Source organism: Streptomyces sp. NPDC059743 (assembly GCF_042732975.1).
GTDB lineage: Bacteria > Actinomycetota > Actinomycetes > Streptomycetales > Streptomycetaceae > Streptomyces.
On the sequence record NZ_JBHWGS010000003.1, the window covers coordinates 48125 to 105795 of the forward strand.

At 70.3% G+C, this 57671-nt stretch carries 43 protein-coding genes and 2 pseudogenes (1 of these 45 cut by a window edge); 20 read left to right on the plus strand and 25 right to left on the minus strand.

Going from position 1 to position 57671, the window contains the following annotated elements; all coding sequences use genetic code 11:
- Positions 1 to 129: 129 nt before the first annotated feature.
- Positions 130 to 1449, plus strand: a complete 1320-nt coding sequence (locus ACFV6H_RS05975; protein WP_385539063.1) for a hypothetical protein — start codon at positions 130 to 132, stop codon at positions 1447 to 1449.
- Positions 1450 to 1459: 10 nt separating this feature from the next.
- The gene (locus ACFV6H_RS05980; protein ID WP_385539065.1) at positions 1460 to 3649 is read left to right on the plus strand and encodes a tetratricopeptide repeat protein; all 2190 of its coding nucleotides are present in this window, start codon (positions 1460 to 1462) and stop codon (positions 3647 to 3649) included.
- Between the two features lie 110 nt (positions 3650 to 3759).
- Here the strand turns inward: ACFV6H_RS05980 and phzG are convergent, their stop codons facing one another.
- Together phzG and ACFV6H_RS05990 are read right to left on the minus strand one after the other, a co-directional pair.
- Positions 3760 to 4485, minus strand: coding sequence for a phenazine biosynthesis FMN-dependent oxidase PhzG (gene phzG / locus ACFV6H_RS05985; protein ID WP_385539067.1), 726 nt, complete (start codon positions 4483 to 4485; stop codon positions 3760 to 3762).
- A 198-nt stretch (positions 4486 to 4683) separates the two neighbouring features.
- On the minus strand, positions 4684 to 5430 hold the full coding sequence (locus tag ACFV6H_RS05990) for a 50S ribosomal protein L11 methyltransferase (protein WP_385539069.1): 747 nt from the start codon (positions 5428 to 5430) through the stop codon (positions 4684 to 4686).
- 227 nt (positions 5431 to 5657) lie between these two features.
- Here ACFV6H_RS05990 and ACFV6H_RS05995 point away from each other — a divergent pair, with 227 nt between their 5' ends.
- Positions 5658 to 7610 carry a helix-turn-helix domain-containing protein gene (locus ACFV6H_RS05995; RefSeq protein ID WP_385539071.1) on the plus strand — a complete coding sequence of 651 codons (1953 nt, stop codon included), beginning with the start codon at positions 5658 to 5660 and terminating at the stop codon, positions 7608 to 7610.
- Here ACFV6H_RS05995 and ACFV6H_RS06000 read toward each other — a convergent pair.
- The 3 genes from ACFV6H_RS06000 to ACFV6H_RS06010 all read right to left on the minus strand — a co-directional run bounded on the left by ACFV6H_RS06000 (position 7589) and on the right by ACFV6H_RS06010 (position 10774).
- Positions 7589 to 8842 carry an IS701 family transposase gene (locus ACFV6H_RS06000; protein WP_385539073.1) on the minus strand — a complete coding sequence of 418 codons (1254 nt, stop codon included), beginning with the start codon at positions 8840 to 8842 and terminating at the stop codon, positions 7589 to 7591. The genes ACFV6H_RS05995 and ACFV6H_RS06000 overlap by 22 nt on opposite strands.
- Before the next feature lie 259 nt (positions 8843 to 9101).
- Complete coding sequence (locus ACFV6H_RS06005; protein WP_385539075.1) at positions 9102 to 9764, minus strand: lysophospholipid acyltransferase family protein; 663 nt, start codon at positions 9762 to 9764, stop codon at positions 9102 to 9104.
- 107 nt (positions 9765 to 9871) lie between these two features.
- The gene (locus ACFV6H_RS06010) at positions 9872 to 10774 is read right to left on the minus strand and encodes an NmrA family NAD(P)-binding protein (protein WP_385539077.1); all 903 of its coding nucleotides are present in this window, start codon (positions 10772 to 10774) and stop codon (positions 9872 to 9874) included.
- Positions 10775 to 10874: 100 nt separating this feature from the next.
- Here ACFV6H_RS06010 and ACFV6H_RS06015 point away from each other — a divergent pair, with 100 nt between their 5' ends.
- The gene (locus tag ACFV6H_RS06015; protein WP_385539079.1) at positions 10875 to 11498 is read left to right on the plus strand and encodes a TetR/AcrR family transcriptional regulator; all 624 of its coding nucleotides are present in this window, start codon (positions 10875 to 10877) and stop codon (positions 11496 to 11498) included.
- A 72-nt stretch (positions 11499 to 11570) separates the two neighbouring features.
- Here ACFV6H_RS06015 and ACFV6H_RS06020 read toward each other — a convergent pair whose 3' ends face one another.
- The gene (locus ACFV6H_RS06020) at positions 11571 to 12983 is read right to left on the minus strand and encodes an MFS transporter (RefSeq protein WP_385539754.1); all 1413 of its coding nucleotides are present in this window, start codon (positions 12981 to 12983) and stop codon (positions 11571 to 11573) included.
- Positions 12984 to 13167: 184 nt separating this feature from the next.
- On the opposite strand from ACFV6H_RS06020, the gene ACFV6H_RS06025 reads away from it, so the two are divergent.
- Together ACFV6H_RS06025 and ACFV6H_RS06030 are read left to right on the plus strand one after the other, a co-directional pair.
- A complete protein-coding gene (locus tag ACFV6H_RS06025) occupies positions 13168 to 13647 on the plus strand; it encodes a MarR family winged helix-turn-helix transcriptional regulator (protein ID WP_385539081.1) in 480 nt (159 codons plus the stop codon).
- A gap of 126 nt (positions 13648 to 13773) precedes the next feature.
- On the plus strand, positions 13774 to 14628 hold the full coding sequence (locus tag ACFV6H_RS06030) for a hypothetical protein (protein WP_385539083.1): 855 nt from the start codon (positions 13774 to 13776) through the stop codon (positions 14626 to 14628).
- Between the two features lie 96 nt (positions 14629 to 14724).
- On the opposite strand, the gene ACFV6H_RS06035 is transcribed toward ACFV6H_RS06030, so the two are convergent.
- The 3 genes from ACFV6H_RS06035 to ACFV6H_RS06045 all read right to left on the minus strand — a co-directional run bounded on the left by ACFV6H_RS06035 (position 14725) and on the right by ACFV6H_RS06045 (position 20092).
- Positions 14725 to 15459, minus strand: coding sequence for an SDR family NAD(P)-dependent oxidoreductase (locus tag ACFV6H_RS06035; RefSeq protein ID WP_385539086.1), 735 nt, complete (start codon positions 15457 to 15459; stop codon positions 14725 to 14727).
- A gap of 302 nt (positions 15460 to 15761) precedes the next feature.
- Positions 15762 to 19106, minus strand: coding sequence for a S8 family serine peptidase (locus tag ACFV6H_RS06040; protein WP_385539088.1), 3345 nt, complete (start codon positions 19104 to 19106; stop codon positions 15762 to 15764).
- Between the two features lie 350 nt (positions 19107 to 19456).
- On the minus strand, positions 19457 to 20092 hold the full coding sequence (locus ACFV6H_RS06045; RefSeq protein WP_385539091.1) for a GPP34 family phosphoprotein: 636 nt from the start codon (positions 20090 to 20092) through the stop codon (positions 19457 to 19459).
- A 231-nt stretch (positions 20093 to 20323) separates the two neighbouring features.
- On the opposite strand from ACFV6H_RS06045, the gene ACFV6H_RS06050 reads away from it, so the two are divergent.
- Together ACFV6H_RS06050 and ACFV6H_RS06055 are read left to right on the plus strand one after the other, a co-directional pair.
- On the plus strand, positions 20324 to 21364 hold the full coding sequence (locus ACFV6H_RS06050; RefSeq protein ID WP_385539093.1) for an MDR family NADP-dependent oxidoreductase: 1041 nt from the start codon (positions 20324 to 20326) through the stop codon (positions 21362 to 21364).
- Positions 21365 to 21448: 84 nt separating this feature from the next.
- On the plus strand, positions 21449 to 21805 hold the full coding sequence (locus tag ACFV6H_RS06055) for a MerR family transcriptional regulator (protein ID WP_384985763.1): 357 nt from the start codon (positions 21449 to 21451) through the stop codon (positions 21803 to 21805).
- 43 nt (positions 21806 to 21848) lie between these two features.
- Here ACFV6H_RS06055 and ACFV6H_RS06060 read toward each other — a convergent pair whose 3' ends face one another.
- The 6 genes and pseudogenes from ACFV6H_RS06060 to ACFV6H_RS06085 form a co-directional block, all read right to left on the minus strand.
- Positions 21849 to 22292 (minus strand): PAS domain-containing protein, encoded by a 444-nt coding sequence (locus ACFV6H_RS06060; RefSeq protein ID WP_385539095.1) that lies wholly within the window; start codon positions 22290 to 22292, stop codon positions 21849 to 21851.
- Between the two features lie 209 nt (positions 22293 to 22501).
- Positions 22502 to 23071 carry a hypothetical protein gene (locus ACFV6H_RS06065; protein WP_385539097.1) on the minus strand — a complete coding sequence of 190 codons (570 nt, stop codon included), beginning with the start codon at positions 23069 to 23071 and terminating at the stop codon, positions 22502 to 22504.
- Positions 23072 to 23157: 86 nt separating this feature from the next.
- On the minus strand, positions 23158 to 23892 hold the full coding sequence (locus tag ACFV6H_RS06070) for a 2OG-Fe(II) oxygenase (protein ID WP_385539099.1): 735 nt from the start codon (positions 23890 to 23892) through the stop codon (positions 23158 to 23160).
- Entirely contained in the window at positions 23889 to 25484 is a 1596-nt protein-coding gene (locus tag ACFV6H_RS06075; RefSeq protein WP_385539101.1) for an AlkA N-terminal domain-containing protein, read from the minus strand. Before ACFV6H_RS06075 ends, ACFV6H_RS06070 begins: the two co-directional genes overlap by 4 nt.
- Positions 25485 to 25554: 70 nt before the next feature.
- Complete coding sequence (locus ACFV6H_RS06080; protein ID WP_385539756.1) at positions 25555 to 26787, minus strand: FAD-dependent oxidoreductase; 1233 nt, start codon at positions 26785 to 26787, stop codon at positions 25555 to 25557.
- 161 nt (positions 26788 to 26948) lie between these two features.
- Positions 26949 to 27775 (minus strand): annotated as a pseudogene (locus ACFV6H_RS06085) (SDR family NAD(P)-dependent oxidoreductase).
- 87 nt (positions 27776 to 27862) lie between these two features.
- Here ACFV6H_RS06085 and ACFV6H_RS06090 point away from each other — a divergent pair.
- The gene (locus ACFV6H_RS06090; protein WP_385539103.1) at positions 27863 to 28720 is read left to right on the plus strand and encodes a helix-turn-helix transcriptional regulator; all 858 of its coding nucleotides are present in this window, start codon (positions 27863 to 27865) and stop codon (positions 28718 to 28720) included.
- Positions 28721 to 28818: 98 nt separating this feature from the next.
- Here the strand turns inward: ACFV6H_RS06090 and ACFV6H_RS06095 are convergent, their stop codons facing one another.
- Positions 28819 to 29646: a L,D-transpeptidase family protein gene (locus tag ACFV6H_RS06095; protein WP_385539105.1), complete on the minus strand. Its 828-nt coding sequence runs from the start codon at positions 29644 to 29646 to the stop codon at positions 28819 to 28821.
- Positions 29647 to 29862: 216 nt separating this feature from the next.
- Here ACFV6H_RS06095 and ACFV6H_RS06100 point away from each other — a divergent pair.
- Positions 29863 to 30440 (plus strand): annotated as a pseudogene (locus ACFV6H_RS06100) (helix-turn-helix domain-containing protein).
- A gap of 18 nt (positions 30441 to 30458) precedes the next feature.
- Here ACFV6H_RS06100 and ACFV6H_RS06105 read toward each other — a convergent pair.
- Both ACFV6H_RS06105 and ACFV6H_RS06110 read right to left on the minus strand, forming a co-directional pair.
- The gene (locus ACFV6H_RS06105) at positions 30459 to 30956 is read right to left on the minus strand and encodes a hypothetical protein (RefSeq protein WP_385539107.1); all 498 of its coding nucleotides are present in this window, start codon (positions 30954 to 30956) and stop codon (positions 30459 to 30461) included.
- Positions 30957 to 31103: 147 nt separating this feature from the next.
- The gene (locus tag ACFV6H_RS06110; RefSeq protein ID WP_385539110.1) at positions 31104 to 33578 is read right to left on the minus strand and encodes a SpoIIE family protein phosphatase; all 2475 of its coding nucleotides are present in this window, start codon (positions 33576 to 33578) and stop codon (positions 31104 to 31106) included.
- A 306-nt stretch (positions 33579 to 33884) separates the two neighbouring features.
- Here ACFV6H_RS06110 and ACFV6H_RS06115 point away from each other — a divergent pair, with 306 nt between their 5' ends.
- The 7 genes from ACFV6H_RS06115 to ACFV6H_RS06145 all read left to right on the plus strand — a co-directional run bounded on the left by ACFV6H_RS06115 (position 33885) and on the right by ACFV6H_RS06145 (position 44670).
- Positions 33885 to 36377 (plus strand): SpoIIE family protein phosphatase, encoded by a 2493-nt coding sequence (locus ACFV6H_RS06115; RefSeq protein ID WP_385539112.1) that lies wholly within the window; start codon positions 33885 to 33887, stop codon positions 36375 to 36377.
- 140 nt (positions 36378 to 36517) lie between these two features.
- Entirely contained in the window at positions 36518 to 37036 is a 519-nt protein-coding gene (locus tag ACFV6H_RS06120) for an amidohydrolase family protein (protein ID WP_385539114.1), read from the plus strand.
- Entirely contained in the window at positions 37033 to 38145 is a 1113-nt protein-coding gene (locus ACFV6H_RS06125; RefSeq protein WP_385539116.1) for a M20 family metallopeptidase, read from the plus strand. The genes ACFV6H_RS06120 and ACFV6H_RS06125 overlap by 4 nt, the downstream gene beginning before the upstream one ends.
- Before the next feature lie 145 nt (positions 38146 to 38290).
- Positions 38291 to 39172: a GNAT family N-acetyltransferase gene (locus ACFV6H_RS06130; RefSeq protein WP_385539118.1), complete on the plus strand. Its 882-nt coding sequence runs from the start codon at positions 38291 to 38293 to the stop codon at positions 39170 to 39172.
- Positions 39169 to 40275: an o-succinylbenzoate synthase gene (menC, locus tag ACFV6H_RS06135; RefSeq protein WP_385539120.1), complete on the plus strand. Its 1107-nt coding sequence runs from the start codon at positions 39169 to 39171 to the stop codon at positions 40273 to 40275. Before ACFV6H_RS06130 ends, menC begins: the two co-directional genes overlap by 4 nt.
- A 133-nt stretch (positions 40276 to 40408) precedes the next feature.
- A complete protein-coding gene (locus tag ACFV6H_RS06140) occupies positions 40409 to 41251 on the plus strand; it encodes an ABC transporter ATP-binding protein (protein WP_385539122.1) in 843 nt (280 codons plus the stop codon).
- Entirely contained in the window at positions 41248 to 44670 is a 3423-nt protein-coding gene (locus ACFV6H_RS06145; RefSeq protein ID WP_385539124.1) for a serine hydrolase, read from the plus strand. Before ACFV6H_RS06140 ends, ACFV6H_RS06145 begins: the two co-directional genes overlap by 4 nt.
- Before the next feature lie 144 nt (positions 44671 to 44814).
- Here the strand turns inward: ACFV6H_RS06145 and ACFV6H_RS06150 are convergent, their stop codons facing one another.
- The 4 genes from ACFV6H_RS06150 to ACFV6H_RS06165 form a co-directional block, all read right to left on the minus strand.
- Positions 44815 to 45768, minus strand: a complete 954-nt coding sequence (locus ACFV6H_RS06150; protein WP_385539126.1) for a TDT family transporter — start codon at positions 45766 to 45768, stop codon at positions 44815 to 44817.
- 137 nt (positions 45769 to 45905) lie between these two features.
- Positions 45906 to 48521 carry a rifamycin-inactivating phosphotransferase gene (rph, locus tag ACFV6H_RS06155; protein WP_385539128.1) on the minus strand — a complete coding sequence of 872 codons (2616 nt, stop codon included), beginning with the start codon at positions 48519 to 48521 and terminating at the stop codon, positions 45906 to 45908.
- A gap of 600 nt (positions 48522 to 49121) precedes the next feature.
- Positions 49122 to 49826 (minus strand): GPP34 family phosphoprotein, encoded by a 705-nt coding sequence (locus ACFV6H_RS06160; RefSeq protein ID WP_385539130.1) that lies wholly within the window; start codon positions 49824 to 49826, stop codon positions 49122 to 49124.
- 168 nt (positions 49827 to 49994) lie between these two features.
- Entirely contained in the window at positions 49995 to 50939 is a 945-nt protein-coding gene (locus tag ACFV6H_RS06165) for a YbhN family protein (RefSeq protein WP_385539132.1), read from the minus strand.
- A 531-nt stretch (positions 50940 to 51470) separates the two neighbouring features.
- On the opposite strand from ACFV6H_RS06165, the gene ACFV6H_RS06170 reads away from it, so the two are divergent.
- The 3 genes from ACFV6H_RS06170 (at position 51471) to ACFV6H_RS06180 (ending at position 54838) form a co-directional block, all read left to right on the plus strand.
- Positions 51471 to 53399 (plus strand): phosphatidylglycerol lysyltransferase domain-containing protein, encoded by a 1929-nt coding sequence (locus ACFV6H_RS06170; protein ID WP_385539134.1) that lies wholly within the window; start codon positions 51471 to 51473, stop codon positions 53397 to 53399.
- Positions 53400 to 53552: 153 nt separating this feature from the next.
- Complete coding sequence (locus ACFV6H_RS06175; protein ID WP_384988057.1) at positions 53553 to 53936, plus strand: BlaI/MecI/CopY family transcriptional regulator; 384 nt, start codon at positions 53553 to 53555, stop codon at positions 53934 to 53936.
- Positions 53933 to 54838: a M48 family metalloprotease gene (locus ACFV6H_RS06180; RefSeq protein WP_385539136.1), complete on the plus strand. Its 906-nt coding sequence runs from the start codon at positions 53933 to 53935 to the stop codon at positions 54836 to 54838. Before ACFV6H_RS06175 ends, ACFV6H_RS06180 begins: the two co-directional genes overlap by 4 nt.
- 81 nt (positions 54839 to 54919) lie before the next feature.
- Here the strand turns inward: ACFV6H_RS06180 and ACFV6H_RS06185 are convergent, their stop codons facing one another.
- The 3 genes in view from ACFV6H_RS06185 to ACFV6H_RS06195 are tightly spaced (at most 28 nt apart) and all read right to left on the minus strand, a layout consistent with a single transcriptional unit that may run on beyond the window.
- Complete coding sequence (locus ACFV6H_RS06185; protein WP_385539758.1) at positions 54920 to 56011, minus strand: sensor histidine kinase; 1092 nt, start codon at positions 56009 to 56011, stop codon at positions 54920 to 54922.
- Between the two features lie 28 nt (positions 56012 to 56039).
- Positions 56040 to 56741 (minus strand): response regulator, encoded by a 702-nt coding sequence (locus ACFV6H_RS06190; RefSeq protein WP_385539138.1) that lies wholly within the window; start codon positions 56739 to 56741, stop codon positions 56040 to 56042.
- Positions 56713 to 57671: the 3' portion of a glycosyltransferase gene (locus ACFV6H_RS06195; protein WP_385539140.1), read on the minus strand. The gene runs 286 nt beyond the window's last position; only the last 959 of its 1245 coding nucleotides appear in the window; its start codon lies beyond the right edge, outside the window; its stop codon occupies positions 56713 to 56715. Before ACFV6H_RS06195 ends, ACFV6H_RS06190 begins: the two co-directional genes overlap by 29 nt.

The following is a 57671-nucleotide window of genomic DNA, read 5'->3' on the forward strand; positions in this document are numbered from 1 at the left end:
CCCTACCTCGCCAACACCTTCCCCCCGGACCACCCACCCGGCCGTCCTTCTGGCCCCTGGTGGCCGGGGGGGGGGCTGCGCCCGCCGGCCCCCGCGCCCCCCACCCCTCGATCGCCGAAGGAACCCGTCATGAGTGGCACTGTCGAGTACGATCCCGGCGATGTCGATCTCGACCTGCCGGTCACTGTGCATCCGCTGGTCTATCTCGACGAGGGCGAGACGACCACGCTGGGACGTCCGGACATCGACGCGTATGTGATCCTGCCGTCCGACGGGGCCGAGTTGGTGCGCCGACTGGCCGCCGGGGACACTCCGCGCCAGGCCGCCCGATGGTACGAGACGACCTACGGCGAGGAAGCCGATGTCGCCGGACTCGTCGCCGATCTCGGCGAGGTGGGCCTGCTGCGGCTGTCCTCCGGAGGCACGGCCACCAGGGCCCCAGCGACCACGGACCCGGCCGACACCGCCACGAGCTCCGCCTCAGCAGGCTCCGCCGACGCGCGGGCCTCCGACGCACGGGCCGACGAAGGGCCCGTACGCTGGCAGCGGTTCGGGAAGGCCGTCTTCTCGCCGCCTGCCGCGGCCGTGTACGCCCTGCTGGTCGCCGCCGCCGTCACCGCCTCCGTACTGCGCACGGATCTCGCGCCGCACTACCGGCACATCTTCTTCTCCGACTACTACACCATTGTCGAACTCGGCCTGTTCGTCGGCCAGGTGCCGCTCATGCTGATCCACGAGGCGGCCCACGCACTGGCCGGCCGCCGCCTCGGTCTGCGTACCCGGCTGTCGATCGGACGCCGGCTGTACTTCGTCGTACTGGAAACCTCGATGGACGGTCTGGTCATCGTCGAGCGCGGCAAGCGGTATCTGCCGATGCTGGCCGGTCTGGGCGCCGACGCCGTGGTCTGGGCGGTGCTGACCCTCATCGCCGCAGGCACCCGGGAGTCCGACGGAAGCTTCTCCGCTCCCGGCAGAGTCTGTCTCGCGCTCGCCTTCAGCACGATCCTGCGCATGGTCTGGCAGATGTACTTCTATCTGCGCACCGATGTCTACTACTTGGTGACCACGGTGCTGGGCTGCACCGATCTGCACGGCACCTCCGTACAGGTGATGAAGAACCGCTACCACCGGCTGCGCGGCCGGACGGAACGGATCGTGGACGAGTCCGCCTTCGCGCCCGCCGACCGCAAGGCCGCCCAGTGGTACAGCTGGGTGATGCTCATCGGCTACGCGGTGATGCTCACCAGCGTGGTCGTGGCCGGACTGCCCACGGCGTACCGGTTCCTGACCGGTGTCTTCGGTCGGCTGACCGGTGACGCGGCGGCCGTCGAACTGGCCGACTCGGCCACGCTCGTGGCGCTCAACGTCCTCCAGTTCGGTGTCGTGGGCGTGCTGGCCGTACGGGCCCGACGGGCCCGGAAATCGACGCTCCGTCACATCAGCGAGTAGGAGAGCAGCCGTGTCAGACGTACCGCACCAGTGGATCCGCGCACGCCATCAGCACGACCGGCGACGGCTGCTCGCGGCCGGTGCCGAGGTGCCCGTACTCGCCGTACTCGACGCGCACCGGCGGCTGCGCGGGCCCTACTCGGCCGGCGGTGCCCTGCTGCGTACGGTCGTGCCCGAGGCGCTGCGGGACTGGCCAGCCCTCGTCGCCGCGCACGAGACGGAGATCCTCGCGCTCACACCGGAACTGCGCGGTGTGGTGCCGGCCACCCGGGAGACGCTCACCTCGCTGGCCGTGCCGAAGGAGCGGACGCGCTTCTACTCCCGGCTGCGCACCGCGCGGATCGCGCACGGTCTGACGGAGTTCCTGCACGGCCATCTGCGCCGCCTCGGCGACGGTCCTCGGCTGCTCCTCGTGGACAATGTGCACGAGGCCGACCCGACCGACCAGGAACTGCTCGCCATCCTGCTGCGCCGGGCCGATCCCGGTCTGCTGCGGCTGCGGATCGCCACGGCGGCCGACGAGTTGAACACTCCGCCCGGCCCGCTCGCGGAGCCTCTCGGCCCGGCCCTGGAGCGCTACGCGCACGTGATCACCGGCCGGGACACACCGCTGCCGCCGCTGCCACCGCTTCCCGCCGAGGACCTCGCGGCCCAGTGGGTGGCCGGTGACTGCACCGGTGACGATCCACGGCCGCGCGCCGCCTACGAGGCTCTCGCTCCCGCCGACCGGGCCGCCCTGCACGACGCGCGCGCCGACGCCCTCACGGCCGCCGGTGAACCGTCGCTCGCGCTCGGGGCCGTGCCGTACCACCGCGAACACGGCCGGGATCCGTACGGCGCCGGCGCGGGCGCCCTGCGTACCGCCCTGGACATCTGTGTGGACCTGGGCTTCTACCATGCGACGGTGGACTTCGCCGAGCGAGGTCTGGCGCTGGTCGACGCCACCACGGCACGGAGCGACTGGTGGGCGTTCACCACGAAGAAGACCACCTCCCTGGCCGCGCTCGGCCGGCCGGAGGAGGCGCTGGTGCTGTACGAGGGAGCGCGCGCGGCCACCGACAGTCCGATGGTCCATATGCAGGCCGCCTACGCCACCGCCATGATCCACACCCGGTATCTCCCTCGCGACGAGCAGGACCACTCGACGGCGCGGGCCTGGGCCAACGCCGCGATCGCCTTCGCTCAGGCGATCCCGGATCCCGGGGAGCGCGCCTTCCAGACCGTCTTCAACCGCAACGGGCTGGCCCTGGTCGCCGTCCACGAAGGCGAGTTGGAGGAGGCACTGCGGCTGGTCAGCGAGGGCATCGTCTGGCTGGACCGGAGTCTGGGCGCCTCCGAGCACGCGCTGCACCGCTCGGTGCTCAAGCACAACCGCTCGCAGGTCCTCATCGCGCTGGGCCGCTACGAGGAGGCCCTGGCCGATCTCGATGATGTGATCGCCGTCGACTCCAACCATCCGGAATACCACTTCGACCGCGGCAATCTGCTGCGCCGGCTGGACCGCCCGGCCGATGCCGTCGTCTGCTACGAGCGGGCGATGGCCCTGTCGCCGCCGTTTCCCGAAGTGGTCTACAACCGCGCGGACACCCGGCTGGAGCTCGGCGACATACCGGGCGCGCTGGCGGACTTCGGCTATGCCGTCGAACTCGATCCCGGCCGGGTGGACGCGTATGTGAACCGGGCGAGCCTGCGGTACGCGACGGACGATCTGGCCGGCGCGGGCCAGGACATCGGCGCCGGTCTCGAACTCGAACCGGACAACGCGCCTCTCCTCTGTCTGCGCGGTCAACTGCTCGCGGTCTCGGACGCGGACGCCGCCCATACGGCACTGAGCGGCCTGGTCGCCGCCCGTCCCGACTACGCTCCGGCCTGGGCGGCCCGGGCGACGGTGTCCTACGAGCGTGGCGAACTCATGGACGCGATCGAGGACTTCGGCCGCTCGCTGGCTCTTGAGGACACGGCTGATGTCAGATTCAACCGTGGAGTCGCGTATCTGGAGGCGGGAGATCCCGACAAGGCGCTGGCCGATCTGTCGGCGGCGTTCGAGGCCACCGGCGACCCCGAGGCCCAACTCCACCTCGGTGTCTGCCTGTTGAAGCTGGACCGCCCGGCGGAGGCCAGGGCGGCTTTCCACCGCTGCGTCGAGGAGGATCCGGACCTCGCGGCCCGGGTCGAGGCGCTGGACGTCCGTCACGGCTGAGCGGATGGCGCACGGTGATGGCGCGGGGTGCCCTTCCGGCACTCGCCCGCGCCATCACCGTACGGCGCTCCCGCGCCCGTCGCTCAGGTCGCTCAGGTCGCTCAGGTCGCTCAGGGCTGGAGACGCCGGACGGTCCATCCTTCGCCCTCGCCCGCGCGCTCGTAGCGCAGCCGCTGATGCAGTCGGTCCTCGCCGTTGGCCCAGAACTCCACGGTGTCGAACCGCAGCAGATACACGGCATAGCCGTCCGGGCGCGGCAGTACGCCGCCGATCGCGGCGAGGCGGTCGATCTCGGCCCGCATGGCCTCGATGTCGACCAGTTCCTCGCTCTGGCGGGACACCACCGACGCCGGATGCGTGAACACCGGGCGGCTCAGCCATTTCTCCTCGGCCCGCTCGGTCCCGAGGAGTTCCACCGCGCCGCTGACCACCACCTGCTGGCTCGTCTCACGCCAGTACAAGGTGCCCGAGGCCCATGGGTTCTCGCTGATCTCGCGGCCCTTCTGGCTGCCGAGATGAGTCGCGAAGACGATGCCCTCGTCCGTGATCTCGTTCACCGCGACGATCCTGCTCGACGGCCGGCCACGCTTGTCGGCGGTGGCCAGGGCCAGCGCCGTGGGTTCACGTACGCCGACCTGTACGGCGGTGTCGTACCAGCGCCGGAAGAGCCCGGACGGTCCGGACGGCGGGTTGTCGTACTCCGGGAACGGGAGCTCGATCGATCCGGTGAGCGTTTCCGATCTGCCTCTGGTCATGGTGGCCTCCGCGGAGAGTGAAGTGTCCGTACGGACAACGGAGTCGATGTCCGAGGAGATCAGACCAGGGCGGTGCCCCACGCGAACAGAGCACCTGTCCAACAGCGCGCTTGTCCAACTGCTTTGCATACCACGACCGGTTCCCGCCCGGTCACCTCGGCGAGGAAGTGAAAGAGGTTATGCGTCAAAGAATCGTAATTGTCGATGATCAGAGCCCGCACGATGATTCCGTAGAGAGTGATGAGGAGGTCTCCGGGACGAATGACGGGAACGGTGGCGTCAATTCTTCATACAGACTTCGTAAAGTACGAGTTCGACCGTCTCGTCGCCCTCGGTCAAATCACGCCGCCGCACCGGACGCAGAGTCCGTCCGCATTCCTCGGCGAGCCGCCGCAGCAGACCGAGATCGCCGCGCTCGCTGAACTGGAGGAGCACGGTGCCGCCCTCGGTCAGCAGACCGGGCGCCTCGGCCAGATAGCGGCGGTGCGCACGGTAGCCGGGATCGACATAGGCACGCTCGTGGTCGGCCTGGTACTCGTACTCGTCGGGCGCCAGCACATAGTTGGAGTGCCAGTAGACGGTGTCGAAGCGCTCCTCGTCGCCGACCGCGTCGAAGAGATCGCCGTGCAGCGATACGAGCCGGTCGGCGACGCCGTGCCGGTCGGCGTTCATGGCGGTGTTCCGTACGGCCTGGGCACTGATGTCCGTGGCCACCACCCGCGCACAGCCGGCCAGCGCGGCGGAGACCGCGATGACGCCCGTACCGGCGCCGATCTCCAGGAACGTACCGTCCCCGCGGAACGCGAGGCCCGTATCCGGGTCCTGGTCCCGGTCCGGGTCCCGTGCCTCCGGGAGTCCCAGCAGTTCCATGGCGACGGCGGTCGTGGGCGAGTGGACCGGAGCGAAGACGCCGACCAGCAGATCCCATTCACGGCCGGCCAAGACGAACACATCCGGCCTGTTCTCGTTCGCCTGAGATGCCCTGCTTCGAGCGAGCGAACTCGTATAACTCGCGATTTCTGTCATCCCCACCCCTGGTAATCCCGCGGACTTCGCTCTCCGCGATGCCCAGCCGTGATCATTTCCGAGTGCCCTGGTGGCCGGAAGGTCGCCCCGCGACAGCAGCGGCCGGTCATATGGTGGTCGGAGCACCATGGAGAATCCCGTTCGGGAACGCGCGGCTTGACCCGGGTAAATCACATAACTAAAGTCCGGCTGATGATCTTGGCGCGAGAGGTTCTAGGGGGGAACTGATGAACTCCGAGGATAGGAGCGCCGGTTCTCAGGTGCTGGCGATCCTGGAACTGCTGGCCGACGAGGCGCCCACCAGAAGCTTCGAGGACCTGCTGCGGGAGACACGGGAGCGCTCGCCCGACGACGCCCGGCTGCCCCAGCTCGAACGCGCGGTCCGTCTCGCGCTGGACATCAGGACCAGAACCGAGCAGCGCCGCCGACGCCAGTCCGCGCTGGCCGCGCTGGTCGACGTCCTCCAGGACATGACCTTCCAGGAGGCACTGGACGGCCGGCTCAGTGTGGTCACCCGGCACGCCAGACGGCTGCTCGACTTCGACATGGCGTATGTCAGCCTCCGGCTCCCGGACGGCAGCAGTTATGTCCACAAGTCCGACGGAGACACCACCGCGCTCAATGTGGGACTGGAGATGGGCCCTGGGCAGGGGCTGGGAGACATGGCCCAGGAGCGCGGCGCGCCGTTCTGGACGCCCGACTATCTCGGCGACGACCGGTTCCCGCACTCCGACGCCATCGACGAAGTCGTCGTCTCCGAGGGCCTGCACGCGATTCTGGCGGTGCCGATGACCTATGACGGCCGGACCGTGGGAGCGCTGTACGGCGCGTGCCGGGCGGTCCGGCACTTCTCGCCGGACGAGGTCAGTCTGCTGCGCTCGCTGGCCGATCTGTCCGCCTCGGTCATCGACGCGACCCGCCGTATGGACCGGGTACGGGCGGAGCTGGACCGGGAGCGGGCCGAGAACTCCCGTATCGCCGCGGCCCTTTCCGAGAGCCGCTCACTGGCCGGCGTCCAGGCCTCGCTCTCCGGCATGTGTCTGGAAGGAGCCGATCTGTACGACATCATCCGGCTGGCGGCGACCTCGCTGGGCGCCGATCTCATGGTGCGCAACGCGCACGGGCAGGTACTGGCCTGTACCGGCGAGGTCCCGGACGTCGACACGGCCACCCTGGTCGGCGCCATGGTGGGCTCCCATACCTCCACCTCCGTGGTCGAGCTGGCCGAGAATCTGTGGGCGGCCCATGTCACCACCGGAGTGGAGGGCCCGGGAGTGCTGATCTGCAAGAGCCCGGGCCCGCTGACCGACGAGGGACGGCGGCTGCTGTACTTCACCGCCCAGACCGTCGCCATGGCGCTGCTCCTGCGGCACAATCTCGCGGCGGCGGCCGGTCCGGCCCGTGACGAGTACCTCAACGACCTGCTGTCCGGCGCCCTCCAGCCACCGCGCCATCTCGCCGAGCGCGCCCGCAGGCTCGGGCTCGATCCCACCGCACCGCATGTGGTGGTCACGCTGCGGCCCGAGGGCGGCAAACAGGGCGAGGCCGCCATCTGGGCCTCCTCCTACGCCTACCGGCTCTCCGGCCTCAAGACTCTGCGCGGCGAGTGCGTGGTGCTGTTCCTGCCCGGCTCCGATCCGTCGGCCGCCGCCACGGCGGCGGCCGACGAGCTGTCCCCGCTGCTGGGCCACGCGGTCTCGGCGGGCGCGGCGGGCCCGGTACGGAATCTGGCGGCGGTCGGCAAGGCCTACCAGGAGGCCCGCCGATGTCTCGACACTCTGGTCGCGCTGGGCGGCGTCGGCGGCGCGGCAGCCGCCGGGGATCTGGGATTCCTCGGTCTGCTGCTCTCCGACAACCACGATGTCGACGCCTTCATCACCTCGGCCGTCGGACCGGTCATCGAGTACGACGCGCAGCGCTCCACGGATCTGCTGCACACCCTGGACGCCTATTTCGCGTCCGGCGGCAGCCCGACCCATGCCGCACAGGATCTCCATGTGCACACCAATACGGTCGCCCGTCGGCTGGAGCGGGTCACCGAACTGCTCGGACCGGACTGGCAACAGCCCGCGACCGCGCTGGAGATCCAGCTCGCGCTGCGTCTCCAGCGGGCCCGTCACAGTGTCTACCGGCCCAGCACCTCACCGTCCCGGCCGGCTCAGGCCGACCGGTGCGCGTAGTCGGACGGCCGGGAGGCCGCGTCGATCAGGGCCGACACGGCATGGGCGGCGGAGGCGAGCGTGATGTGCCGGTGCCAGCCGTTGAACGAGCGGCTCTTGAAGTCCCTGAGTCCCATCTCCGCACCGCTCGCCGCGAGTTCACGGCAGGACCTGCCGCCCAGTCCGGCCATCCGCAGCAGGGCGCCGGTCGACATCGACGTCATATTGGTCACCCAGAGGGCGTCCGGCACACTGCGGGTGCCGTGCCACTCGGCGAGCAGCACCAGTTCGCCGCCCTCCTCGCCCGTACCGGCCCTGCGCCGGCCCGCCGCCGGGCCCACGGCCTCCACGGACAGGGCCACCGCCAGCGTCCCAGGCGATCCGGCGCCCACGCCTGAACGTTCCGTCAGGCCCACCCGCCGACGCAGTCCCCGGGCCGCCACCGCGATCTGCTGGGCGGTGAGCCGGCCGCCCGCGTGACCGGGCAGCGCGGGATCGTGGACGACGAACCGGACCGTGTCACCGACCCGGGCGATCACCGGGATCCCGGCCCGGGTGAACCTGCCCATGGTGGTGGTGACATGGCCGACATGTGCGTTCAGCACCACAGGGCGCGGCGGCACCTTCCAGGAGCCCAGTACGTCCAGCACCGCCTCGACCGCGCACTCCTCCAGCGTCTCCTCACCGGCGCCGTCCGGGATCTCGGCCTGCCGACGCCGTGTCTCGTCCCGCAGCCAGGAGTCCGGCAGGAACAACCGCCAGCTCACCGGGGTGTTGAGGGATTCCGAGGCGTACCACACGCCGAAGGCCCGCTGTCCGCGGAAGGTTCCCAGAACGGGATCGAGGACCTGGTCCACACCGACCGACAGATCGCCCGCCTTGGGGATCGGCATGGGATGCACCACCCAGGCCTGCGGCGGACTGAGCCGCGAGAGATGGCCCGCCAGGGCCTCCCGGACGGGCTTCCAGTCCCAGGTGGAGCTGCTGATGAAGTGGTGCATGCTCTGTTCGGCCGCCGAACCGCCCATATGCGCGGCTATGTTACGGATGGACTTGCGGCCCTGGGTCTTCAGCGACCCGAGCAGATACAGCTCGCCCTTGCGTCGCTGGTCCCTTCTCGGGAAGGACGCGAACAGCACATCCGCCAGCTCCCTGGTCGCCGCCTCCCGCAGATCCCCGTGCTCTTCGACCGCCATCCGCCACCGGGCGCCGGCCACATCATGTACGGCCGCCGCACCCTCATCGAACGACACGGTCACTGTCTCCTCTTCTGGTGCTGAGATTCCGGTCCCGCTCCACACTGTCCGACCGGGCGCGCCGCGCAGAGGTGGGCCCACGCCCTAACAGGGCCTCCGTCCGGTGGTGGGAACACCTCGGCCACGTCAGCGCCTCCGGCCCGTCCGGCACGGCCCAGGTGCCGAGGCCACACCGGCCACACAGGTGTCGGTCGACAGGCTGCGGTCCTGACAGCGACGGGCGTCCCGACTCCGTACCCGTACCCGTTGCCGGCGCCTACGCGGCGAAGGTGGCCGGTTCGCCGATATGGGCCGCCGCCGTGCGCCAGGCGGCGGCGACCGCGCGGTGGGCGCAGGCCGTGGCGACGGTCCGCTCACCGGGCAGCCGCACCGGAGCACCGATGTGGACATGGAGGTCCGGGCGCCGCAGCGGAGCGGTGACCAGGCCCGCGAGCTGTTTCGTACGGCTCCCGGAGACGAGCCGGCGCGCGCCGGCCTGGCCGAGCGGGACGACCGGAGCGCCGGTGGCCCGCGCCAGACGCGCGATACCGCTGCGGAAGGGCCGCGGCGCGGCTTCGCCGGCGTCCTTGCGGTGCGGGAGGCCGCCCTCGCCGTAGAGCAGGACGAGACGGCCCGCGGCCAGCGCGTCCATGGCGTCCTCCAGTGCGCGGGCGGCCCGCGGATCACCGCGGTACACCGGCACATAGCCGTCCCTGGTGAGTGCAGCGGCAAGGAGCGGGATCCGCCACAGTCCGGCGGCGGCCAGGACGACGGGCTCCACGCCGAGGCGGTGCAGGGCGGCGAGAACGACCGCCGGATCGCTGAGCGAGGTGTGGTTCGCGGCGATGATGCTGCCGGGCCGCAGCTCGGCGTCGGCGTCGGTCGTGACCGTCAGCTGCCCGAAGAGCGGTACGACGGCTCCGGCGATACGGCTGAGCATGAACGGCCCTCCGGTGGCGGTGAGTTCGGCTCCTCATCGTCGCCCGGTACCGCCCGGACGGCGTGAGTACGCGTACTCAAAGAGCCGAGACCGGCCGTGGCCGGATGTCACATGTTCTGCGCGGCCCATGTCCTGAAGTCGGTGGTGGGCAGTCCGAGCGCCCGCGCGTACTCCGGTCGCGCCGGAGAGCCGACCTGGTTCTGCCATTCGTGTGCGACGCCCCATTCCGGCATGCCCTGCGCGACAGCCTCCGCCAGGCTCAGGGACGGAGCGGTCAGCTCCACGCCCAGCACGTCTGAGAGCACCTGGGCGATCTGCCTCATCGTCAGTCGCTCACCGGCCAGTTCCAGCTCGACCTGGTGGAATGCGGCGGGATCGAGGACAGCCGCTGCCGCCGCCGCGCCGATGTCGCGCAGGGCGATGAGGGAGAGAGTGGTGTCCGGTTTGATGATGGTCAGCAGCCGGTCCTCGGTGCCATGGGCGAACAGGAAGGACGGGCGGACGAAGTTCTCCATGAAGAAGCCCGGCTTGAGGATCGTCCAGTACGCGAAGCCCGCCTGCCGCACCAGGTCCTGGATCGCCGTCTTGGTCTCGAAGTAGTGCTCCATCGTCTTCCAGCGGCCCTCCTGCCAGCCCGGCGCGGTGCGATGGGCGCCGGCGCCGGAGACGGAGGTGTGGACGAACTGAGGTACGCCCGCGTCTCGGGCCGCCCGCACGAGGTTGGTGGCATGGACCAGCTCGGAGTCGCCTTCGAGATCGTTCATGTCGGGCATCTGCACCGAGAACACGGCACGTGTGCCCTCGGCGGCCCGCCGCACCGAATCGCGGTCGTAGAGATCACCGCGCACCAGTCGCGCACCGAGCGCCTCGACCGCCTTGGCACGCTCGGACTCGGGATCGCGTACGAGGGCCCGTACGGGAACGCCCGCGGCGAGCAGAGCGCGAGCCGTGGCTCCTCCCTGCTTGCCGGTGGCACCGGTGACGAGGACGGGTGTGGTGTTCTGGTCCATGACCATGCCATCTCCTGGACAGACTAAACGGGGAGGCCCCCCACTTACGTACGAGTAACATACGGAGGGCCGCCCCACTTAGCAAGCCGAAGGGAATCCCGTGTCCAAAGGGTTCAGAGGCTCCACGGACGGAGCAGCGCCGAAGGCGTCCGGACGCGCGATGCGTGCGGACGCCCGGCGCAATTACGAGCGCATCCTCGCCGCGGCCGAGGCCGAGGTGGCCGAGCACGGCGTCGATGCCTCCCTGGAGGAGATCGCCCGCAAGGCCCAGGTCGGCTCCGCCACGCTGCACCGTCACTTCCCGAGCCGCTGCTCGCTGCTGGAGGCGGTCTTCCGCGGCCGGGTGGAGGTCCTCTGCGAGCAGGCCCGTGAGCCGGCCCGGGACACCGATCCCGGGACCGCACTCATGGACTGGCTGCGGGCGGTCGGCGGCTATGCCGCGTCCACCCGCGGTCTGGCCGCCTCACTGGTCCACGCGGGCCGACACAGCGAGCGGACAGACCCGGAGAGCTGCCTCGCGATGCTCACCGAGGCGGGTGATCCGCTGCTGCGACGCGCCGTCGAGGCCGGCGCGATCAGCTCCGCCGTGTCCGTCAGGGACTTGCTGACACTGGTCAACGGCATCTCGCTGGCCACGGAGGAGCACCTGGACAGCGCGGCCGAGACCGATCGGCTGCTCCTCCTGCTCCTCACCGACGGAATCCGCCCACGCGTACACGGCTGACGCGCGCCGCGGAGCCGCCATGACGGGCCGTTACGGACGGAGAAAGCCCCGTACAGATAAGCCCCGTACAGATCAGCTCCGGGCGAGACCGGAAACCTCCTGAGGGCCGGTGGAGACAGGAGCCTGGTCGACGGACCGCGTCTTGCCGCCCGGGATCGCGAGAGTGACGGCCGCCGCGACCAGCGCCACCACGCCTCCGATGATCATGCCGGTACGGAAGCCGTTCTCCGAGGGAATCTCGAATCCGCCCATCCGGACGGTCATCTGCGCCAGGACGACACCGACGACCGCGGCGGAGACCGAGGTGCCGACGGAACGCATCAGGGCGTTGAAGCCGTTGGCGGCGGCCGTCTCGGACTGGGGCACGGCGGACATGATGAGCGCGGGCATGGCGCCGTAGGCGAGAGCGACACCCGTACTGCCGATGCAGACGACGATCATCAGTCCCCAGGCCGAGCCCATCAGGAAGAGGGACGAGGCATAGCCGGCGGCGATGACCAGCGAGCCCACGAACAGGGTGACCTTCGGGCCACGGGCCGCCGACAGCTTGGCGCCCACCGGCGAGAGGGCCATCATGAACAGACCGCCGGGCACCATCCACAGGCCCGCGGCCAGCATGGACTGGCCCAGACCGTAGCCGGTGGCCTCGGGCATCTGGAGCAGTTGCGGCACGATGAGCGACTGGGCGTACATGGAGAAGCCGACGACGACCGAGGCGAGGTTCGTCAGCAGGACCTGACGCTTGGCCGTGACCCGCAGATCGACCAGCGGATCGTTGACGCGCAGCTCCCACCGGCCCCACAGCAGCAGCAGTACGACACCCGCGGCGGACAGTCCGAGAGTGGTGCCGCTCGTCCAGCCCCAGTCGGCGCCCTTGGAGACCACCAGCAGCAGGGACAGCAGTCCCGCGCCCAGACCGACGGCGCCCACATAGTCGAAGCCGCCACGCCCGGTGGTCTCGATGTCCGGTACGAGCCGCCAGATCAGCACGCCGACCAGCGCGCTGAGGCCGGCCGCTCCCCAGAACAGGATGCGCCAGCTCGCGTTCTCGGCGACGGCGGCGGCGATCGGCAGACCGAGCGCGCCGCCGATCCCCAGGGAGGCGCTGATGAGGGCGATGGAGGAGCCCACGCGCTCGGTCGGCACGATGTCGCGGACGGCGCTGATGCCCAGCGGGACGATGCCCATGCCCATGCCCTGGAGGGCCCGTCCGATCACCATCGGTACGAGCGAGTCGGCCAGGGCGCACGCCACCGAGCCCGCCACCAGGGGCAGCACACAGATCAGCAGCATGCGCCGCTTGCCGAACATGTCACCGAGCCGACCGACCACCGGAGTGCAGATGGCTCCCGCCAGCAGGGTGGCGATCACCGACCAGGAGGCATTGGAGGGGCTGGTGTGCAGGATCCCGGGCAGCTCGCCGATCAGGGGCACCACCAGGGTCTGCATCAGGGCGGCGACGATTCCGGCACTCGCCAGCACCATGACGATCACGCCGGGTGGTGTGCTGCGGCCGGAGCCGGACTGTTGGTCGTTCACTGTGTTTCCCTCCACGGACAAGGATGTGCATCATACAAACGATAGGCATCATACATGCGATATGCGCTATGCATATCGCGTGGTATACAAGAGGAACGAGCCAGCGAAGAGACGATGAAGGATGGTCGCTGTGGAGAGGGAGAGCCGACGGCTTGAGCGCGAGTTGATGCTCCTGGGACGCCACTCCGCGTCTCCCCGGGGCAAGCGCGACGGCGGTCTGATGGACCGCAGCGCCTATCTGCTGCTCACCAGGATCGAGGTCGAAGGCCCGATGTCGATCGCGCAGCTCTCGGACGCCTTCGGACTGGACGTCTCAACGCTCAACCGGCAGACGTCCGCGATGCTCCGGGACGATCTGGTCGACCGCGTACCGGATCCCGACGGCGGTATCGCCCGTAAGTTCCGCATCACGAACACCGGACGGAACCGGCTGCACACCGAACGCGACCGCGTGGTGAACGGCCTCGGCAACCTCATCGCGGACTGGGCGCCGGAGGACGTCACGGCCTTCACCGACGCGCTGGAACGCTTCAACTCCGACATCGAACGCCACCTGGGCCGCCCGTGGCCCCGGCCCGCCGCCGAGAACTCGCCCTCGGACCGTGCGTAGGTATATCGGTTTCGGCCTTCCTGTCGCGTGACGAACGATCACATCGACGGTCCGTGCTACCAAATGATCGCGGCCAACATCGAGTTGGGCGCGGTCACACCCCCCATGGAACGGACGGAATCGATCGTGACTTCATCAAGGAGCTGGCGTGCCCGGACCGCCGGCGTGGTGCTGGGCGCACTCGTCGGCGCGGGACTGACGGTCTCGCCGAGCGTGGCCGCCGCGGTTCCGGTCGTCAACTGCCCTTCCGCGGCCTGTACTCAGGTCGCCGGCGGGCTCGGCGAGCCGGTGAGTTCCGCCTATGACGCGAACGGAAACGCCTACATCACGTATCAGAACGGCGATCTGCGCAAGGTGAATCTGGCGACCGGTGCCACCGGTACGGTCGCGCGCGGGCTCGGCAATCTGCGCGGCATCGATGTGGACGGCGCCGGCAACGCCTACGTGGGCGACTTCGACGGCAATCTGTGGAAGGTGGACCTCGGCACCGGATCGCGTGGACTCCTCGCCTCCGGGCTCGGTCCGCTGCACGGCATCGTCCACAGGGCAGGTACGACGTATGCCACAGGCGGCAGCGGCAAGCTCTACGAAGTGGCGCAGGGCGGAGCCGTCCGGGTCGTCGCCTCCGGGCTCGGGCTGTCCCAGGGCATAGCGCTCGACGGCAAGGGCCTGGCATACACCGCCGACATGTTCACCGGGCGCATCCTGGAGACGAACCTGGCCACCGGTGCCAGCAGGAGCGTGGCGAAGGAGTTCTACGAGCCGGCGTCGATCTCGGTCGCGGCCGACGGCCTCGTCTACTTCTCCGTCGGCGACCAGGTGACCCGGCTGAATCCGGCCACCGGCCAGGGCACACAGATCGCGAGCGTGCGCGGGCTCAACTCCGTCATCTTCCGGCTCGACGGCAACGGCGACGCCTATGTGGCACAGGTGACCGGCGGCGGCTCGCTCTGGAAGATCAAGGGCCTGACGCGGTTGTAGCGCGTACGGCATGCCCGTACAGCACGCGCGTACGGACCGTGTACGGGCATGCCCGTACGGCACACGCCTACGGCACGCTCCCGCGCGCCGGTGGTGTCAGCCGATGCTGAGCCGGCCGCCCGCCACTTCCAGTACTTCGCCGGTGATGTAGCTGGCGCGGTCGGAGGCGAGGAAGACCACGGCCTCGGCCACTTCCTCGGGCTCGGCGACCCGGCCCAGCGCGGTGGTGTCGGCGATGGTCTTCAGGGTGGCCGGGTCCATCGCGTCGGTGCCGAGAGTCCGGGTCGGGCCGGGTGCGACGGCGTTGACGCGAATGCCCTTGTCCGCGTACTCGGCGGCCCAGATCTCCGTCAACTGCTCCAGGGCGGCCTTGGAAGCGCCGTACATACCGGCGCCCTTGGTGGCGACCGAGGCGGCGATGGTGCTGATGTTCACGATCGATCCGTGTCCACGCGCCGCCATGCCCGGCGCCAGCTCACGGACCAGCAGATACGGAACCTTGGTGTTCAGGTTCATATGCAGGTCGAACAGTTCGTCGGTCATCTGCGAGGTGGGCAGGAACTTGTAGACGCCCGCGTTGTTGATCAGGATGTCGATCTCGCCCGCCTCCTGCGCCAGCCGCAGCACTTGCGCGGTGTCGGTGAGATCGGCCTCGATGAACCGGCCCCTGCCGCCGGCGGTCTCGATCTCGGCCACGACATCATGGCCGCGCTGAGCGTCGCGGCCGTGTACGAGGGCTTCCGCTCCCTCCCGCGCGAGCTGAAGGGCCACGGCCCGGCCGATGCCGGCGGTGGCGCCAGTGATCAAGGCGGTCTGTCCGGAGATATCCATGTCGCTCCCATCGGACGGCGGGCCGAGTTGGCACCACTTCCAACGTATCCGCACCGTGGCGACCGCGCCTGACGCACGAGTGTGCCCAGCACAGTGGAGGCGCACGTGGCACAAGATCGCGCGACATCGTTGTCAGGACGGTGCCGCAGACGCTCGACTCCGGCAAGCGTGTGAAGTCCGTCGTCCTGCCGCAGGGCACCGACCGTGGCGTCATGCATGTCTTCGATGTCGCGCTCACATAGGAAGCAGGGCCGGGGGCTGTTCCATCCAGTCCCCGGCCCTGCCGCTCCGTCCCCGGCGCGTTACTTCGTCAGATACGCGTCCAGCACCGTCTGCGAGAAGACGTTCCCCGCACGGTCCTTGACATCGGCCCGGAACGAAACCGTCCCGCCCGCCGCCGGGTTGACCACCTTGACGCGTCCGTCGCGTACCGCCGCCTTCGACCACGACGTACCGCCGTCGTACGAGACGGACACCGTCAGGGACGTGAGGTTCCGGCCGGCCGCCGAGCCCTGGACGGTGACCGGCACACTCTGCGTGGCGCCCGCCACGGCCCGGGAGTCCAGGCCGAGTTCGGGCGTGTAGCGCACCACGCTCGCGGGCAGGGCCGTCGGCTTCGCCGTGCGTCCCGAGGTGAACTCGGCCGACCAGCTCACCCGCGTGCTGACCGCCGATACGCCCGTGGTGGCGCGGCCGACGGTGGTGACCAGCCGGTATCGCGCCTTCTCCGCAGGGAGATCGAAGCTCACCGTGTCCAGGACGCCGTCGGCCGTGGCGTACTCCTCGCCGTCGCGGTACAGCGTGGTGGACGCGGTGGCCGGATCGTACAGACTGCGCCCGTCATGTCCGGCGCCGTCGGCGAAGGGACGTATCGCACCGGTCAGCCGGTCGCCGTCGCGCGTCAGTCCGCCGCCCTCGACAAGCGCGGGCCCGAAGACCGCGGTGTTGAAGTCCTCGGTGTACGACCTGCCGCCGCGGTACACCTGGGACGGAATGCCGTACTGCGCCTCGGCCGTCCCGCCGCGCCGCTGCTGGAAGGTCCGCTGCCACGCGTAACCGCCCTGGAGATATGTGGTGGTGGTGCTCGCCAGATCGGTGAAGGTGACCGGTACGGAGGTCGGGAAGTCCGGCGTCGAGGCGATCTGGCCCCAGCGGCCTCCGGTGACCGAACCGCCCGTGTTGACCGTCACCTTCGCCAGGTCCCTGGCCTTCGCGTGCTGGACGTGTCCGGTGTAGAAGCCGTTCTTGAGGGTGTCGGCGAGCAGATAGTCCGTGCCGTCGCCCGCCCAGGAGGAGAGCAGATACGAACTCACCGTGCCCGGCCTGGGCTTGGGGCCGACCTGCTGGGTACGGAAGCCCTCCGACAGATGGCCTATGTAGAGAATGATCGGTCCCGGTGCCTCCTGCGGCGAGATGGTCAGGAATCCGGACTGGAACGAGGCGTCCGGATCGGACGGTCGCATATCGATCAGCTCGGTCTCGCGCGCGTCGACCGCGAGCACCGTGTCCTTCGTCAGTTCGAGCCGAGGCGCGGCGACCCAGTCGTCGCCGATGTACACGAGGTCCGGGCTGAGCAGCGGGACCTCGCCGAGGACGGTGTAGACACCGCGCGGCAGACGCACCTGGGCCGAGCCGTTCTCGCCCGACACCCGGACCATGGTCTGCGCGCCCAGGTCGTAGACGAACGCCGTCCAGTCGCCGCCCGCCGGTGCGGAGCCGTCGCGGGCCGTTGCCTTCAGCGTGAGGTTGTACATCTCGCCCTCGCGGAGGACGGCTCCCGCAGTACGTACGCTCTGGCCGCCGCCGGTCGCGGTGACGGCGAGGCTGTAGACGCCTTCGGTATCGCCGCCGAGCCTCGGATCGGCCGTGATGTCGACGGACGCGGTGCCGTCGGCCGGGACGGTGAGCCGCGAGGCGCCGAGGGTGAAGAAACCGGCCGGTGCGTCGGCGCCCGTCGGGCCCGTGGCGGTGGCCGCGAGATCCAGGGTGAGCGGCTCGGTGCCGGTGTTGCGGTAGATGAGCGATCTGGTGATCGGCTGGTCGTCGGTGTGCGGCCAGGCCGGAGCGCCGAAGCTCAGCGAGGCGGGCTCGGTGACCACGCTCTGGGTGATGGCGTGGGTCACATCGACCCGGCCGCTGCCCTGCTCGACCGCGCTGTACGGGCCGGGCTTCGCGGAGCCGGTCAGCGCCGCCTTGAGCCGGGGACCGCTCCAGTCGGGATGCTGCTGGGCGAGCAGCGCAGCCGCGCCGGCCACATGCGGAGTGGCCATGGAGGTGCCGTCGAGCGTCACATAGCCGGGCCCGGGACGCGGCACGCCCGGATTCTGGTCGATGACACTGCCCTTGGCGGAGGCCGCGGTGATGGCGACACCGGGCGCGGTGATGTCGGGCTTGAGCCCGCCGTCGCCGATGCGCGGACCTCGCGAGGAGAAGTCGGCGAGCGTGTCCTGCTTGTCGACGGCGCCGACGGTGAGCGCGCCGTCGGCGGTGCCCGGTGTGCCGACGGTGGAGTCGCGCGGCCCGGAGTTGCCGGCCGCGATCACGAACAGGGCTTTGGCGGAGAGCCTGTTGACGGTCTCTTCGAGCGGGTCCACACCTGGAGTGTCGGGACCGCCGATGGAGAGGTTGACGATCTTCGCGCCCTCTGCGACGGCCCACTCCATACCGGTCATGATCGCGGACTCGGTGGCCGCGCCCCGGTCGCCCGCCACCTTGCCGATGAGCAGTTGGGCGCCGGGAGCGACGCCCTTGTACTGGCCCTTGGACTGCGCGCCGGTCCCGGCGACGATGGAGGCGACATGGGTGCCGTGACCGTAACGGTCCATGATGTCGGCGGAGTCGGCGGAGGTGAAGTTCTTCCCGGCGACGATCTGGCCCGCGAAATCAGCGTGGTTGGTGTCGACACCGGTGTCCAGAACGGCGACCTTCACGCCCTTGCCGTCATGTCCGGCGGCCCATGCGCTCGGCGCGCCGATCTGCGGGACGCTGACGTCGAGCGTCGTCCTGAGCAGACCGTCGAGCCGTACGGAGCGAACCCCGGAGGCGAGCCGCAGGCCTCGCGCGGAGCGCGCGGTCAGCGAGTCCCACGCCTCGGCCGCCGCACTCGCCCGTACGGTCAGCGCCTCGCTGTCGACGGTGTCGATCTCGGCCCGTACGGTGGTGCCGTCCTGCGCCCGCAGCCCTTCGCGGGCCGTCCGGCCCGCCGACTCGCGCGCGCCGGAGCCGGCGTACGAGACGAGCAGCGGCACACCGTCGCCCGTGAGCATCCGGTACTCGGGACGGCTCAGCTCGGTGACGTCGAAGAGCCGGATGTCCAGCTTGTCCGTGGCGATCAAGCCGGCCGCGTCCGCCGGGAGTACATACGAGTGGCCCTTGACCTCGCGCATCTGGACCGGCACCGAGGCGCGTCCCGGAGCGGGCCGCAGTCCGACCGTCTTGCCGTGCGCGTCGACAAGGACTCGGTCACCGGTGATCAGAGTGATCTCGTGAGTGGAATCGGCGCCCAGCGGCGTGGCGGTGGTAGGCGGGCCGGCCGCCGCCGTGCCTGTCTGGGCCGTCGTCATCAAGGTGAGTGCCGCCGCGCCCGCGATGACGGCGGCGGCGGTGCTGCTCCCTGGTATCCGTGTCCTGCGCGATGCTCTGCGCAACGTGCCCCCTTGCCCAGTCGGGGCAGCCTGGTGCGCCCCGGACGGAGGTGCCGAGGGCATGGATCCGCTGCCCTTGGCGCGGACACGCTAAGAGCTTCATGATCGTCCCGTCAATCAGGCGAAAAGGAGCATAAGGGAGCAGGTAACGACGATTGGTCCAGACCCTTCATGGATGTGCAGCGCCGGAACATCCGAAAGGTCCGTTCCGGGACGCGGAACGGACCTCGGAGCGGACCAAGGAGCGGTCAGAGCGGACCTCGGGAACGCGACGGCTGCCTGGCGGCGACGATCGCGGGCACGTGCGTACGGTCGGCGCGTGCAGTCCGCGCACAGTCCGCGCGTACGGTCTGTCAGTAGCCTCGCCGGCGGTTCTCCTCGGCCGCCTCTTCGCGTCTCCAGACGCGCCGTTGCCGTTCCGCCACCAGCTCCGCCACCGCGTCCTCGACCTCCGTGAGCACCGTCTCCACCGCGTCGGAAACCGTGCCCGAGGTGTCTTCGGTCCACCCGTCATCGTCTCCGGTCCGCCCGTCCCGGATGCCGACGGCTGCCGCGAGCGCGGCGAGGACGGGCTCGTCCGCTGCCCAGCGGCTCGCCGCCAGGCGCCGGGCGGGTGAATCGGTCAGCACCGTACGGCTGGTACGGAAGACCTTCCAGCGGCGGTGCCGGTCCCGGGTGATCTGCCCTTCCGCCTCCAGATCGGCCAGATAACCCGCGGCCAGACCGCGGCCTCTGCGCCACAGCCAGTCGGCGACCGTCTCGTAAGGCTCCTGCCGGACGAGCGACGCTGCGGCCTCGGCCAGCAGACGGTCCGTCGTCGCCGGCCGATCGCCCGGCACAAGGCGATCCTCTTCCACCATGACGGCACGGGCGTCCATGAGGTCGATCACCTCGGCTCCCGCGAGCGCCAGTGACAGATCGCCCCGCTCCACCGGGCGGCCGGTCGACATGTCGATGGACACAAGGAACAGGTCCCGCGATGTGGTCATGGATCCGCCACCTCCAGGGCATCGGAAACGCCAGGAGTATCGGCACCCGGCCCGCGTCGGCAATTGTCGCTCCCGGTGACCACGCCTGCCAGTGCTTGACCTTGACGTACGGGTCAGGGGTTAGCGTCACCGCACGCCAACGGCGAACGCCGCCCTGCCGCGCGCGCCGCCGCACTGCCCGTACCCGCCCATCCTCAGCGCCCTCAGCCCTCAGCCGTCAGGAGCACGAACATGACCACAGCTCTGCCCAGCACCGCCCGCGAGGTCCGGCTCGCCGCCATGCCCGAGGGGCTGCCCGGGCCCGAACACTTCGCCGTGGTCGAGACACCGCTGCCCGAGCCCGGGACGGGCCATCCCGGGACAGGCCACGTTCTCGTCAGAAACCGGTACTTCCTGGTCTTTCCCGGTCTGCGCACTCTGATCGGCGGCGAGGTCGAGGGCGTACCGCTGCCGCCGCTGCACAGCGGGGACACGCTGTTCGGTCCCGCCGTGGGCGAGGTCGTGGCGGCGCCGGCCGACAGCCCGCTGCGCGTGGGCGATACGGTCACCCATCTGCTCGGCTGGCGGGAGTATGCCCTGGTGGCCACCGCCGACTGCACTCCCGTGGACGGCACACTGCCGGATCCGGTCGCGTACCTCTCCTCGGGATCGGCCGCCTACGGCGCGCTGACGCTCCTCGCCGATGTCCGCGCGGGAGACACCGTCTTCGTCACCGGAGCGGCGGGAGGAGTGGGCTCCCTGGCCGGGCAGATCGCCCGGCTGCTGGGCGCCGGCCGGGTGATCGGCAGCACCGGCTCGCCGGAGAAGGCGGAGCGGCTGGTCTCCGAACTGGGCTATGACGCGGTCGTGCTGCGCGGAGCCGGGCCCATCGCCCGGCAGCTCGCCGAGGCGGCACCCGACGGGATCGATGTCCTGCTGGACAACGTCGGCGGCGAGCAGCTGGTCGCGGCACTCGGCGCGGCCCGGCAGGGCGCGCGGTTCGCGCTGGTCGGAGCCCTGTCGGGACAGCTGTCGGCGCAGCGGGCCGGTGGCAGCGCGCCGGTGGAGATCGATGCCTTCCGCCTGGTCGTCAAGGGCATCTCGCTGCGCGGATACAGCGGCTCGGACCACATTGACATGGAGAAGGAGTGGATCGCTCGCTTCGGCGACTGGCTGCGCTCCGGCAAGATCAGCTTCCCTCATACCCGGATCGCGGGCATCGATCGCGCACCGCTGGCGTTGCTGGAATTGATCGAAGGCCGGCACTTCGGGACCGTCGTCGTGGAACTCTAGCTGTAGTGCCACGGTCTCCGTTCGTCAGCCGGAGGCCGGGGCCCGGGGCTGGGACCGACGGAGAACGGGAAGCGGTGGCAGAGGATGCGGATCGGCGAAGCGGCGGCAGCGACCGGCACGACGCCCAGGGCGCTACGGTTCTACGAGCAGCGCGGATTACTGCCTCCGCCCGTCCGTACGGCATCCGGCCAGCGCGAATACGGTCCCGCCGAGATCGAGCGGATCCGCGTCATCCGCGAAATGCTGGGCCTCGGACTCACCGTCGAGGATCTGCGCAGCTGCGCCGACCGTCTCCATCTGATCTCCGAGAACCCACGGCGGCGGTGCGGTTCCGCCGAACCCGGCATCGTCAGCCGCAGACTCGACGCGCTCGACGCCGAGATCGGCCGGCTGGCCGGACTCCGCGAAAACCTCGCGCGGCGGGCCTTCGGAAACGGCTGACGACGACCGGGATCGATCGCCTGCACCTCTCCGAAGCCGGTCGTCAGGACGCCGTACGGCTCGGCTCGGCCGCCAGCAGTCGCTGCCGTATCGCCTTCTCCTGGGCCCGCCGCGCGGTGACATCCCGGATCACCGCCCCGACATGGCTCGCGTTGCCGTCGGAATCGGTCAGCAGCACCACGCTGAACTCGATCGAGACGGTCGAACCGTCCGCGGTCAGTGCGGGAACCGCCAGGAGGTCGTCGTCCCCGTACTTGCTGGCGCCGGCGGCCATGGCCGCCACAAAACCGTCCCAGTGACGCTGCCGGTGTTTCTCGGGAATGATCACATCCAGATTGCGCCCGGCCACCTCGGCCGCCGAGTAACCGAAGATCCGCTCCGCGCCTCGGTTCCAGTAGCGGATCAGCCCTTCACGGTCGGTGATCACCAGACCGTCGGGCGCCTGAGCCGCCATCCCGAGTACGACTTCGGGGTCCAAGTCTTCCATGACACCTCCGAGTTGGGGTGATCGATCAGCGTCGGTCCACGGAACGCCAGTTGATTGTATACAGTAGACGACGCTCCGGGCGAGGGCGATGGTTCGGGCCATGTCAGTCGCACGGCCCGCGCTGCTCGACGCTTGACGGAGAGCGGGACGCGAGCCGGCCACGCCCGGGCGAGCATGGCCGACTCGGTGCACCAAGCGGTTGAACTCCGCTACGCCTCGCCGTCGGACTCGCCGTCGTCGAACCGCGCGTCCAGAACCTCGTCGAGTTCAGCGGCCCATGTCTTGACCTGCTCCTTGGACGAGCCCTCGACATCGTGCTGGAACCAGCGCTGAGGCGACGTATAGACCGTGATACCGAAACGCCGCCCGAACCGCGGGACGTCGGTCTCCACCGCCTTGATCTCCTCCCAGTCGAAGTCGGCCTGCTCGCCGTCCAGCCGGAACGTGATACCGGCGTGGTCGGCGACGATCGTTCCGCGCCGGTCGGACGCCTCGAAGACGGGCCCGTCGTCTTTCTCCTCGTCGTCATCCTCTCCGGCGGGCGTCTCCGCCTCACCGTCGGCCGCCTCCTCCTTGGAGCCGGCGGTCTTCTCTCCCGGAACGGCGGCTTCCGGCGGTGTGTCCACCGCCTCCGCCTCCAGCTCCGTTTCCGTCTCCGAGGCGGTCTCGTCCCCCTCGTCCGCCCCGGCAGGGCGCGAGGGCAGGAGCCCGGGTACATACGCCGGATCGGTCCCGGCCGGGTGCGTCGGCAGAATAATGGGATCTGTTTGTTGCTCCACGGGGAGCAGTATGGCCGACATCCCTGTGTCCACAACCGCCGGGCGGAGCAGTCGAATCCGCAGAGGCCCGTCCGACGGCGATCTGTTCATGCCGCGTCGTGGAAGACAAGGCCGAGTGTGCGCCGGAGTCCCGAGCGCACGGTGCTCACACCGTGCCGCATCGGGCCGGTGGACCAGCCGCGCCTGGAGGCCACCGGCCGGTCGCGGGTGGTGAAGATCAGGCCGTGGCCCTGGGGCAAGGTCGTGGACGATGCCCGTGACTGGGCGCGTGGCCGCTGCTCGGTCATGATGAACTCGCCGCCGGTGAAGTCCGCTCCGGGCGCGTCCAGGCCGATGACGACCTGGAGCGGGAAGAGCATGTCACCGAACACATCGCGGTGCAGGGCGTTCCAGTCGCCGGGACCGTAACGCAGCAGGATCTGCGCGGACTTGGCCTGACCGGCCGCATGGCACAGCGCGATCCACTCCTCCAGAGCGTCGGGCCAGGGCGCGGGCTGTCCCAGCTTCTCGGCCCAGTCACGGGCGACGGGCAGCAGACGCGGATAGAACGCCTCTCGCAACTCCCCTACCACGTCCGGCAGTTCGTGAGTGAAGTAGCGGTACTGGCCGGAGCCGAAGCGGTGGCGGGCCATGTCGACGGTCGTACGGAAACGCCCGGTCTCGTCGTACAGGGCGGCGATATCGCGGCATTCGTCGGAGGTCAGCAGCGGCCCGGTGAGGGCATGGCCGTGCTCGTCGAGCTCGTCGGCAAGGGCGCGCCAGTCCTCCTCGGCGACACGGTCCGCAGGGCGCCCTGTCAGGCGGGTGGTGGTCTGCGTCATGATGAAAATTCCTTGTATGTGTCCTGGTAGGTGTCCTGCATGACGGCGCCGTCACCGCGACGGTCGGCGGCTGCGTTCCAGAAGTGGTGCATGGCGTAGCTGCGCCAGGGCCGCCAGGCCTCCGCGTCGACCGCCTCCGCGCCCGCGTGCCGCATCCCGGCCTGGACGGCCACATCGCCGGTCAGCAGCACATCCGGATCGCCGAGCGCGCGCATACGGATATAGCCCGCCGTCCACGGGCCGATACCGCGCAGGCCTTGCAGGGCCTTCTCCGCCTCGTCCCGGTCGGTGCCGACATCGAGACCGACCGTGCCGTCGGCGAGCGCTCCGGCGACCGTACGCAGAGTGGCGCGGCGCGAGTCGGGCATACCGAGCTCGCCGAGGGCGGCCTCCGCCAAGGCATCGACACACGGGAAGATATGCGTCAGCGCGCCGTCGGGAGCCTGGAGTGGCTGCCCGTAGGCGGCGACCAGGGCACTGCCGAGCCGCTGCCCGGCGGCCACCGTCACCTGCTGGCCCAGCACCGCCCGTACGGCGATTTCATGCGCGTCCGCGGCGCCGGGCGCGCGCAGTCCGGGCCGCCGCGCGACCAGTGGTGCCAGCGCGGCATCGGCGCCGAGGCGCTCGGCGACGGCGTACGGATCGGCGTCCAGGTCGAACAGACGGCGTATCCGCTGGGTGGCGGTGGTCAGATCCCGCAGATCACTCAGGTGCAGATGGCACTCCAGCCAGCCGCCCGCGCCGAGCGCCTCGCTTACCTCGGCGATGCCGGTGCCGTTGGGCAGACGCAGCGTGCGCCGGTAGATGCGGGCCCCACGCTGGCCGGTGATCTCCTCAATGCCAGCGATGGCGCGGGCATCGAGATAGTCCATGATCTCGGTGACGGCGTACGGGCCGCGACAGGCCAGCCGCAGCGGCACTCCGGCCGCGCCGCTCACCGTACCGACGTTCGCCGCACCGGCACTCACCGTGCCGACCGATCCGAAGCGTGAGGAGCGTCCCGGCTGGGCGGCGCGCAGCCGGCTGGGAGTGACGGCGTAGATCTCGCGGATCGTGTCGTTGAACTGCCGTACGCTCGCGAACCCGGCCGCGAAGGCGATCTCGGCGGCCTGCATGGTGGTGGTCTGGAGCAGTATCCGCGCGGTGTGCGCCCGCTGGGCCCGCGCCAGCGCGATCGGCCCGGCGCCGACCTCGGCGTTGAGCTGCCGCTGCACCTGCCGGGCGCTGTAGCCCAGACGTACGGCCAGTCCGGCCACGCCCTCGCGGTCCACGACGCCGTCACCGATCAGCCGCATGGCGCGGCCGACCACATCGGCGCGCACGTTCCACTCGGCGGAGCCGGGTACGGCGTCCGGGCGGCAGCGGCGGCAGGCCCGGAACCCGGAGCCCTGCGCGGCGGCTGCGGTGGGGAAGAAGCACACGTTCTGCCGCTTGGGCGTGGTGGCCGGGCAGCTCGGACGGCAGTAGATCCCGGTCGTGGACACGGCGAAGAAGAACTCGCCGTCGAACCGGGCATCACGGCTGCACACCGCCTCGTACCTGCTGTCGTCCTCGTACCCGCTGTCGTCGGTGTACCTGCTGTCGTCGGTCATCACCTCTTCACTGTGCGACGGCCCACGGCGATGCGCTGGCGGAAAACAGACATCGCATTCGAGATCGGTCTCACCGCACCGACGCCGCCGGCGGATGCTCGCGTACGGCGCCGTAGGCGAAAAAGTACGCCGGTACCCGGCTCAGCCACGGCGAGGTGGTGAGCAGGTCGGTGATCCGCCGCGCCCGCCTCGGGTCGCCGAAGGGCGGGCGTCCCGCCAGCACCGGTTCGACGACCCGTGCATGAGCGGTCCGTTGCAGCGCCTGCGTCAAGGCCGCGGTGGGCCACCGGCGGCGCTGGACGGCCCGTACGTCCCGCAGACCGACCGCGCCCTCGCGCAGCGGCCCGACGAGATACCGGGCGGCGGCCACGGCGTCCTCGACGGCGAGATTGATGCCGATACCGAAGACCGGCGACATCGCGTGCGCCGCGTCGCCGATGCAGAGCAGCCCAGGGCGGTGCCAGCGCCGGAGGCGGTCGAGCCGTACGTCGAGCAGCTTCACCTCGTCCCACGACCGCAGCGCGTGCGGCCGGCCCGCGAGCCAGGGGACGGCGGCCGTGAAGTCGGCGATGAAACGGTCGAGACCGGCGGCGCGGCGCCGGCTGTCGCTTCCCTTGGGAATCAGCGCGGCGCACTGCCAGTACTCACCGCGGTCGATCACAACGGTGAGAAACCGGTCGCCGATGCCTCCCACGAGCCCGCGCGGATCGCTCTCGTGCCGCGGCAGCCGGAACCACCAGGCGTCCATGGGACAGGTGAACCTCCGCAGCCGCAGTTCGGGCAGCGACCGGGCCGGCGAGCCCCGGCCGTCGCAGGCCACCGTCAGCGTGGCCCGCAGCTCACCGGTACGGCCGTCGGGCGTGCGGTACCGCACGCCGGTGACCCGGCCACGCTCCACCAGGAAAGACGTCGCCTCCGTACTCATCCGCAGAGAGAAGGACGGCTCCAGCCGCGCCTCGTCCGCCAGAAGGTTGAGCAGGTCCCGCTGCGGCACCATCGCGATGTAGTTGTACGGCGCCCGCAGCGCGCCGATGTTCCCGACGGTGACCAGCGAGCGGTCCGGACCGAGCGGCAGCTGCACCGCCGTCACCCGCCGCTGCGGCAGACGGGCGAACCGCTCGGCCAGGCCCAGCTCGTCCAGCAGGGCCAAGGTCGACGGATGCACGGTGTCACCGCGGAAGTCACGCAGGAAATCACCGTGCTTCTCCAGGACCGTGACCTCGACACCGGCGCGGGCCAGCAGCAGACCGAGAACCATCCCGGCGGGGCCGCCGCCCACCACACAGCACGTGGTCCGCTCCATCGCGTCCATTGCGCCCGCTCCCTTCGGTGAAACCAGGATCGGGTGAGATCGGGTGAGATCACGCGACTCACCGCACGGGAGGTGGTGGCCCGCACCTGGCCGCACGACGAGTGTGGCATCGGGACGGAGGACGCGCGGACGGCGAGCGCCGTACGGGTGGTTCAGGCCCGCGCGCCGCCGTCGACCCGTAGGACCGTGCCGGTGACGTAGGAGGAGCGGTCGCTGAGGAGCCAGGCGGCGGCCGGGCGATTTCGTCGGGATCGGCGGCGCGGCGCAGCGGCGTCTGCGCCGTGAGCCGCTCGACGATGCCGGGCGAATTCGCTTCCCAGGCACGGATCATCTCGGTCAGCGTGGTGCCGGGCGCGATCGCGTTGACGCGGATGCCTTCCGGGCCGTAGGTAACGGCGGCCGATTCGGTGAGGCTGTTGACCGCCCGCTTCATCGCACCGTAGGCGGGCAGCTCCGGATTGCCCATCAGGCTGCCGACGCTGGAGTTGTTGACGATGGCTCCGGTCCCGGCGGTGGCCCGGATGGCGGCCACCTCGGCGACCATGGCCAGCCACGGGCCCTTGAGGTTCACGGCGTAGACATGGTCGAAGTCGGCCTCGCGCACCTGGTCCATCGGGCCGGGCGGCACGATCGTCGCGCCATTGTTGAAGGCGACATCGAGCCGGCCGTACAGATCCACGGCCCGGTCGACAGCGGCCCGTACGCTCGCCGCGTCGGCCAGATCGCACACCACATGGTCCGCGATACCGCCCGCCGCCCGGACCTCCTCGGTCACCGCCTTGAGCTGGGCCTCCGTACGGGCCGCGAGCAGCACCCGGGCGCCCTCGCGGGCGAACAGCCGGGCCGCCGCGGCGCCGATACCGCGTCCGGCGCCGGTGATGAAGGCGACCTTGCCGGCCAGCAGGCCGGAGGCGTCGCTCGCCGGGGTGGCAGTTGATGTACCCGTGGTTGATGTGCCGGTGGTCGGTGTGTTGTCCATGGCAGTGAGCCTGCGCCGGTCCGCGGACCCGTTCCAGGCACCGGCGGTACCTGGATAGGCTCCCCGACACCCGCGCACACTGGGTATGTGGACAGACGAGAACTGGCGGCCTTCCTGCGCAGCAGGCGCGAGCGGATCACGCCCGCCGATGTGGGCCTGCCCGCAGGACCGCGCCGCCGCACTCCGGGGCTGCGTCGCGAAGAGGCGGCGCAGTTGGCGTTCATCTCGACCGAGTACTACACACGGCTTGAGCAGGCCCGTGGCCCGCGCCCGTCGCACGAGGTGCTGGCCGGACTGGCCCGCGCCCTGCGCCTGTCGAACGCCGAGCGCGACCACCTCCACCACCTCGCCCTCGGCGCTCCGCCCGCGCCGTCCGCCGGGCCGCCGCGCGAGGTACGGCAGAGCATCCTCGATCTGCTGCGCCGGCTGCCGCAGGCCGCCGCGATCGTGACGTCCGCGGCATACGAGGTGATCGCCTGGAACAATCTGGCCGCCGCTCTCATGGAGGACTTCTCCGCCCTGTCGCGGCGCGACCGCAATCTCGTACGCCGTGTCTTCCTCGGGCCGCACCGGCCGGGGCGGCGGCGGTTGTACGGAGTGTCGGACGCGGACGAGTTCGCCCGTACCTCGGCCCAGCATCTGCGCGCCACCGCCGCCCGTTACCCGGACGATCCCGAGGTGACCGAGCTGGTCGGTGAACTCCTCGCCGGAAGCGAGGAGTTCAGCCGGCTGTGGGCCTCCCACGACGTGTGCGCCGAGCCCACGCTGCGCAAGACTTTCCAGCACCCGCTGGTCGGCCTGGTCACCGTCAACTGCGACGTCCTCGACATCACCGACCGGGACCAGCGGGTCGTGATCTACACCGCGGACCCGGGCTCACCGTCCGAGGAGGCGCTGCGGCTGCTGTTGGTTGTCGGCACACAGCGCATGGACGTGCCCGGCTGAGCCGGCCGCGTACGGCGCGGTTCGGCGGGCTCAGTGCTTGAGCGGGGTCCGTGCTTGAGCGGGGTCCGTGCTTGAGCGGGGTCCGTGCTTGAGCGACCTCAGCGCTGGAGCGACTCCGCGTCTCCCATCACCACCACCGGCTTCTTCATCGGATCCAGCAGCCGCAGCAGCTCCTTCATCCGGCCGCGCGGCAGCGAGACACAGCCCTGGGTAGGGCCGCCATGGTCCACATGGAGCCAGATGCCGCCGCCCTTGTCCGCACCGAGCGGGCGGGTCCAGTCCAGCGGTGTGTTGCCCGGTACGCGGTTGTAGTTGATCGCCACGACATAGTCGAAGGATCCAACGAGCGAGTCGCCCTGGAAACCGGTGCCCGAGACCGAGAAGGCCGGGCCTCGGTCGTACGGAAGTCTCGTCCCCGGATCGGGCAGCAGACCGCCCGCGTCGGTGAGGCCGAACACACCGATCGGCGTGCGCAGATCGCCTCGGACGTGGTCGTCGGTCCAGCCACGCTTCGCGTTGTGGGCGGGCCATACGTCGCTGACGGGTGCCCAGCCGGTGACCGGGTCGCGTTCGTAGACCAGCACGGTGCCGGTGTTACGGTCCCTGCCTGCGCCGGTCGCCACGACGGCCTGGTCCGTCTCCGGAGGGATGGCGGCGAGGGTCCTCGGGCCGAGGCCGGGTATCACCTTCGGCTCGGCGGTCTGCGGCTCGGGAGCGGACCGGCCGGCGGTACCACCGAGGGAGCCGACGGTACCGCCGTGGGAACCGGCGCTGTCCGTGCCGTCGACGCCCTTCCCGTCGGCAGTCGTCCCGCCCGGCGCGGATCCTCCGTCGGCCGCCGCGCCTCCGCAGCCGGTGAGCAGCAGGCCGGAGGCCAGCAGCGCGGCGGCCAGCCGTGGCCCTCTGCGGACAGAACTGACAGACATACCGGGACCTTTCGTTGTGCTTTCCACGCGTGTTCGTCGTGTGCTCGTCATGCGCTCAGAGGTGGAACACGATGGGATGCCGGTCAGGTTGCCTCCGCGGCGAAAAATCCCTGACCAGGCCGGCCCGGACCCGTCCGGCCGTTCCTGGGGACAACAGGCGTTCCTGGGAGTAACAGGGCCAGGCGGCGGACATGTCCGGTCGCTACCGTTGACGTCATGGACAGCAGCGACAACCGCATCGGCGAGTACCTCCGTGCCCGGCGCAATCTGGTTCGGCCGGAGGACGCGGGACTGCCGGGCAGCGGCCTCCGTCGCGTGCCGGGACTGCGGCGCGAGGAGGTGGCGATGCCGGCCGGTATCAGCGCCGACTACTACCTCCGGCTGGAACAAGGGCGCGATCACCGGCCCTCGCCGGAAGTCAGGGAGTCGCCGGTCTGCGAACCGTGGTCGGGCCCGATGTCGACGATCCTCGGCTGGTGGAACTGGTCGGAGAGCTGTCGGTCCGGAGCGAAAGATTCCGGCAGCTATGGGGACGCCATGATGTGCAACCGAAGAAGGGCCGCACCAGCCGGCTTTCCCATCCGCAGGTCGGCGACATGGATCTCCAGTCCAACAAGCTCGCCATTGGCGGCACCGACGGCCTGATCCTGGTCGTTTTCAATGCCGAACCCGGCAGCCGGAGTGCCGAACTGCTGGCGATACTGGGCAGCCTGACCGCCTCCGGCGGCCCGGCGGCGCAAGAGAATCCAATCACCGACCCGATCACCAACCCGCCGAGCAGCGAAAAGGAGTAGCCCTCCCGGCGTGGCACATTACATATGGTGGTCCGGCTCCCGGTCGGTCCGGGCGTCGGAGGAGCCGGGCTCGGCGTGGATCTTCTTTCTGGGGCGGTACTCCGTGAGGACGGGAAGGGCGACGGCGGTCAGCGCCAGCACGAGCGCGGCAGGGCCGATGTAACCAGGGCCACCGCTGGTGGCATAGCTGCCGCCGCCGTCGATGTGGCACACAAAACGAACGGGCAGATACTCGATCCGGTAACCATCGACCTCGGCCGCTCGCTCCGTCCCGCCGGCACGGATGCATTCCCTGGTCGGGACGGAGCTGGTGCCGCCGTCCTCCGCCTCCAGGACCGCGCCGACAGCGTGAAGAGCACCCCACACATAGAGGGCGACCGCGCCCGCGCCCGCGAAGGCCGCCACACCGCGGGCTGCGACGACCACGCCCGGACGCTCGGCCCGGTGCCGGGTCAGGGTGGCGAAGCCGTAGCCGGTGAGGCCGACGGCGACGATCGCCCCGATCAAGATGATCAAAAACAGGACCATGGCCCCGCCCTTCCCTCGGCTGCCACCGTCCGGCCCACCACTCCCCGGTCGCGCCCACACCTCAACGACAAGGGCGTACGCACCAGTTGCTCGTGCAGGAATCATACGGGCCGGTCCTCCAGCCTCGGCTCGCGTTCATCCGTCCGCGGCTGCCGCCGAGCTGAGGTCGTACGCGGACACCGGTGTCAGTTCCTGCTCGGCCCATACGGTTTTGCCGTCCGTTGTGTAGCGAGTGCCCCGTCGGTGGGACATCTGCGCGACGAGGAAAAGGCCGCGGCCGTCCTCGTCGGTGGTCCGGGCATGGCGCAGGCGCGGGAGGCTGTTGCTGGTGTCGGAGACCTCGCAGGTCAGCAGCTGGTGCCGGATCAGACGCAGACCGATCGGGCCGGTGGCGTGGCGGATGGCGTTGGTGACCAGTTCGCTGACGATCAGCTCGGTGGTCATGGCCAGATCCTCCAGTCCCCACTGGGTCAGTTGCCGTACGGCCAGGGACCGGGCGGTGCTGACGACGGCCGGGTCGGGCGGCAGTTCCCAGAAGACCGTCTGGCTCGGGCTGAGTGTGCGGGTCCGGGCGAGGAGCAGGGTGACATCGTCGTACGGTGCCGGGGTACCCAGCGAATCGACCACGGCCGAGCACAGGTCTTCCAGCGGAAGGCCCGGCTGTGCCGCCAGCACGGTGCTCAGGCGGTGTATCCCGGCGTCGATGTCCTGGTCGCGGCTCTCGACAAGCCCGTCGGTGTAGAAGGCGAGCACGCTCGCCTCGGGCAGTTCCAGCTCCACGGACTCGAAGGGCACCAGTCCGAGGCCGAGCGGCGTTCCGGCGGGCAGGTCGGGGAAGGTGACCTGGCCGTCCGGGTCGACGATCGCGGGCGGCGGGTGGCCGGCCCGTGCCATCGTGCAGCGCCGGAGGACCGGATCGTAGACGGCGTACAGGCAGGTGGCCCCGAGGACCGCGGTGGCCGTGCCCTTGTCGTCGGCGTCCTCCTCGATGAGGCGGATGGCCAGATCGTCCAGGTGGGCCAGCAGTTCGTCGGGCGGCAGGTCCATGTCCGCGAGGGTGTGCACGGCGGTACGGAGCCGGCCCATGGTCGCCGCCGCGTTGATGCCGTGCCCGACCACATCGCCGACGACCAGCGCCACCCGGGCGCCGGACAGCGGGATCACATCGAACCAGTCACCTCCGGCGCCGTGGCGGCTGTCGGCCGGCAGATAGTGCGAGGCCACCTCGACGGCGGTCCCGCCGGTGAGACGCTGCGGAAGCAGATTGCGCTGGAGCGCGAAGGCCGTGGCGCGTTCACGGGTGTACCGGTTGGCGTTGTCCAGAGAGAGCGCGGCCCGGTTGACGAGTTCCTCGGCGAGGAGCAGATCGTCCTCCTCGAACGGTGTCGGATCCTCCGTACGGGCGAAGAACGCGACGCCCAGCACCGCGCCGCGCGCGTGGATCGGCACATACATGCAGGAGTGCATGCCGACCTCACGGATCTTCTTCACCCGTACCGGATCCTGGGCGAGCCATGAGCCGGGAGCGGTGTCCATGACTCGTTCCATACGGGACTTGCCTGAGGACAGAACGTACGTGAAGGGCGAATTCGGCGGTACGAAGACCGTCTCTCCGCGTGCCCACAGAGCCTCCGGGATTCCCGGCCGGATCGATGCCAGACCCGCCCGGCAGAACACGGGAATCTGTCCGCCCATCGGCCCCAGCCGGGCCAGGGACTCCTCGCCGAGCTGGACCGACTCGACCAGGTCGACGGCGGCGAAGTCGGCGAGGAGCGGCACCGCGAGATCGGCCAGCTCCTGCCCGGTCCGCATGACGTCCAGAGTGCTGCCGATACGTGTGCTGGCCTCGCCGATGATCGCCAGGCGTTCGCGCGCCTGCTCCCTGCGGGTGACGTCCACCCACATGGCGCACACGCCCAGGGCGCGGCCGTCCGGGTCCTCCAGACGGAAGATGGAGACCGAGAACGTGCGCTCCCGGTGCCGGTCCACCGGCAGCCATGCCCGGAACTCCAGGTCGGTCACCGGCTTGCCGGTGTTCAGCACGCGCCGCATCACCGCCTCGGCCTCTTCGGCCTCGGCGAGGCCGGGCAGTGACTCCGTCAGCCGGCGGCCCAGCCGCTCTTCGCGCGGGATGCCGTCCTGGAGTTCCAGGGTGTCGTTCACCCAGGTGCAGCGGAGCTCCGCATCGCGGACGATGATGCCGACCGGAGCGCGGGCCAGCAGCGATTCGAGCGCCAGTCCGTCCGCCGCTCCTGGCGAGAGCGCCGGTGTGCCGGTCGCCGAGACCAGCCACTGCGCCCCTCCGTCCGGGCCGGAGAGCGGCGAGACCCGCACGCTCATATCGAGCCTGCGGCCGTCGCGGTGGCGGAGCGCCACAAACCCGGACCAGCCGCCCTGGGCGCGGCACCGTTCCACGAACACCGACGCCTTCGGCGCGTCCCCGGAAGGGAGCAGCATGAGCCCGGCCGGCCGGCCCATCACTTCCGCGGCGGAGTACCCGAGCAGCCGCTCGGCGCCCGGCGTCCACCCGGCCACCGCCCCGCCCGCGTCCAGCACCGCCGTCGCCGCGCCGTCCATCCGCACCGACCTCTGCGCCACGTCGGGCGCCATGCGCTCAAGGTTGTCCACTGCGGCCATCCCGCCCGCGAGGCACCTCCCGTACGACCGGCGTCGCGCCGGCCGTACGGTCGGGCCGATCGGCCGACAGCGCGCACTCAAAAGTCATTATTCCGACGTTAGCATGATTTGTAGACAATATTCAGACAACGCTACCGCAGTCGGGTCATCACGCGGAGTGTTCGGACCGCAGGCCGCCCGCACCAGTCCGGCGAACCGATCTAGACATTTATAGATTGATATGCCCGGGTAGGAGGCGGGTAGAAGGAGTGCGCTCCGTCGGGGAACCAGGGAGCCGCAATGGATGAGCGTGCCGATGTCATGGGCGAGCCGGGCTTCTGCTTGCCCGCTCCCGCCGTCGCGGTGCTGGACGGACACGGCAGGATCATGGAGTGGTCCGCCGAGGCGGAGCGCCTGGTGGGTATGACCTTCGCGGAGGTGAAGGGCCGGCCGTTCGCCGATCTGCTGGCCGCGCCGCCGACGTGGGCGTCCGGAGCCGACGGTACGGGCGTCGGAGGTACTCACGCGGTCCTTGTACGGTCCGCCTCGGACAAGGGCCAGGGCAGCGGCAGTGACCATGCCAAGACCGACAAGGACCAGGGCAAGAACAAGAACAAGAACAAGGACGTCTTCCTGTGGGCGTCACCGCTGGTCGACTCCGGGCGCCGTCTCGTACTGCTCGTTCCGCTCGGCCAGGCACTGAGGTGGGGCCACGGACTCTCCTTCCTGAACGCGGTGTTCGGGCAGCAAATGGTCGGCGTGGCATTCCATGACACCGATCTGACCGTGGTGTGGACGAACATCACCTCGGAGATGTTCGGCGGCCCGCCGCTGAATCCCGGTGACCGGCTGGGCACCGTCATGCGGGTCGAGGACGCTGCGGCGGTCGAGGTGCTGCTGCGGCAGGTCCTGAAGACCGGTGTGCCCGTTCTCGGGCACGAGTCGCAGATGCGCTCCCGCAAGCCCGGCGAGCGGGAGTGGACGCTGGCGCTGAACGTGATGCGCATGGAGAACATCCGGGGAGAGCCGGCCGGACTCATGGTGTCGGTCACCGACGTCACCGCGCGGAGCAGGATCCTGCGCCACCGGGATCTGCTGCACCGGTCCGCCAGCCGGCTGGGCATGTCCCTCGACATCACACGGACGGCGCGCGCCCTGGCCGATGTCGTCGTACCCGATCTGGCGAATCTCGTCACGGTCGACCTGGCCCAGCCCATCCTGTCCGGCGGCGAACCACCGCAGGTGTTCGGCGGCGGTGAATCCGATCTGGTCCGCGTCGCGGTCGCCTCGACCGACGGCCCGTGGCCCGCGGAACTGCTCCAGGCCGGCGGCGTCTACCCCGCTCTGCCGCCGAGCCCGGAGCTGCGCCAGATACAGAAGAACCGTTCCGTCCGGCTGAGCCGGGACGAGGTGATCCACGCGCTGGGCGAGATGGCTCCGCTTCTCGTCCCGCCAGGTGCCCACACCCTGGCCGTGACACCACTGCACGCCAGGGGCCGGGTGCTCGGCACGATCACGGCATGGCGCACCCGGCAGCCCGGGACGTTCGACGACACCGAGATGGAGCTGCTCGCGGAGATCGGCTCCCGGGCCGCGCTCGCCATCGACAACGCCCGCCGTTACGCCAGGGAGCACCGTACAGCGATGACCTTGCAGCAACGGCTCCTGCCGCGGGCCACCACGGACACTCCGGCGGCCGAGACCGCCGCCATCTACCGGCCCGCCCACGGCGGACACGGCATCAGCGGAGACTGGTTCGACGCCATCCCGCTGCCGTCCCTGCGCGTGGCGCTGGTCGTCGGCGATGTCATCGGACACGGTCTGATCGCCACCGCCACGATGGGCCGGCTCCGTACGGCCATCCAGACCTTCGCCGATCTGGAACTGGATCCCGCGGAGGTCCTCACCCATGTCGACGACCTGGTCCACCGGCTCGCCGCCGAAGCACCGCCCACCACGCGCGATGTCGTGGGTGCCACCTGCCTGTACGCGGTCTACGATCCGCTCACCCGCCGCTGCACCTTGGCCAGCGCGGGACAACCACCGCCGGTGCTGATCGGTCCCGAAGGCACCGCCCGACTGATCGACGTCAACGCGGGACCGCCTCTCGGAGTCGGCGGCGTGCCCTACGAGTCCAGCACCTTGGAGATCGAACCGGGCAGCATTCTCGCTCTCTACACCGACGGGATACTCGGGCTGAAACCGTACGCCGGCCGCGACGGAATGCGACACCTCCAGGACGAGATCGCCCTCCAGGCGCGTTCGCACAGGTCGCTGGACGACATCGGGCAGGCGGTCCTCGGCGACGCCCACGAAGGACCGTCACGCGACGACATCACCTTGCTGCTGTCCCGTATGCGACGGCTGCCTGCGGACAGTGTGCGGAGCTGGATATTCCCGGCGGACCTGAACGCGGTCTCCGAGGCCCGCGCCGTGGCCGGACACCAGCTCTCCGCCTGGAGCCTGGGCGATATCGCGTTCACCACGGAGCTCGTGGTGAGTGAACTCGTGACCAACGCCATCCGCTACGCGGGCGGCCCGGTGGAACTGCGGCTGATCCGGGACGGAACGCTGATCTGCGAGGTCACCGATCCGAGCAACACACAGCCACGCCTGGTCAGGGCCGCCGACACCGACGAGGGCGGACGCGGACTGTTCATCGTGGCCCAGTGCACCACCCGCTGGGGCTGCCGCTACGGCCGCAGAGGCAAGACCATCTGGACCGAACTGCCGCTCGCCGAGAGCGTGACCGAGCCGCTCGCCGAAAACGTGACCGGCCCGCCGACCTCGTAGCCGACCTCGTAGTTCGTCCGGGCGCATGGACGGGCCGCGATGGATTCGTCGGCTCGGACGAACGGCGGTGCCGAGTCCCCTCCTAAGGTCGGCTGGAGCAACAGGTGGGTGCTCCCGTACCTCCTTGAGGAGATGAAGGCATGCAGACACTCTTGCGTGGCGGCCGTGTCATCGACCCGGGCACCGGGTTCGACGGCGTCGCCGACGTGCTCGTGACCGACGGTGTCGTCAGCGCCGTGGCCGCCGGGCTCGCCGCGCCGCCCGGGTGTGCGGTCATCACCGTGTGGCCGCTGCCGCCCGGCGGGACGACGCACCCGCGCACCGCGGGGACGTTCGCCAAGACGCTGCGCGTGATGGTGCGCGAGAGGGAGGTCTGGGACTGGCCGGAGGCGTTCCGGCGGTGCTCCCATCTGCCGGCGCGCGTCCTCGACGAGGTGGCGCCGGGCGCGCGGGCGAAAGGGCACCTCGGCGTCGGCGCGGATGCCGATATCGTCGTCATCGACCCCGCGGCGATCACCGATGCCGCGACCTACGCCGACCCGACCCGCCCGTCGGTCGGTGTGCGGCATCTGCTCGTCGCCGGTGTGCCGGTCGTCAGCGCGGGCGAGTTGCGGACCGACGCGTTTCCCGGGCAGCCGCTGCGAGGTGAGCCGCGATGACGGCGACGCACGCCGATATGTCCGTACGGGACCTGCTCGCGGACATCGAGGCCCTGGTGCGGTGCGAGTCGCCGTCGTCCGACCACGAAGCCGTCGCGCGCAGCGCGGACGCCGTGACGACGCTGGGCCGCAGGCTCCTGGACGCCGAACCCGACCGCATCGTGATCGACGGCGTGACGCATCTGAGGTGGCGGTCCGGCGGGACGCCGCGCGTCCTGCTGCTCGGGCACCACGACACGGTGTGGCCCCTGGGATCGCTGGAGACCCACCCGTACTCCGTACAGGACGGACTGCTGCGCGGGCCGGGCTGCTTCGACATGAAGGCCGGTGTCGTGATGGCCCTGCACGCCGCCGCGGCCACCGGAAACCCGGCGGGGCTCTCGATCCTGGTCACCGGTGACGAGGAGATCGGCTCGCCGTCGTCGCGGCGCCTGATCGAGGAGGAGGCCCGCGGCTGCGACGCGGTGTTCGTGCTGGAGGCGTCGGCCGACGGCGGAACCCTGAAGTGCCGCCGCAAAGGCGTCTCCCGCTACCAGGTCGATGTGGAGGGCCGGGCCGCGCACGCCGGGCTCGAACCGGAGAAAGGTGTGAACGCCGGGGTGGAGATCGCCCACCAGATCCTCGCCCTGGCCGCGCTCGCCGACCCGGAACGCGGCACGACCGTCGTACCGACCGCGCTCCGCGCCGGTACGACGGCCAACACCGTTCCCGCTCGCGCCAGTGTGGAGGTCGACGTCCGGGTGTGGGACGAGGCGGAACAGTCGCGGATCGACCGGGCCGTACGGGAGCTTCGTCCGGTATTGGCGGAGTCGCGGATCCGGATCTCGGGCGGCGTCAACCGCCCGCCGCTCCAGGCGGAGGCGTCGTCGGCGCTGTTCGGCCTGGCCACCTCGCTCGCGGCCGGACTGGGCCTCGGCGAGCTCACCTGCGCCGCCGTCGGTGGCGCGTCGGACGGGAACTTCACCGCGGGCCTGGGAGTCCCCACGCTCGACGGCCTCGGCGCCGTGGGAGGCGGGGCACACGCGGACCACGAACATGTCGTCGTCGCCGAACTGCCCCGGCGTACGGCGCTGCTCGCCGCCCTCATCGAGGCTGTGCTGGCGAAGTGAACTCCACGGCGAATCGTGCGTCGGATCCCCCGGCGAACCCCGTGGCGGGGCCCGCGGTGAACTCCGTGCGCCACGACGAACAGGGCGGACGTTTCTGGTGCGGCACCACGGTGACATACCCGGTAGGTCCGGAAAGGATTGTTCCGTGACACATCTCGCGACGAATGCGACAGGCATGGTCCCACCGGCCGTGAGAGCGGACGCGGTGGCCGCCGCGGCATCGAAGGTGGAGATCAGGGATCTGGCCGAGGTGTCCGAACTGGCCGCGGTCGCCGCGCTGTTCGCCACGATCTGGCAGCCGGGCGCCGGCTCCCAGCCGGTGACGGCGGAGCTGCTGCGGGCCATGGCCGCGTCGGGAAACTATGTCGCGGGCGCGTACGAGGACGGCGAACTCCTCGGAGCCTGCATCGGATTCTTCGGCAGCCCGGCGAAGGCGAGCCTGCACAGCCATATCGCGGGAGTGTCGTCGCGCGGTCTGGGCCGGGGCATCGGGTTCGCCCTGAAACTGCACCAGCGCGCCTGGACGGTGTGCCAGGACGTCTCGCTGATCACCTGGACGTTCGATCCTTTGGTACGGCGCAACGCGCACTTCAACCTGGCCAAGCTCGGCGCCCGCCCGGCGCGGTATCTCCCGGACTTCTACGGGCCGATGCGCGACGGCATCAACGGATCGGGCGACACCGACCGGCTGATGGTCCACTGGGAGCTCACCAGCCCCGCCGTGTCCGCCGCCTCGCTCGGCAGGCCCGTCCCGGCCGACGCCACCGCGCTGCGGGAGCGCGGCGCGGCGCTCGCCCTGTCGGTCACGCCCGACGGAGGCCCGCTGACGGGCTCGCCGGACGGTCCCGTCGTCCTCGTCGCCGTACCGCCCGACATCGAGGCACTCCGGCGCACGGACCCGGGCCGGAGCCAGATGTGGCGCCTCGCGCTGCGCGAGGTGCTGAGCGACCTGATGGCGGAGGAAGCCCGGGTCGTCGGATTCGATCGTGCCGGCTGGTACGTGGTCTCAAGAGAGCGGTCCTCGTGAAACTCGATGGTGTGGAACTCCTGCGTGTGCGGATGCCGTTGGTGGCACCGTTCCGGACGTCGTTCGGTACCCAGGACGTACGGGAACTGCTGCTCGTACGCGTGGTGACGCCGACGGGCGAGGGCTGGGGCGAGTGTGGCGCCATGGCGGGGCCTGTCTACTCCTCGGAGTACGTCGACGGCGCCGAGCATGTCCTGCGGAACTTCCTGGTGCCCGCCCTGCTGGCGGCGGACGACATCACCGCGCACAAGGTCGCGCCGCTGCTGGCCAGGTACAAGGGCCACCGGATGGCCAAGGCCGCCCTGGAGATGGCCGTACTCGACGCCGAACTGCGCGCGCACGGCCAGTCGTTCGCCGCGGCGCTCGGGTCCACCCGCGACACCGTGCCCTGCGGCGTCTCGGTCGGCATCATGGACTCGGTCCCCCAGCTCCTGGATGTCGTCGGCGGCTATCTCGACGAGGGCTATGTGCGGATCAAGCTGAAGATCGAACCCGGCTGGGACGTGGAGCCGGTGCGCGCGGTACGGGAGCGCTTCGGCGACGACGTACTGCTCCAGGTCGACGCGAACACGGCGTACACCCTGGCGGACGCGCCGGTGCTCGCGCGTCTCGACGCGTTCGGGCTTCTCCTGATCGAGCAGCCGCTGGACGAGGAGGACATCCTCGGCCACGCCGAACTGGCCCGCCGCGTCCGTACGCCCATCTGCCTGGACGAGTCGATCGTGTCCGCGCGTTCGGCGGCCGACGCGATCACGCTCGGCGCGTGCGCCATCGTGAACATCAAGCCCGGCCGGGTCGGCGGCTATCTGGAGGCCCGGCGGGTGCATGACGTGTGCGCGGCGCACGGGATTCCCGTGTGGTGCGGCGGCATGATCGAGACCGGGCTCGGGCGGGCGGCCAATGTCGCGCTGGCCTCGCTGCCCGGGTTCACGCTTCCGGGCGACACCTCGGCGTCGGACCGGTTCTACCGGACCGACATCACGGAGCCGTTCGTCCTGAAGGACGGCCATCTGCCGGTGCCCACGGGGCCCGGTCTCGGCGTCGCGCCGGTCCCGGATCTGCTGGCGGCCGTCACCACCGCGAAGGTATGGCTGGGTTCGTAGCTCCGGACGAATTCGGCAGGGAATCCTGTCGTACCGGACGAACAGGCCCGGGGCGGCCGGGGCTATCCTCGGGCGATGCCGACACCGCTGCCCGGCAGGGCGCAGACGAGCCTGGCGCGCGTGCTCCGGCCGGGTGCTGCTCGACGGTGTCGACGTACGGCGCCTGCCGCGGAGACGGCCGCTCCGGATGGTGTTCCAGGACCCGTACTCCTCCCTCGACCCGCGTATGAGCATCGGCGAGTCGATCACCGAGGCCATGCCGCGCGGCGCACACGCCGACAAGGCCGGCCGACGCGCCGAGGTGGCCCGGCTGCTGGAGCTGGTCAACCTGGATCCCGGCCGTACCGGCACGCTGCCCGGGCATCTCTCCGGCGGCCAGCGTCAGCGCGTGGCGCTGGCCCGTGCGCTGGCGGGGCAGCCGGACGTGCTCATCGCCGACGAGATCACGTCCGCGCTGGACGTCTCGGTGCAGGGCGCCGTACTGAACCTGGTCCGTTCCGTACAGCGGCGGCTGGACCTGTCGATGCTGTTCATCTCGCACAACCTCGCCGTGATCCGCTACATCAGCGATGTGGTCGCCGTCATGTACCTCGGCCGCATCGTCGAGGCGGGTCCCGCCGAGCAGGTCCTCACCGACCCGCAGCACCCTTACACACGGGACCTGCTCGCCGCCGCGCCCTCCGCGCACACCGGCCTGTCCGGCATCGCGGGCGGCATCGCGTCCGGCATCGCGGGCGACGACAGCGGTCTCGCCGACATCGAACCGCCCGATCCGCATCACCCGCCCTCGGGCTGCCGCTACCGCACCCGCTGCCCGATCGGCCCGCTCGCCAACCCGGAGCGGACCGTCTGCGCCACCACCGATCCGGCCGACGGCGCGATCCGCCGTCGCCATCGAGCGGCCTGCCACTTCGCCGGAAGCGGCAGCGAACATCTCGGCATATCCGCCCTATCCAAAGGAGGCAGTCCGCTATGACCCGACAAACCCGACGTCAGGGCATCGATGACCTGTACGACTTCACGCTTCCGGAGAAGCCCGCGGTCTCACCGGACGGCAGCCGGATCGTGTACGTCCTGCGGACCGTGGACCGCGAGGCCGACAAGGACGCGCTCGCGCTCTGGGAGATCGCCGCCACGGGCGGCGAGGCACGGCAGCTGACCCGTGGCACGGCCGACACCGATCCGGCGTGGTCGCCGGACGGCGGCCGGATCGCGTTCCTGCGGGCGCGGGACTCGGCGCCGCAGCTCTGGGTCCTGCCCGCAGCGGGTGGTGAGGCCGAGCAGCTCACCACGCTCCCGCTGGGCGCGGGCACGCCGGTCTGGAGCCCGGACGGCGACCGGATCGCGTTCACGGCTCCGGTCGACCTCCACGCGGCGGACGGCGAGGACGACGACGTCCGTACGCGTCGCGGAAGGGCGCCGGTGGTGGCCGACCGCCTGGACTTCAAGGCCGACGGCGCCGGACTGCTGCGTACCGTACGCACACACGTGCACGTCCTTGACATCGGCACCGGGGAGATCCGTCAGGTCACCTCGGGGGACTGGCACGCGGGCCGGCCCGCCTGGTCGCCCGACGGCGGCCTGCTGGCCTTCCCGGGCGCGCCGGAAGCCGACTCCGACCTCACCTTCCGGTCGGGCGCGTACGTCGTCGACCTGGCCGAGCGCTCGCCGAAGCCGCGCCTGACCGGCTCGGGCGAGGGCATCGTCGGTACGGTCGACTGGACAGCCGACGGCGCGGCGCTGCTCGTCGTCGGCCGCCAGGACACCGAGGTCGGGCATCTCGGCCTGCTGCGGGTGCCGTTGGACGGGAGCGGCACCGTCGACCTGACGGCGGCCCTCGATCGCAACGTGATGCCTGGCGGGCCCGGCTATCCCGGCGGACTGCCGGGGCAGCTCGTCGGGGCGGATGGGGCCGGCCGCGTGCTGTTCTGCGTACGCGACCAGGGCTGCACCCATCTGTACGCGGTCGACCTCGCCGGCGGCGTGCCGCGGCTCGTGGCCGGCGGCGCCGGGAACACCGTCGCGGATCTGTCCGTCGCGGGCGGCACGGTGGCGGTCGTCCTCGCCACGCCGACGTCGTACGGCGAGATCGCGACCGTGACCGTACCGTCCTCGACGCCCGCGGCCGAGGAGACGGCCGAGGGGACGGTCGCCGTGCTGACGCGGCATGGCGTGAGCGCCGCCGACGTCGAGCTGTTCGTACGCGAGGAGCGCGAGTTCACCATCTCCGACGGCACGGTCGTGCACGGGTGGCTGGTGCGCGATCCCGCGCGCGGCGGGCCGCTGCCGCTGCTGCTGGACATCCACGGCGGCCCGCACAACGCCTGGAACGGTACGGCCGACTCCGTCCACCTCTACCACCAGGCGCTGGCCGCACGCGGCTGGGCGGTGCTGCTGCTCAACCCGCGCGGCAGCGACGGCTACGGCGAGGAGTTCTTCACCGCGGCGGTCGGCGCGTGGGGCGTGGCCGACGCCCTCGACTTCCTGGAGCCACTGGACCAGCTCGTCGCCGAGGGCGTCGCCGACGCCGAGCGGCTGGCCGTCACCGGCTACAGCTACGGCGGATTCATGACCTGCTATCTGACCAGCCGCGACAACCGCTTCGCCGCGGCCGTCGCGGGCGGCGTGGCCGGCGATCTGACGAGCATGGCGGGCACGTCCGACAGCGGGCACTACCTCGCTGTCGCCGAACTGGGCGGCACACCGTGGGCGGCGGCGGAGGACTACGCGACGCAGTCACCGCTCGCGCGGGTCGACCAGGTGCGGACGCCCACACTGATCGTGCACGGCGCCGACGACGTGCGCTGTCCCGTCGGGCAGGCCGAGCAGTGGTTCACCGCGCTGCGCGCGCGGGGCGTACCGAGCCGACTGGTGCTCTACCCCGGGAGTTCGCACCTGTTCGTCCTCAACGGGCCGCCTTCGCACCGCGCGGACTTCAACCGCCGCGTCGCCGAATGGGTGGAGCAGTACGCGGGTCCGCGCGGGAGCGCGCCGCGGGTACCCATCGACGCCGCGCACTGGCAGCGCCGACTGGACGAACTGGCGCGGCGGCACCGCGTTCCCGGCGCGGCACTGGGCATCCTGCGGCTGGGCACGGACGGCGGCACGGACGGCGGCACCGACGAGCTGGTACGGGCGAGCTACGGCGTCCTCAGCAAGCGCACCGGTGTCGAGGTCACCGACGACTCGCTCTTCCAGATCGGCTCGATCACCAAGGTCTGGACGACGACCGTCGTGATGCAACTGGTCGACGAGGGCCTGCTCGACCTCGACGCGCCGATCGCGGACGTCCTGCCCGAGCTGCGGCTCGCCGATCCTGACGTGGCCAAGCGGGTGACCATGCGGCATCTGCTGACCCACACCAGCGGCATCGACGGCGACGTGTTCACCGACACCGGCCGCGGCGACGACTGCCTGGAGCTCTATGTCGACCTCCTTAAGGATGTCGAGCAGAACCACCCTCTGGGCGCGACGTTCTCCTACTGCAACTCCGGATTCACCCTGGCCGGCCGGGTGATCGAGAAACTGACCGGCAAGAGCTGGGACGCCGCCATGCGTGAGCGGCTGTTCGTCCCGCTCGGCCTGCACCACACGGTCACGCTTCCTGAGGAGGCGCTGCTGTTCCGCGCCGCTGTCGGCCATGTCGCGGCGGGCGACGACGAGCCGCGGCCCGCGCCCGTCTGGATGCTGCCGCGTATCGCGGGCCCGGCCGGGCTGGTCACCGCGGCGGCCGAGGACGTCCTGGCGTTCGCCCGGCTGCATCTGACCGGCGGCCTCGCCCCGAATGGCGAGCGGCTGCTCTCGCGAGCGTCGGCGGACGCGATGGCCGCGAAGCACGCCGACCTGCCTGACAAGCACGGCATCGGCGATTCGTGGGGCCTTGGCTGGATCCGGTTCGACTGGGACGGCCACCAGGTCATCGGCCACGACGGCGGCACGATCGGACAGACGACGTTCCTGCGGCTGCTCCCCGAGCAGGGGCTCGCGGTGACGCTGCTCACCAACGGCGGGAGCCCGCGCGACCTGTACGACGAGCTGTACCGGGAGATCTTCGCCGAGCTCGCCGGTGTCGCGGTACCGCACTCGCTGGAGCCGGCCGCCGAACCGCCCGCCGTCGACGCGGCACGGCACCTCGGCGTGTACGAGCGGGCCTCGACGCGTCTGGAGGTGCTCCGCGGCGAACACGGGCTGCGCCTGCGCCAGACCATGACCGGTTCGCTCGCCGACCTGATACCCGAACAGACGCAGGAGTACGACCTGGTGCCGGTCTCCGACACGCTGTTCGCGTTCCGGGCGCCGGGGTCCGAGGCCTGGACCTCGGTGACCTTCTACTCATTGCCGACCGGAGAACCGTACGTACACCTCGGTGTACGCGCGACCCCGAAGGTCTCCTGACCAAGGGCGGCCGGTGCGCTACCTGCCGGGGTGGGACAGGGCGCACCGTCTGACGCTCCGTCGGCAATGACAACGGACCGGGCACCTCAACGGTGCCCGGTCCCACGTGACGCCCCCACATCAGGACGGCATCCCGCCCAGGAGTCATGGGCCCGGTGGCAGGAGTTGGCGCCGGACGAGGGCCAGCACGGTTCTGGCGGCGATACCACCGATGAAGGCAGTGATCGCGACCAGCAGCAAATACGTGTAGACGATGTGCCCGGCGGGCCGTCCCAGTTCGTTCCAGTGCAGCGCAGTGGTGACCACGGCCGCCCAGGAGAAGGTGAAGGCCCAGGTGCTCGGTGCAAACGTGAGGCGCAGAAAGGCGGGCAGCAGCCTGATCTGTGCCAGCACCATCAGCAGCCCGTAGCCGGCCAGGCCCGCCGCGAAGATGTCCGCGTGGTCCCCGTTTACTGCGAAGTAGGCGATGCTCGCCACGGTGGGGGGTGCCACCTCGATCGCCAGGGTCGGCAGGAGCGGTGCCGGCAACAGGGGACGGAAGAACATCCTGGCCATGATCATCGAGCCAAGGATGAACCAGCAGACGATGCCGAGGCCGAGCATCGCCTCGGCCAGCCGCCGCTGACCGACCTCGGCGGCGGTGGCCGAGGCGACCAGTCCGCCCGCCACGGTCGGCAGGAAATAACCGGGGTGCAGCCGGTCGAGTTCGAGAGGGCCATAGATCCACTGCCCGGTGAACCAGCCGCCGAGCAGCACGGTCAGCACGAGGAAGACATCTACCAGGATCCTTCCCGCCGTCGGGGCGCGCGGGGCGACTCCCTGGGCCGCGAGCAGCATCGGTGTGATGACCGCCAGAGACGCGAACGGGCCCGCCACATTGTCGAGCAGGTCCGCTCCGAAGGCCCCGCGTTTCGACAGGACATACCGCAGATAGAACGCCACTGTGACCAGCCAGACCACAGCGGCGAACGCCAGGAACGCGTCCCCCACCACGTCGGACACATGCCCCTGGTCGCCGGCGGTCACCCAGCAGCCGGCAAGACCGGCCAGGCCGAAGGACATCCCGAAGAAGTTGAGCGGGATCCTCTGCCTGACCATGGCGGAATCCTCCCGATGTGATCATGGACGACATTATTCAGAGCATCACATTTCCTTGCTTATCGGTCGGGAGAGGTACTGTCGCGGGCCGGCCGCAATGCCGCTTCGGGTCGTCAGGAACAGGCCGCGCTCCGCGATCAATGCCTGCAAGGCAGGATCTCGACGTACCCGTCAGTTCCGTGCACGCGGATCCGCTGCCCGTCCCGGATCAGCCGGGTGGCCTGCTCCACGCCCACGACGGCCGGCAAGCCGTACTCCCGGGCGATCACTGCGCCATGGGTCATCAGGCCGCCCACCTCCGTCACCAGGCCCGCGATTCCGACGAACAGCGGCGACCAGCTGGGGTCCGTGTGGGGCGTGACCAGGATGTCGCCCGCCTCAAGATCGGCCTCCGCCATGTCAAGGATGACGCGGGCCCTCCCCTCGATGGTCCCGGCGGAAACCGGGAGGCCGATCAGGGCACCGGCCGGCACATCGTCGCGCCGGTACGCCCCGGTGACAGCCTCGCCATCTGATGTGAGGACCCGGGGCGGTGTGAGCGCGTGGTACGACCGGAACGCGTCCTTGCGCTGCTGGATGAGCTGGTCATCCACCTGGTTCGAGCGCACGACATGGTGGAGTTCCTGGAACGTGAGGTAGAAGATGTCCTCCTTCTCAGGAAGCGCGTTGGCCTGCACGAGGCGCTCGCCCTCCGCCAGCAGGGCCTGCTTATAGACGAAGTAGCGGCTGACGATGCCGTACTTCGGGTACTCCCGGTACCCGATAAAGGTTCGGACCCGGTCGATCATCCGCTTGGCCTCGTCGGCTTTCCGGTCCCCGTCCGGCAGGGCCCGCAAGCGTGACAGCACGTCCTGTTCCTTCTTCTGCGCCTTCTGCCGGCCTTCCTCGAAGCGCCGCTCGGCGGCGCCCGGCTCGAAGTTCCTGACGTTGTCGAGGATCACGGGCACAAGCGTGGTGGGGCGCTCACGCCAACGCGGCCTCGTGATGTCGATCTCGCCGACGCAGCGCATGCCGTACCGGTCGAGGTAGGCCTCGATGGCGTCGCGCGCTTCGGTCCCGCCCGCGAGCTTCGCCAGCTCGTCCAGGAAGGCCGCGTCCTCGACGTACCCGACGCCGTGTAGGAACGCCACCACCTCCGGCTGCGGGCGGATCACGTCCGCGACGTCGAGCAGCGCCAGTCCCATCTCCGACGTGATGTTGCCGGGGGCGGACAGCGTGAGCGTGTCAGCCGCGTTCTTCTCGCCCAGCCACTCCTGCAACTTGTCGTTGAGCCACCACGTGGCCTCCATTCCCGCCATGATCGCCTGAAAGTTCAAGGGATCACCGAGGACTCGCTTGTGCTCCTCGAAGGCCTCCAGCAGGAAGTCGAACAGCGCCGGTCCGGTCTTCGTCCGGATGTCGCGCTCCAGGGCAGCGATGGAAGCCTGGCTGCGCTCGATCAGCTCGGTGACGATGGCCGGATCGGTCTCGATCGGGACGGACGCACCTCTGGTCGGCGGCCCGCCGGGACCCGCGTCCGGGAGCGACGGGACGAAATCGTCGCGGTCGAGGACGGTCTCCAGCGCGTCCCTGATCAGCGGATCGCCTCTCCCCATGACGTCCAGGAGGCCGGCGCGGCTCGCGGGCGTGGCCAGGCGCCGGGTGACGTCGACAAACAGCCTCCCGCCGGCCTCGTGCATCGGCGCCATGGCCGTCAGCTGCCACACGGAGAGCCCCAGGGGCTTCATGGGGTCGGTCATCATCTGCCCATGACCAACGGAGACGTAGACGTGATTCTCCCGGTCGCCGGTCTCGGGGATGGGGAACAGCGTCGTGATCGGCCGGCTCTGAACGATCTGGAAGCCATCGTCGCCCAGGCACCATTCGATGTCCTGCGGGCTGCCGAAGTGCGCTTCGATCCGCCGCCCGAGCTGCACGAGCCGCACGACCTGCGCATCCGTCAGCGCCGGCTGCTCCTGCCGCCGCGAGTCGATCGCCACTTCCTGCGTACCACCGGCCGGTAGGGCGTGAACGGCACGCTGTTTGACGGCGATCGCCTTTGCGACGACTTCGCCGTGTCGCACCTTGAAGACGTCCGGGTTCACCAGGCCGGAGACCAGGGCCTCGCCGAGGCCGAAGCCGGCGTCCACGGTGGCGACCTTCCGGTTGCCTGTGACGGGGTCGGCCGTGAACAGGATGCCGGCCGCATGCGGGAAGACCATCTGCTGCACGACCACGGCCATATGGACCGTACGGTGGTCAATGCCGTTCCGCTGACGGTAGGTCACGGCCCGCTCGGTGAACAGCGAGGCCCAGCAGCGGCTGACGTGCTGGAGGATCGCCGCCGGCCCCACGACGTTCAAATACGTGTCCTGCTGGCCGGCGAAGGAGGCCGTCGGCAGGTCCTCTGCCGTCGCGCTGGATCGGACGGCGTAGGCGGCCTGCTCGCCAAGTTGGGCGAGCGCGCGGGTGATCGCCGCCGCGAGATCGCCCGGGATGGCGATCCCTTCGATGGTTCGGCGGATCTGCGCGCTGAGCATGCGGATCGCCTCCCGGTCGTCCGGGTTCAGGCGCGCCAGCTGATCGAGCCGATCGTCGATCGACGGCGCTTCCGCCATGATCCGCCGGAAGGCGTCCGTCGTCACGCAGAAGCCGGCCGGCACGCGGATGCCTTCGATCCGCGACAGCCCGCCCAGGTGCGCGCCCTTGCCGCCGACGACCGCGACCTGCGTCTCGTCAACCTCTTGAAGATCCCACACGTACTGCTCGATCACCGCGATACCTCCGAGGCAGCCGTGCTCCGTTGCACTGCACTCGCCGATCGAATCACCGGCGCCTCCAGCTCAGTCGAACCTCCTGTCGGACACGTCCTCGTCTCCGGCTGCCCTACCTCTGACGAGTCGGCCAACCGCTCCGCCCGGTCGGGCGGCACGCACCCCCGCACCACCGCCCCGAGCGCTCGCGACCGCACTGCCGGTCCCACCACTGGTTCGACGTCACCGCGTCCCCCATGCGTCGACAACACACGCATGCCGTGCCCCCATTTCCGCAGGTTGTGGCCTCGGCCGAGGATTCTGCGCCACCACCCGGGTCTTGCCGCAAGCCCCCCGGTGCGCTATACGTTGAGAGTGGCAAGGAGAGCTCTCCTTGCCTTTGCCTTTTGCCGCCCGCTGGAACGGACAAGCTCCTCGCGAAGCGGTGACACGCCGCGTACGGGCAAGCGTCGTTGGCCCAGGCGGATGTCCCATCGGACTACGGATGCAGCCGCGGAACCAGAGGTTCTTTCCCTTGTCGGCAAGGCCCGAACGCCGTCGAACGCCCCGTCATCTCCCGGAGGCCGTCGCGCCACCAGGTCTGCGCCACCTCCGAAAACTTCAATCTCGGCGGCGCTTGTCGCTCTCGATAACGGCGGACACGGCGGCAGCGATGGGATCGGCATGGGCGGCCGGCCGCGCAAGGCCGACGGTGGCGGCGATCGCGTCGAGGTAGAGACCGCGGGGGCCGAACGGGCGGGGATGGGCCGGTACGGAGGGACGCGACGCGATGGTCCAGGTGGTCCAGGGCACCAACCCCAGAACACGGTGACGGTGCGCGGTCAGCAGGCCGCGGGCTTCCATGGACTCTCGGTAGTGCGTGTCGAGGTTGTGGGAGAAGAGCCGGACCCAGTGCGTGAGCTGACGTGGAGGCGCCTCGGCGGCCACGACGGCGCGCATGTTGACGCGAGCGCGGGCGACACGGCGGGCGAAGGGGCGCTCCGGAGAAGGGCCGGAAACGCCTGCGTAGTTCGTGTCGAGACCCAGCAGTCGCGTCTGCTTGGCACCGGGACGGCCGAGCTGCACATCGAGTACGAGGGCGCCGAGGAGCCGGTCGGCGACCGGTTCTCCCAGGGTGAGCGGCTGAACGGTGGTGATCCAGTTGTCGGAGATCGTGATGGCACCGCGGAGTTCAAGCTCGGCGAGCACGGCTCCGGCGAGTGCATGGTGGACGTAAGGGGGAAGCTTGAGCCTCTCGGTCCGCGGGTCTGCGCAGAGCAGCAACAGTTCCTCGGGCAGCGTCATCAGCGGCGGTAGTGCGTCCATCGTGGTGTCCTCCCGGGTGGGTGCGCCGCTCAGTACCACGCCGGGCGAGAACCGGACGGTTGCGGCGAACCCGAAGCCCACATGAGCCGGCGCCTGTTCCGCCAGATCGTCGTCGAGGGCCTCGACGCTTCGGGCACTGTTCTGGTGATCGTGGACCAGCCTGCCTGGTCACAGGTGCCGGCGGCGGATGAGTACGCCCAGCACCAGCAGTCCCGGGGCCAAGGGCAGCCAGACGGTCAGCAGGCGGTAGCCGAGTACGACCGAGGCGGCCGTGCCTCCCGGAGCCCCGGCCGCGACGAGTGCCAGGCCGAGCGCGGCGTCCAGGGAGCCAAGACCGCCGGGGGTGGGCAGAAGGGCGGCGGCACTGCTCGCCGCCAGGTACACCAGAGCGACCTGGCTCACGGGCAGCGGGAGGTGTAGTGCCTGTGTGACGGCGTACACGACGAGGGCGTGCAGGGAGGCGAAGGCGAGCGAGCCGCCCCACAGCGCCGCTACTCGTCCGGGGAGTTCGTGCACGGCTCGGAAGTCCGTGAGGGCCGCCCAGAGCAGCGTACCCATCCGGGTGCGCAGCGGGCGGGTGAGCAGCACGGTGGCGATTCCGGCAAGGCCAACCAGCAGTGCCGGTGCGACCGAGGGAGGAGGGGGGAGACGGAGGATGCCGGGGCTGGCCAGGGCTAGTACGACGATCAGGGCGGCGCGGGTGGTGGCACTGGCGGTGGCTTTGAGGGCGAGGGCGCCCGCCGTATGGGTGGGCGTGAGTCCGCAGCGGGTCAGAAAGCGCCAGTTGACCGCGGTCGCGCCGAGACCGGCGGGCAGGACGTGGTTGGCCGCGGACGCGGCGAACTGTGCCGCCACCAGCCGCCCGGCCGGGAGCGGTTGGGTCACCGCACCCTGTTGGACGAGGGCCGAGCACGCCCATGTCGACACGCTAGCGGTGGCCGCTACGAGCAGCCAGCCGCGGTCGGCGGCGGCCAGCCGCTCCGCGGCGGTGCCGACCGCTGTCCAGTGGCGGCCGGCGAACACGGCCGCGAGGAGCACGACGATCAGCGAGGCTGCGGTGTGCCAGTACACGCGTGGGCCTGCGAGCGCAGGGACGTCGGGCGACGTGGTCATGCGCCGTGGTCTTCCCTCGCGGCGGGGGCGACGCACGCGTACAGGCCGTGGCGGGTACGGAGATCTCGCAGTCGGACGTCGCCGATCCGGCCCCGCCAGATGCGGATAGTCGGCGGTAGCCCGTGCCGGGCGGTGTGGGCGGGCGTCGTGTACGAGGTCTTGGTCATCATCCGCCCCTCCCCCCTCCAGGATGTAGAGTTCCCACAACCCTACAAGACGTAGGGTGAATGGTGGGGTGGGAGTGTGCAGTGCAGAGGTCAAGGAGGTCCGACCGCGTGGCGGACAGATCCTCCTGCTGCATGGTGCGACGCGTACGAACCGGTGGAGAACGCCGCCAAGTTGACCACCCAGGTCACGCATCAGGCTCTCGGCAGCGGACTGGTCGCGGGCCGTCGGGCCGTCTCCTCCACTCCCACTCCCCCGCGCCCCAGCCCCCGCGGTGTCCCGGCCGGCCCTCCCTGGGACGGCGTCCGGTTTCCCGTCCCCGTCCGCGCCGGTATGCCCGGCCTCTTCGCAAGGTGACGCTTCACAGTGCCCCCACAGCAGCCAGTACCGATCTCCCAGCAGAGGAACTCCTCCTCGCACCCTGTCCCCGGCCGCGACGGCCGGCCGCCCATCGGTTCACGGCTGCGGTCGCGGGCAGCCGCGGCCACGGTCTGGTACCTGCGGCTGCTCGCGCTGCTCAACCTGGTGGCGGTCGTCTCGGTGCCGTTCCGTGAGGAGATCCACGAGCACAACGCGGGCGAGTACTTCACTCCTTACCTGGCCACCGCCGCTCTGGTCTCTGCGGCGCTGGCGCTGTTCCTCGCCGCGGTGATGCGGCGCCGCAAACGCGCGGCGTGGATCTTCAACATGCTGCTGGCCGGCCTCCTGTTCGTGCTCTACGTCCTGGCCCTGACCCAGGAGCAGTACCGCAGGCACGCCTTCAACTGGTTCTCCGTCGTGCTGACCGGTCTGTTCGTCGTCGCATTGCTGGTGGGGCGCAGGGAGTTCACGGCCGTCGGAGACCGCTCCAATCCGAGACTGGCCCTGGCCGTGCTGGTCGGCGGCGTCCTGGTCAGCGGCACCGTCGGCACTCTGCTCGTGAGCGCCACCAACCGCGTGACCGGGGCGCCGCTGGGCGACCGGATCGCCTACACCCTGCTGCGCGGGGTCAGCATCGGACCCCTTGCCGACCGCTTCGACACCGTCGCCGCTCCGCGCTGGGTGGACGTACTGATCAACATCCTGATCGCTGCGGCCTTCCTCCTTGTTCTCTACGCGTGCTTCCGCGCGCCGCGCGGTCGCGAACTGCTCGGTGAACACGACGAGAAGCGCCTGCGCGCACTGCTGGCCGAGCACGGCGAACGCGACTCACTGGGATACTTCGCGCTGCGCCGCGACAAGGCCGTCATCTGGTCTCCGAGCGGCAAGGCGGCGATCGCCTACCGGGTGGTCGGCGGCGTCACCCTGGCCTCCGGCGACCCGGTCGGCGACCCCGAAGCATGGCCCGGTGTGATCGAGGAGTGGCTCAAGGAAGCCCGTCGTCACGCGTGGACACCGGCCGTGATGGGCGCGAGCGAGGAGGCCGGCATCATCTACGCCCGGCACGGCCTGGACGCCCTCGAACTGGGCGACGAAGCCATCGTGGACCGGGCCGACTTCACCCTCGACGGACGTGCGATGCGCGGGGTCCGGCAGGCGCACAACCGCATCCGCCGGGCCGGGTACACCGTGCGTATCCGCCGCCACGCGGACATCCCCGAGTGCGACATGACAGCCTTGATCGAGAAAGCGGACCACTGGCGGGACGGCGGGGGTGAGCGTGGCTTCTCCATGGCCCTGGGGCGTCTTGGCGATCCGGCCGACGGCCGCTGCATGATGCTGGAGTGCCGCGACGGCCAGGGCGAGCCGCGGGCCCTGCTGAACTTCGTACCGTGGGGCGAGCAGGGGCTGTCGCTGGATCTGATGCGGCGGGACCGCGACTGCGAGAACGGACTCATGGAGTTCACAGTGGTCGAACTGCTACTGCGCGCAGAGGAGTTGGGCGTTCAGCGGGTGTCACTGAACTTCGCGATGTTCCGGTCCGTCTTCGAACGCGGTTCCCGCCTGGGCGCCGGACCGGTACTGCGCCTGTGGTGCTCGGTGCTGACCTTCTTCTCCCGCTGGTGGCAGATCGAGTCCCTCTACCGGGCCAACGCCAAGTACCGGCCGGTCTGGGAACCGCGCTATCTGCTGTTCGAGAAGAGCAGCGACGTCCCGCGCATCGTCGTCGCAAGCGCCCGTGCGGAAGGCTTCCTCACCGTACCCGGCCTGCCCACGCTCTTCCGCCGCCGGCACACCAGCCCCGCGCCGGACTCCCCGGCCCAACTGCCCCACGGAAACGGTCACTTCCGCGGGAACCCGGCCAAGTATCCGCACAGCAGCACGGCCCCAGATCGCCGCCGCAGCTCCCCGACGAGCAGTTCATCAACCCGCTGATCGACAAAGCCTGGACGCGGCGAGCCGTATCACTGCCGCCCACCGCACAGCGCGGCGAACCAGCCCTGCCATCGCCGATGGCACACAGCATTGCCACGTTCCCCACCAAACCCACCGAACCCACCGAAACACTACGCACTGTAAGGTGGCGACATGGCAGGCACAACACCCCGCGGCAGAGCGGAACGGCGCAGCGCCGGTGAGCTGGAGAGCGAGGTTCTCGCCGCCCTGTGGGCCACGGACGAGGCGCTCACTCCGGCCGGGATCCAGGCCCAGCTCGGCGGAGACCTCGCGTACAACACCGTGCACACCATCCTCAAACGCCTCCATGACAAGGGCCTGGTTCTGCGCGATGTGGACGGGCGCCGGGGCGCGTACCGGCCGGCGAAGAATGCCGCCGAGCTCACCGCCGAAGCCATGCATCAAGCGCTCGACCGCGGCCCCGACCCGATCGCCGCACTCCAGCAGTTCGTCACCGGGCTGAGCCCGGAAGAGGAACAGGCCCTGCGCGACCTCCTCGGCGGGAGCAGCCCATGAGGATCGACGTCTACGCCCCACTCGTCCTGTCACTGCTGCTCCCCGCGATCAGCGGGCAGGTGGGCAGGCGGGTGGCGCCCGCGCTGGCCGCCCGCGTTCTGACCGCCTCGGCTGTCCTGACCGCGGCTGCCACCACCTGGGCTCTCGTCCTGCTGGCCGTCACCCTCGTCGGCAAGGTCCCTCCGGTGGCCGCCGAGGCCCGCGAAGACGGCCGCGACCTGGCAGAACCGGTCCCCGAGGCCATCGCGCTGGTCGCGATCCTTGCGCTTTGCCTCATCGCCCACCGGTTGTACGAGGCCGTCCGCGCCGAGTACCTCACCCGCCGCACGCTGCACCGCCTGTGCGAGGGCCACCCGCCGGACACCGAACTCATCGTCGCGGCCTCCGCCACCCCGCGAGCCTTCGCCATCCCCGCCGCCAACGGCAGGCCCGGCCGCATCCTGGTCACCGCCGCCATGCTCGGCGCCCTCCACCCAGCCGAGCGCCGAGTCCTCCTCGCTCACGAACGCGCCCACCTCACCCACCGCCACGCCCTGTACGCGTATGCCGTCGCCCTCGCCGCCGCGGCCAACCCCCTGCTCACGCCGACGCGCACGACCGTCACGTTCCTCATCGAACGATGGGCCGACGAACAAGCAGCGGAAGCGGCGGGGGACCGTCAGACCGCCGCCCGGGCCCTGGCCCGCGCCGCCCTCATCGCCCAACGCCCGCGCCCCGTCCGCGTGCTGAACTTCACCGACGGTGCCGTCACCCGCCGCATCGCGGCCCTCCAGACCGCCCCACCCCCGCACCTGTGGCCCATCGCCGCCGTCGCCCTCGCCCTCGGTGTCCTCCCGGCCCTCGGCGCCATGGACGCCACCGACGATCTGCTCGAACTCCTGGAACACGCGCTTCACCTGTAGAAGGGCACACACCAGTACGCGGGTGCGCCCCGGCCCTGACGATCAGCGGTACGCGAACGAGGGCGTACGGCTGCACGGCCGCTATGTGGTTCCTGTGAGCGCAAGAGGCAGCCGTACGGTGAGGGCCGTTCCTCTCCCGAGGCCCGGAGATGTGGCCATGATGTCGCCGCCGTGCGCTCGGGCGATGCCGCGGGCGATGGTCAGGCCGATGCCGCTCCCGCCTGCGGGGGCGGGGCGGTTGGGGTGCTCGATGCGTTCGAAGCGGGTGAAGATCCGTGCGAGATCACGGTGGGCGATACCGATCCCGTCGTCCTCGACACGTACGACGGCGTGCGGCGACGGCTCCTGTTCGACCTGCACGGTGACCGATACCCGACCGCCGGAGTCGCAGGCGACCAAGGCGTTGCCGAGGAGGTTGACGAGCACCTGGGCGAAACGGTCCGGGTCGAGGCGGGCAGTGACCGTGGGCCCGGGAACCACCTCCAGTGTGACGTACTTGTCGTCGTACTGGGTGCGCAGCCGTTCGGCGGTGGCGTGGACGAGCAGCGTCACGTCGGTGGGCACGGCGTGCAGGGTGAACGCGCCTTCCTCGGCACGGGAGAGGCTGGAGAGATCGTCCGCAAGGCGCCGCAGCCGGTCCAGATCGTCGGTCAATGAGGCGAACATGGCGTCGTCCGGGGTGAAGATGCCATCGGCCATTCCGTCGATCTGGCCGCGCAGGATGGTGATGGGGGTACGCATCTCGTGGGCGATCTCGGAGACCAGACGGGCACGGCGCCGCTCGGTGTCGGCGAGGGAGGCCGCCAGCCGGTTGACGTCTTCGACCAGCGCGGCGAGCCCCGGTTCGCGGGGTACGTCGAGGACACCGTCGTAATGCCCCTCGGCGAGACGGTGGGTGGCGGTGCGGACCCGGTGCAGTGGCCGCAGCAGGAACCGGGAGAACACGACGGCCACCGTAAACGCCGCAGCCACGCCGACGGTGAGCGCGGACCCGAAGATCGGATCGATGTCCACGTGTCCTCTGCCCTCGAAGACGTCGAAGGCGTCGGCGGCGACGCTCATCGAACCGAGTCCCACCAATAGGACCGCGACATGGGAGAGGCCCAGGCGGATGCTCAGCGGGAGGTGAAGCACCAGCCGTACCAGCCGGTGGCCGGAGGTCGGGATACGCATGGTCACGGTCCTTTCGTATCCCGACCGGTCATATGGTGGGGCGGGCGAGAAAGCGGTAGCCGATGGCCCGTACGGTGCCCACGAACCTGGGCGCGTTCGCGTCGTCGCCGAGCGCGCGCCGTAGCGTGCGGATGTGGACGTCCACGACACGTTCGTCGCCGAAGAAGTCCCGGCCCCACACGTGCTCGATCAGCCCGCGCCGGGTGAACACCCGGCCAGGCGTGCGGGCCATGGCCACCAGCAGGTCGAAGTCGAGTGCCGAGAGCTCCACCGTACGGTCGGCGCCGGCGGTGACCGTACGGGAGTCGGGATCGATGACCAAGCCGTCGAAACGCAGTGTCCGTTCCTCCGGCGGCTGTGCGCCTTCCGCGCGCCGCAGGATGGCCCGGACCCGCAGGGCGAGTTCGCGGGCGCTGAACGGTTTGGTGACATAGTCGTCGCTGCCCGCGGTGAAACCGATGACCCGGTCGACTTCCTCGTCCCGGGCGGTGAGGAGGATCACGGGTACCTGGCTGGTAGCGCGGATCCGCCGCAGCACCTCGAAGCCGTCCAGTCCCGGCAGCATCACGTCGAGCACGACCAGATCGGGCTGTTCGCGGATGACCCCGGACAGGCCGGCCGGGCCGTCCGGTGCCTCCAGAACATCGAAGCCGTCCGCCTCCAGATAGCCGCGCAGCGTCATCCGGATCTTGGGCTCGTCGTCAACGACCAGAATGCGTTGCGTACTCATACTTCTCACTGTTCTCACGAGCCCTTGGAAAGCGCCGGACGCCTTTGGACCGCAGCGTTCCGGCCGCGTCCCGGTAGAGGGTTTCGAAGGTGTCCAGGGTGTGTCCGATGTCGTGGTGGGCGACGATTTCGCGGCTGGCTTCGCCCATGCGCGTACGAGCCTCAGTGTCACCCAGGATGGAGGTGAGGGCCGAGGCCAGGGCTCGGATGCCGCCGGGCGGATAGAGGAGTCCGTTGCGTCCGGGGTGCACCAGGTGGGGCAGGGCCATGGCGTCGGCGGCGACGACGGGCTTTCCGGCGGCCATGGCCTCCATGGTGACCAGGCTCTGCAACTCGGCGGTGCCGGGCATGCAGAACACATCACAGCGGGCGTACGCGTTCAGCACTTCCTGATCGCTGACCAAGCCGTGGAATGTGACACGGTCGTGGACGCCGAGTTCGCGGGCCAGCGCCTCCAGGCTGCGGCGGCATGATCCGTCGCCCACGACCTCTGCTGTCACCGGGAGTTCCCCGGGCAGGAGCGGCAGCGCCCTCAGGAGTTCGTGCACGTTCTTCTCGGCGTCGAGCCGGCCTACGAACAGGACGCGGTGCCCCTCGTCGCCGAAGTCCGCCGTGGGCTGCGCGAAGCGGCGCAGGTCCAGGCCGCACGACACCGGCAGGGCAGTGGTGCCGAGGCCGTGCTCGTGCAGCAGTCGTACGGCGCGGGGGGTGGGGGCGGTGACGATCTGGGCGCGCCGGAAGACCCGGACACAGTCGATCCAGGCCAGTCGGCAGGCGGCTGCGCTGAGCCGGCCGGGGATCCTGGCGTAGCCGATGAGGTTCTCCGGCATGAAGTGGTTGGTCGCCACCACCGGGATGGCCCTGCGGCGTGCGGCCATGGTCAGCGTCCGGCCCACAGCGAAGTGGGACTGCACATGGATCACGTCGGGCG

Coding starts and splice junctions, on each gene's coding strand:
- ACFV6H_RS05975 (WP_385539063.1), top strand. CDS start 130: ATGAGTGGCACTGTCGAGTACGATCCCGGCGATGTCGATCTCGACCTG.
- ACFV6H_RS05990 (WP_385539069.1), bottom strand. CDS start 5,430: ATGACAGAAATCGCGAGTTATACGAGTTCGCTCGCTCGAAGCAGGGCA.
- ACFV6H_RS05995 (WP_385539071.1), top strand. CDS start 5,658: ATGAACTCCGAGGATAGGAGCGCCGGTTCTCAGGTGCTGGCGATCCTG.
- ACFV6H_RS06005 (WP_385539075.1), bottom strand. CDS start 9,764: ATGCTCAGCCGTATCGCCGGAGCCGTCGTACCGCTCTTCGGGCAGCTG.
- ACFV6H_RS06010 (WP_385539077.1), bottom strand. CDS start 10,774: ATGGACCAGAACACCACACCCGTCCTCGTCACCGGTGCCACCGGCAAG.
- ACFV6H_RS06020 (WP_385539754.1), bottom strand. CDS start 12,983: ATGGTGCTGGCGAGTGCCGGAATCGTCGCCGCCCTGATGCAGACCCTG.
- ACFV6H_RS06035 (WP_385539086.1), bottom strand. CDS start 15,459: ATGGATATCTCCGGACAGACCGCCTTGATCACTGGCGCCACCGCCGGC.
- ACFV6H_RS06045 (WP_385539091.1), bottom strand. CDS start 20,092: ATGACCACATCGCGGGACCTGTTCCTTGTGTCCATCGACATGTCGACC.
- ACFV6H_RS06050 (WP_385539093.1), top strand. CDS start 20,324: ATGACCACAGCTCTGCCCAGCACCGCCCGCGAGGTCCGGCTCGCCGCC.
- ACFV6H_RS06055 (WP_384985763.1), top strand. CDS start 21,449: ATGCGGATCGGCGAAGCGGCGGCAGCGACCGGCACGACGCCCAGGGCG.
- ACFV6H_RS06060 (WP_385539095.1), bottom strand. CDS start 22,292: ATGGAAGACTTGGACCCCGAAGTCGTACTCGGGATGGCGGCTCAGGCG.
- ACFV6H_RS06070 (WP_385539099.1), bottom strand. CDS start 23,892: ATGACGCAGACCACCACCCGCCTGACAGGGCGCCCTGCGGACCGTGTC.
- ACFV6H_RS06075 (WP_385539101.1), bottom strand. CDS start 25,484: ATGACCGACGACAGCAGGTACACCGACGACAGCGGGTACGAGGACGAC.
- ACFV6H_RS06080 (WP_385539756.1), bottom strand. CDS start 26,787: ATGGAGCGGACCACGTGCTGTGTGGTGGGCGGCGGCCCCGCCGGGATG.
- ACFV6H_RS06095 (WP_385539105.1), bottom strand. CDS start 29,646: ATGTCTGTCAGTTCTGTCCGCAGAGGGCCACGGCTGGCCGCCGCGCTG.
- ACFV6H_RS06110 (WP_385539110.1), bottom strand. CDS start 33,578: ATGGCGCCCGACGTGGCGCAGAGGTCGGTGCGGATGGACGGCGCGGCG.
- ACFV6H_RS06115 (WP_385539112.1), top strand. CDS start 33,885: ATGGATGAGCGTGCCGATGTCATGGGCGAGCCGGGCTTCTGCTTGCCC.
- ACFV6H_RS06120 (WP_385539114.1), top strand. CDS start 36,518: ATGCAGACACTCTTGCGTGGCGGCCGTGTCATCGACCCGGGCACCGGG.
- ACFV6H_RS06125 (WP_385539116.1), top strand. CDS start 37,033: ATGACGGCGACGCACGCCGATATGTCCGTACGGGACCTGCTCGCGGAC.
- ACFV6H_RS06145 (WP_385539124.1), top strand. CDS start 41,248: ATGACCCGACAAACCCGACGTCAGGGCATCGATGACCTGTACGACTTC.
- ACFV6H_RS06150 (WP_385539126.1), bottom strand. CDS start 45,768: ATGGTCAGGCAGAGGATCCCGCTCAACTTCTTCGGGATGTCCTTCGGC.
- ACFV6H_RS06160 (WP_385539130.1), bottom strand. CDS start 49,826: ATGGACGCACTACCGCCGCTGATGACGCTGCCCGAGGAACTGTTGCTG.
- ACFV6H_RS06165 (WP_385539132.1), bottom strand. CDS start 50,939: ATGACCACGTCGCCCGACGTCCCTGCGCTCGCAGGCCCACGCGTGTAC.
- ACFV6H_RS06175 (WP_384988057.1), top strand. CDS start 53,553: ATGGCAGGCACAACACCCCGCGGCAGAGCGGAACGGCGCAGCGCCGGT.
- ACFV6H_RS06180 (WP_385539136.1), top strand. CDS start 53,933: ATGAGGATCGACGTCTACGCCCCACTCGTCCTGTCACTGCTGCTCCCC.
- ACFV6H_RS06185 (WP_385539758.1), bottom strand. CDS start 56,011: ATGCGTATCCCGACCTCCGGCCACCGGCTGGTACGGCTGGTGCTTCAC.
- ACFV6H_RS06190 (WP_385539138.1), bottom strand. CDS start 56,741: ATGAGTACGCAACGCATTCTGGTCGTTGACGACGAGCCCAAGATCCGG.